The following is a 56515-nucleotide window of genomic DNA, read 5'->3' as shown; positions in this document are numbered from 1 at the left end:
AAGCTGGGGTCGGTGCCGATCATCCTGTCGGCCTCCGAGGAGCTCAAGCAGAAGGTGCTGCCGTCGATCGCGGCCGGCGACGCGATGATCAGCTACGGCCTCTCCGAGCGCGAGGCCGGTTCCGACGCCGCGGCCATGAAGACCCGCGCCCGCCTGGACGGCGACTCGTGGGTGCTCAACGGCACCAAGGCCTGGATCACGAACGCCGGCGTGAGCGAGTGGTACACGGTCATGGCCGTGACCGACCCCGAGAAGGGCGCCAACGGGATCTCCGCGTTCGTCGTGCACCGCGACGACCCGGGCTTCGAGGTCGGGGCCAAGGAACGCAAGATGGGCATCAAGGGCTCGCCGACCTGCGAGCTGCACTTCACCGACTGCACCATCCCGGCCGACCGGATCGTCGGCGCGCCCGGTACCGGGTTCAAGACGGCGCTGAAGACGCTGGACTTCACCCGGCCGACGATCGGTGCGCAGGCCGTGGGCGTGGCCCAGGGGGCGCTGGACGCCGCGATCGCGTACACCAAGGACCGTCGGCAGTTCCGCTCCGCGCTCTCGGACTTCCAGGGCGTGCAGTTCATGCTCGCCGACATGGCCATGAAGATCGAGGCAGCCCGGCACCTGGTCTACGTCGCCGCGGCACGCGGTGAGACCGGTGGCCCCGACCTCACCATGGTGTCGGCGTCGTCCAAGGCCTTCGCCTCCGACGTCGCCATGCAGGTGACCACCGACGCCGTCCAGCTGTTCGGCGGGGCCGGCTACACCCAGGACTTCCCGGTCGAGCGCATGATGCGCGACGCCAAGATCACCCAGATCTACGAGGGCACCAACCAGATCCAGCGGATGGTGATCGCACGGAACCTCCTGCGGTAGTCAGCGGTCCTACATTTTCCCAGGTCAGCACCACTGTAGGCGGCTCCGCAGACATCGGGCTCGGGTTTCCGCCTGGGCTCGTCGCCGGACCACCGTGGCACGCTGCGGAACCGGTCGGCAGGGCTTGTGTGACACGTACGTGACGCCCGAGCACCGGTGATCATGGTCGACGCGTCTTCCAGTTGCAGGCGCACACCGGTGCGGCTTTGCCGTCCGGCGCTGCACGCCTGGCCCCCGATCACGGCAGGCTGCGGATTCGGCGGCCACCGGCGGCTGCGGTCCGACTGTCAGGTCGTCGATGGGGCGGGGGAAGCCGGGCTGATCATCCGAACAGGGTGACGTCGGGACTGCCGCAGAGGTGGCCGACGCGCTCGGGGGGCTGGTGGCCGTGGCCGCCGCAGTCGGTTCGGCGGATGGTTGGCGTTGGCGTTGGCGTTGGCGTTGGCGTTGGCGTCGGCGTCGGCGTTGGCAGGCTGAGGGCGGTGGCGGCCACGGCGGTGACCAGGGCGCCGATGATCTGTCGACGACAGGGTGCGAGGGGACGGGCGACTCCAGGTTCGAACGTCTCGGGCCCGCCCGGAGCGCGCTGCGCGCACGCGGCAGGCATTGTGCGGTTGCCGCGGGGGCCCGCATCCGGGTCGTGAGGTGACTGCCCACCGCGGGGCTCCGGTGACGGTGACCGGACGTGACCGAGGACTGCGCCGCCCCCAGGTGGCGGTTGGCGCTGACGCGCGTGGTCACCGATGCCCCCACCGGCTGGGCGCTGGATGCCGGGAACCGGGCCGCCGGCCGGGCGGCAGTGGCCGAGCTGGTGGCCGCCGATGCCGCGTTCGCGGTGGTTCCGCGCCCGGACCTGCTGGTCCTCGACGTCGACCTGGCCGGGGTCAGCCCCACCGCCGCCGCGGCCCGCGGCCGGGCACTGGACGCCCTGCTGAGGGCCGCGGCCGGTGCCGGTGTGCCGCACGTCGTGGCCTCCTCGGGCCGGCCGGGGCACCGGCATGCCTTCTTCGTCATCAAGCCGGCCGGCGCCGACCGGACCGCACTGGAAGCGGCCTGTCGGGCGGCGGGGCTGGACGTGCGCGCGGCCGGGGTTCGCCCGCCGCTGGCGGCCCACCGGCTGGGCGGCCGCGGTCAGCTGCTGTTCCCACCGACCGCGGCCCGCCCGGTGCAGACGCTGCGCGCGGCACCGGTGACCGGCGGCGCGGCGGTGCTGGCTGCGGCGCTGGGTGGACGGCTGTCCCGCCGGGTGTCGGCGGCGCTGACCGGTGGCCACGCCGCCGGTGGGTACGCATCGGCGTCGGAGGCGCGCATGGCGGTCGCGGTGCAGTGCGCCGCCCGCGGCCTGGGGGCGGATGCCCTGGCCAGGCTGCTAGGCGACCCACGGTCTCCGCTGGGAGCGACGTTCCGGGCTCGGCCGGCGCGCTGGCGGGCCCAGGAGCTGGGCCGGCTGTGGACGAAGGCGCAGCGATGGGTACTCGCGCACCCGCAGACGCCAGTGGGGGACCGGTGGCCAGCGCAGCGGGTGGCCGCGGCAGCCAGGTCGTCGGCCTGGCCGGGGATGGCCGGAGCCTCGAACCTGGCTGTGCTCGAGGTGGTGCTGGACGTGGCGACCAGGTTGGGGCGTGATGTGGTGGCGGTTTCGCTGCCGGACCTGGCCGTGGAGGCCGGGGTGTCGACCGACACCGCCCGCGTGGCGGTGCGCCGGCTGGTCACGGCCGGCTGGCTGACGGTGGCAGCGGAGGCGACGGCGACGGCTGCGCGGGTGTACCGCGTCGGCATCCCGGCCGGGCACGAGCTTGAGCCCGAGGCTGAGCTGGAGTTGCCGCGCGGTGGTGCCGGGGGCCAGTGGGAGGACCTCGGCCTGGACGCCGGCAGGTGGGGCGCGCTGGGCAAGACGGCCGTGCGCGTGGCGCGGGAGCTGTCGACCGGCCCGCTGCCGGCGGTGCAGCTGGCTGCGGCGCTGCGGTGTTCGGTGAACTCGGTGCGCATCCAGCTGCGCAAGCTCGCCGCGGCCGGTGTGGCGTCCAACGCCGGGGCGCTGTGGCAGCTCACCGGCCTGGCGCCGGAGGTCGTCGCGCAGCGGCTGGGGGTCGCCGGCCGGCAGGCTGCTGCCCGGGCGGCGGTCGCTGCGGTCCGGGCTGCGCGGCGGGAGCTGCAGCATCGGTGGCGTCAGGCGGTGAGTGCCCTGGTGCGCGCGCACGCCGCCGGCGACCAGGTCGGCTGGGCGCGAGCAGCCGCTGGGCTGCCCGAGCGGGTCGTCGTCGCCCATCGTCGGAGGCTGGTCGCCGCTAGGACCAGGCGCGGGACAGGGGAGCCGGCTGCCGCCTGACGTCGCTGCCGCAGGCTGCGAGGCGGGGCGCATGGTGGCGCCGTTGTGTCGGTGCCCCTGGCTACGGTCGCGCCATCGCCGAGGTCGGGAGGCTCGATGGTGCGCCGAAGTCCCAGGACGCGGGAGCAGATGATGGCTGTGGTCGCCGCATGGGACCTCGAGCCCCTGGCTCCCTATCCCGGGCCGCACGCCCGGTGGCGCTGCCTGTGCAGACGCTGCGGGAACGTGGCGACCCCGACCTACGCGTCCATGATCACCCGGGGCAAGAAGAACGTCTGCCGGGAGTGCGACAGAGCCCACCGGCGGGCCACCTTCCTGGCCGACCACGACGAGATGGTCGAGGTCTTCCTGGCGCACGGGTTCGAGCCCATCGGCCCCTACCCCGGGAACGACGCGCCCTGGCCGTCGGTGCACCTGGCCTGCGGACGGCCGTGCGCGCCCTACCCCTCCAACGTGAAGTCCCGCGGCGGTGGATGTGAGTCCTGCGCCCGTGAGACCCGCGGCCGCAACCGCCAGGTCGACCCGAAGGTCGCGGCCGCGATCATGCGCGCGGGCAACCTCGAGCCACTGGTGCCCTACCCGACGTCGGGGAAGCCGTGGCTGTGCCACTGCCTGGTGTGCGGGGCGCACGTCCGCCCGACCTACGACAACATCAAAGCCGGGGTCGGTGGGTGCCGCCCGTGCGGCCGCTACGGCCTGGACTGGGACGGGCCCGCGATGGTGTACGTCCTGGTGCACCCCACCCACTGGCCCTGAAGGTCGGGGTGGCGAAGGCCCGCCCGTCGCCAGGGACCGCGTCGCGCGTGGACCTGCTGTGCAAGCGGTTCGGGTGGGTCCCCTACGCCCGGGTGCTCGTCCCCACCGGGCGGCTGGCCTACCGAATCGAACGGGCTGTGCTGCGTGGGTGGCGCCAGGAGCTGCACTTGCCCCCGTACCTGCGCCGGGAGGAGACCGAGGGGCACACCGAGACCGTCAGCCTGGATGCGGTGTCCGAGGAGCGCGCTCTGCGTCAGGTGCTCGCCGCCCGGGAGAGGCTGAGCGCACAGGCTGCACCGGTCTGACCCCGAATCGGCGTCTGGTTCCCACCCCTCCATCACGCCCCCAGGTGACAGGTAGGAGGGGTGGTAACCGGACACCCCTCCTGACTGGGGTTCTTCTGGCGGGCCGGTGGCACGGTTGTGCCGTTACGCGCCAGCGGCGACGGGACCCGTCGAGCGGGGCGACTGGACCGCCGCCCCGGACCTCCCGCGAACGGAACTGCGTCGGCGATCGCACCTTACAGATGATCTTGTCTGAGTTTCGGTGCATGGTGATCATGTGACCAACAGCAGCGCAGGTTCAGAGGAAGCACATGTCCGGACAATCTCATTCGGTGAGTGGCAGTTGATGTCGGGCATGTTGGAGGGTCTGGCCGCAGCGCGGGAGGTGCTTCGGGCGAAGTACGACATCGCACCGGTCGACCTGGAGAACCCGGTGCGGCGAGGCACGCTGTACGAGGCCATCCTGGAGCTCGATGGGATGCTCGAGGAGGGCGCCGACGAGCTCGACGGACGCGTACTGGAGCACCCGGACCTGCACGACCCGTTCCCCGTCTGTCGCCCGATGGAGCCCGACCTCTGATCGGGGTCACCTGCTTCCGGTCAGGACGTCGGCCCCGTAGCTCCAGCGGTCCCGTCCGGCCTGGCTTCCGCCCCCGACCGGGCCGGGACGGTCGAGGCCTGCACGGGTCGGCGTCGGCGGCTATGCGGTGGCGAACCGGCGCCGCAGTTCCGACCGCACAGTTCTCGTCGCGGTACGGGCCCCATCCGGCTACGACGGCGCGCGACGAGAACCCGTAAGCGCCAGGTGCATCCACCCGCCGTCCAACGAGGCCACTGTCGCCCACGACCAGGCGATTCGGGTGCCGACCAGGATGACCGCACCGGGCTGTGGCACCCCCTCGAGAGGCGCCTGGGCCAGCACGAGGTCGGCATCGTCGACGAAGTTGAGGTCGGCAGCGAACAAGCGGCCCAGAACCTCAACATGAACAACCTGGTCGTCCCCGACGACGTCGATGACTCGGCCGAGTACCGGCTCGTCCTCGTCCCCGGCCACGATCACAGCGCCGGGCACGATCAGCGATGGGTCGCGCGCTTCGTCGAGGAAGTTCCACGGCTGCCCGGTCTCATCCATGCTCTGGACGTCGAGAGGCAGATCGACCACCACCGGCCACCGGTGGGCGGACCCCACGGTGTCGCCGCCATCGACCACGGTCGCGTACTCGGTCCCATCCGAGGAAGCTGGCGTGCCCGGACAGCGAACCGTTGGTCCCGAAACGGGCTGACCGTGAGTACTGCGCGCGTCGGCGAGGACAGGGGGCGGGTCGGTGAACCGCAGGCGGAAGTGCCGCCCGTAGCGGCCAGGCGTGATGTCCTCGACTACGGCGCGGTGGGCGACGCCGCCCTCGTCGATGACCTCGAGCTGCTGGCCCACCGTCGGGGCCGCGTCGTCGAAGTCGACGTCACCGAGTTCCAGGACGCCCAGTTGACGCTCCAGCGGGCCCAACTCGGCGTGCACACTCACCACGGCGGCCCCCATGTGGGCCCGAGGGTCAGGCTGCGGTCGTCCGTCACACTGCCGACGGTAGGGCTCTCGGCCGCCAGCGGGCCAGCTCGCCGGCACAGGCGCAACGACGAGACCCCGGGCCGGCCGAAGCCGAACCCGGGGTCCCGGTGCACCCGGGGGTGCGACGCCCGAAGGCGCGGCGGCCGGCCCGAGGGCCCGCCGCGGTCCGTAGCCCGGCGCGGCGCCGGGCAGGCAGAACGGTAGCCCGACCGAACCGCCCTCGACCCCGACTGTGGGCGGTAGGTGACCTCTCGGAGTGAGCGGCATTCGCCGGTGAGCGCCCGCTGCACGAACGACCCAGTCCACCCAGACGTCCGCCGGCGACGTCGTCGACAGGCCGAGCACTTGGTCGCTTGCCGCCAGAGGGCTGCCCCTGCAAGATCGCCGTAAGACCACATCGAACATGCGTTCGCGTGAGGGGCTGGATGTGCGGAGCGACAAGCAGGCAGCCGGTGGCCCGGACGAGGACGACAGCGGGGGAGTGGTGCGCGTTGTCCAGCGCGTCGCGGTCCGCCGCTCAGCACCGCCAGGCGCCCGCCGGGTGCGGGTGTACACGCTCAGCGGCACCGTCTACGACCTGGACCCGGCCACGATGACCGCCACCCGCCACCGCCGCGGGGACGGGGTCACGCTCCGGCGCGACAGCGAACGGCTGGACCTGTGGACGTGGCCCACGATGACCGTCGGCCGGCCCCTGCAGCTGCTGTTGTCGGTCCGGGAGGACACCGGGGACCCCACCATCCGGCTCAGCACCCCGGTCACCGTCATCGAGGACCGATGACCGCACCCCACGACACACCCCACGGCGCACCGCTCGACGCGCCTGATGCGCCGTCGGAGGGCGCATCGGCCGGCACAGAGGAGTTCGTCGACGTCGTCACCGCGACCCCACTGGATGGCTACCGGGTGCGCCTGGGCTGGGCCGATGGGCTGGTCAGCACCGTGGACTGCGAGCCGTTCCTGCTCGGGGAAGTCGGTGAACCGGTGCGCGACCCGGCAGTGTTCGCCGCCGTGCAGGTCGACCCCGATGCCGGCACGCTGGTGTGGACCGCGACCGGCCTGGACATCTCCCCGGTCGCCCTGCGCCGGGCCGGCCACCTGCAGCCCGCTGGTCAGGACCCCACTGACCCCGACCCGCTGGCGGGGTCGGCCGGTTGACCGTGGCGCATCCGTACCGCCGTCGGTACGGATGCGACAGCGCGCTCGCGGCCCGCCGCGGCCCGTCGCGGGCTCGGGAGGTCGGGACGCTGACACCCCCGGCCTACATACTCTTATGGTGCTGGACTGGGCAGAGCTGGATCCCGCCAAGCTCGAGCGGGTCGTGAAGATGCTGGTCCGCGCCGCATGCGGGGCCACCGGCATCGACGGCTCGGGCGGGGACGGGTCCCAGGACCTGCGCCATGACGGCCCCGACGGGCTGACCATCTACGAGGTCAAGTCCTTCACCCGGCGCCTGACCACCAGTCAGCGGCGCCAAGTCGCCCGATCGCTGACCGGCGCCGTGGGCAAGCACGCACCGGCCCGCTGGGTGCTGGTCATCCCGCTGGACCCCACACCCGCCGAGCTCACCTGGTTCGACAAGCTGCGCGTCCAGCACCCACAGGTCGTCTTGGAGTGGTTCGGCCGGGACTGGCTGGACGGGCAGATCGCCGGCCGGGAGGACCTGATCAGCTACGTGGAGGGCGCGCAGTACAAGGTGCTGCGCCGCGCCGCCCAGCACGCCCAGGAACGCGCCGCGCTGGCCACCGGCGAGGACTACCTGCAGCGGGTCCAGGAGCTGCACGCCCTGGGCGGCACCATCAGCCCGTTCTGGCGCTGGGACGTCCAGGACAGCCCGATCGGCCCGGCCAATGTGCTCACCGCCCAGACTCCCGACGCGGCCACCGCCGACCCGGTGTCGATCAACACCCAGTTCACCTTCCCGGCCGGGGACCCCGACGCCGACGCGGCCCGCGCCGTGCTGCAGCGGTGGCTGCGCTCCGGCGGGGACGTGGAGATCGACGGCCGGTTCATCGACGACGTGCAGGTGCTCGCCTCCTCCGAGGCCACCCAGCGCCTCATCGGGGACCCCTCCCGGCCGGTCAGCTCGGTGCGGCTGATCACCGTCCCGGACACCACCGACTTGCCGCTGCACTGCACCCTGGCCCTGGAGGATGCGGCCCCACCGTCAGCGGGGGAGGGGGTGGTCGTCCTCGCGGCCGACGGCCTGGATGAGCCCGAGCGCGGGCTGCCGTCGGTGCCCTTCGCCTTCACCAAGCGCATCGTCGCCCCGCACGGTGTTGCGATGACCGGCGCGGACCCCAGCGGCCTGCTGCTGGGCCGGGTGCAGGCCGGCGCGGATGAGTCCGAGGGCACCGAGCTCAACCTGAGCCTGGCCCCGCTGGCCGGGCGGTACCCGCACGACGCGCTGCCGGCCATCGCGTTCCTCGCGGCCTGCCGGCCCGGGACCCGGCTGGTGTTCAAGCAGGGCCCGGTGGTCCTGACGTCCTACGACGCCGGCGGCGAGGCCTCGGCCAACGTGGACTACCTGCACAACCTCATCGCCGCCCTGGAGCTGCTGCAGAACCACCTCGGCCAGCTGGTGCCCATCCCCACCGACCCACCGGCCGGCCGGGAGGCCGGCGAGCTGATGGCCGTGGCCTCGGCGCTGACCGGCACCCCGGGCCTGCTGCCCTACGACGGGCTGAGCGCCCCCATCGTCGCTGGCCAGATCGGGCAGCTGTTGGACTCGGTGCCGACCGCGCCCGGCGCGCTGTACGGCGCCCCCGACGCCTTCCCCCTCACCCTGGACGGCACCACGTACAAGGTGCCCGGGTTGGCGATGTGGTCGCCCGGGATGCAGCTGACCAACCGCGAGCAGCTGCATGCCCTCGCCGCCGACGAGCGGGCAGGTCGCCCGGTCGCACCGGCGGCCGCCCAGTTCACCTGCGTCGGCGAGCACAAGGCCTACCTGATCCGCGCAGTCGATGACCTGGGCGAGCCCTACCTACCGGTCCCCGGCCTGCCCGGCCGCCGCTGAGGCCCAGCTCCGTCGGAGCGATGAACGACCGCCGGGCGCGAGGTTGCGCAACAGGCTGTGGCGCAGTTCCCCCACAGCCTGTGGGGGGGGTGTCGGGCTCGACGCCTCGAGCCGGTTACCCCGCCGATCGGGCCCATGCCTGAGCCTGCCCGGACCTGCAGCGCCGGGTGCAGCAGTACCGAGCTCGACTGAGGCCGGAGAGGTGACAGCGCAACCGGTGCGGCCATCAACGACGAGACCCCGGGTTGGCGTGAGCCGACCCGGGGTCCCGGTGCACCCGGAGGTGCGACGCCCGAAGGCGCGGCGGCCGACCCGAAGGCCCGCCGCAGTCTGGCGGTCAGACGCGCTGGCGTCCGACATGGCAACCGTAGCGTCACGATTTCAGCCTGGTCCACAGGCTCCGCCCACGCTCACCCTGGCGGGTGAGGCGCCCACCCGCCCACCCTGCACGGGCCGGCCGCAGTTGACCTCCAGGCATGTTGAGCAGTAGCGGTCCGCTCGATGCGATCACCGACAAGCGCGGCTCGCTGCACCACCTCGAACCGCGCCGCCGCTGACCAGAACTTCCCCACAGGCTGCGGGGAAATCGGGTGATAACCCGTTGCGCGAATGGCGCGTCGACGTGCTCGCGGAGCACGGGGCAAGGGCCATCGCCTCCACGATGCTCGCGTGCCAGCTGCACCGCCGGGGCGTGCAGGCCGCCAGCCTCGGCAGGGGGTGCCCCTGGTCGCCTTCCCGACGCCTGCACAGAGCACACCGGGAGGCGTCGACGCTCCCGCGCCACAGGAGGAACTGCCACGCGGACCCCACGCGTTTCGAACACGTGTGCGAACGTGATCGGGTGGGGACCAACCGGCGCTACCCCGACACCGGCGAGCAGCGGGCGCAGCAGCGACGGCTGCTCGCCGCGCGCAACCGCGGGGCTCTGCAGACCCTGTCCGACGAGCAGCTCCAGCTTGCTACTCGGGTGGTGTCCCTCGCCCCGGACAGGGGCCCGATGTGGGCACTGGCCTGGGTGCGGTTCGGGGATGTTGACGTGCGCTGCACGGTCAAGGTGAACCGGTGGACCGACGAGGCGGTGGGCGTCGAGCTGGAGGTCGGGGAGGAGAAGCTCCGGTGCTGGGTGTGGCAGGGCGCTGTGCAGCGCACCGAGGGCCGCAGGTTCGAGCCATGACCAGTTCGGCGCCCCGCCGGGCTACAGGACGATGTCGGCGTAGCTGCGCAAGGGGCGCTACGGCGCGGATGCGGCCTGCGAGCTCATCCCGGCCGGGAGCAGTCGGTCCAGGGGCGCGATGGCCGACCAGTCCAGGCCGGTCAGCGCGGCGATGTCGGCGATCGGCACCTGGGAAGTGCGGAAGGGCCCCAGCGGCGGAGGTGCGCCGACCTCATGTGCACGGGCAAGGATGTCGGGCAGGTCGGCGACCTGCGGGGTCTGGTCCAGCACGTAGCCGGTCGCCCCGAGCACCGGCGCCCCCGACGGCGTGCCGTTGTGGGCAAGGACGAAGACCGCAACCTTGTAGAACCGCAGCGGTATCTGCACCCTGTGCAACGCGCGAGGTGGTCCGAGCGTGGGAGGCTCCCCCAGGACGAGGGGCCCGCCGCCCAGCTCCGCTAGCAGCCTGGCTACGCGGGCAGCCACCCTCGACAGCCGCCGCGCACCGGCGCGCTCGTCACCACGCCCTCTTCTCGATCCCACCCCTTCGGGAGAGGGTCACCGATGCGCGTTGAGGAGGTCTCGGGCAGGTGAGGGTGGACACCCTTCGGATGGGACCTCGACGCTCTGGGTCGAGGGTGGGAGGCCAGGGTGGGGTGTCGGTCAGTTGGTGGGGGTCGCTGGGACCCCGTCGGCGCCGGGCATGAGGAAGGCGGCGTCGCTGCAAAGCAACCACTGGGCGTCGAAGCGCTGCGCGTAGGCCTCCCCGGTGCGGGTGCCCAGGTTGGTGGAGTTGGTGATCGCGGCGTAGGGCTCCACGATGCGGATGGCGGTGACTTCGACGTCGACCTGCACAGGGGGGTCGGCCGGGGTGGCGTCGGGGTCGGCGACCTCGAGGGCGTCGGCGCGGTCGTCCTCGCACAGCAGCGGGGTCAAGGCATCGATGTCGTTGTTGGCCATCGCTGTCCAGTAGTCGGTTACCAGGGCGGTGAGGGCAGCTTCATCAGGGGTCATGGCGGGCGTGGGCTCCCCGGGGACGGTGGTGTTGGCGACGGCGTTCATGGTGAGCCCCAGAGCCAGGGCCAGGACGAGCACGGCGGCTGCGGCGGCGGCCAGCCGGCCGCGAGGGCCGGCGGGGATGCGGGCCATCACCCACCGGCCGCCTGCTGCTGCTGCAGCATCAGGTCGATGGCCTGTCGCAGGCGGGTGAGGACCTGCTCGCGCAGAGCCAGCTGGTCTTGGACCCAGGCGGGGTCGGCTTGGCTCATGGTGGTGACGGGCCGGTTCTGCTTGGACTGGTTGGCCAGCCAGCTCAGCCACTGGTAGTTCACCGGGGCGTTGATGATCAGCAGCATGTTGCGTGGGTTCAGTTGCCAGAACCCCGGCATGGTTGCTGCAATCTCCGACAGCGGGACGATGTGGTCCGGTGAGACGTTCGGTTTGCCGTTCCGGCCCTGGATGACCAGGCCGGGGAATGCTGGGTCGGGGTCTCCGACCGCCGGCCGGGGCTGGCCGTTGAGGGGCTCGTCACCGATGAGGGCGGCCACGTCGCGCGGTGGGGCTGCGTTCCGGACCGGGTCGTAGTAGGGCGCCATCGGACCGTTCACCGACCAGGCACCGTTCGGCTTCGGTGCGGTGGGCAGGGGTACTGCAGCGCGGTTCAGCGGGGCCAGCCGTCCGGCGAAGGCGTTGATGACCTCCGGCGATGGTTCGTAGGACCAGTCGCCGGGCTGACCGGCGATGGTGTCCTGGATCTGGGTGTCCAGGCTGATGCACTGCGCGACCTGGATGTCGAGGGCGTTGGCCTGGGCGATGAGGCCGTCGCGCTGGGCGTTGAGCTCATCGGCGCGGGCGTTGTAAGCCGCGACGGCGGCGGCGTTGGTGGTGTCGACCGGTTGGGCGTTATGCGCGGCGATCTGCGCGTCCAGCGCCGAGGCCTGCGCGAGCAGGTCGTCGGCCTGGGCGTTGACGTTGACGCACGCCGGGGCCGAGGTGCCACCGACCGGGGCGGCCTGGGCTGGGGCCGGTGAGCTCAGCGCGACCAGGACGGAGGTCAGCAGCGCAGCCAGGCCCGCGGCAGCTGCGCGACGGCGAGTGGTCATGACACGCCCTCGGTCGGGCCGCCCAGCACCGCTGAGGGGCGTCGGTCCCCCCGCGGCTGCGACGGGCCCCGAGTGTCTCGTAAGGGGGTCCGGGAGGCACCTGGGGCCAGCGACGTCACCTGAACGGGTAACCGGGCCTGCCGGCCCTGCGCGGCCGCCAGGAGGTGAGCGCGGATGCGCGGGCCCCGCCGGTCCAGCCGCGGCCTTGTCGAGGATTGAGACAGGTACCTCACGATCACGGTCTGCACGTGCGCCTGCTGGTCGGCTGGCAGGCGCCGCGACGCGGTCTGCAGCAGCGGTGAGACACCGTCGGGGACCGACCGCACAGCCTCCGCCGTCGGTGCCCATCTCACACCCCGGCTCGATGCGAGCGAGGACCTCGTCCATCAGCCGCCGGTAGTTGCTGCGGGCCGGCTCGACGGTGAAGGAGGGCTGAACCCCGCGACCCTGACGGTCGTGGTGTCGGCGGCCGGGCCGCCCGCAAGGATGACCTTGCAGAGCTCCTCCCAGCTCATCGCACGCCAGTGAGCGATGCGGGCCGCAACCGTCGCCCCCTTTGCCGGCTTGTACCGGTTCTGCTGGTCGGTGTTGGCGTCCATCGCCCTGCCCTTCTGCCGAACGGGTGTCGTGAGGACATCCGTCCGGCGCGCAAGGGCACCGCGCAATCAGGTCAGGCCAGGTGGGGCACCGAGGCACTGGAAGCGGGCTTCCAGGCGGCGAACTCGGTGACCGTGAGCACCGGGAGGCCGAGCGCCGCGGCGCGGACCGCTCGCGGCGTGGCCGTCGCCCGCCGCGAGCCGACCACGACCGCGGCCAGTGACGCGGTGACGCGCTCCCCCTGGGTGCCACCGAGCTCGGCGAGCCGCTGGTTGAAGCCAGCCTGCTGACCCTCGGCCAGCGCGACCGCCAGCACCCGCCGACCACCCAGTGCCGTCGCGCGCAGAGATGCGGTCGGCCTGCACCGCGCGACCGCTGCGTCGGAAGGCCGTGGGGTCTGCGGCAGCGCGCCGGTGTCCGGCAGTGGTGCGTCGGGGCCGGGGTCGGGGAAAGCCTTGTCTACGAAGGTCCACGCCTCCTGGTGCCGGGCGCCGGACTTGGTGCTGCGGGCCCCGAAGTGCCCAGACCACGGGCGGGCGTAGTCGGCGGGGAACCGGACATCCCGCTTGTCCTTCACGGGCAGGCGCATGCACGACGGGCACAGCACGCCGTGCCACTGCTCGGTCTCGGGCACGTTGAGCACCAGCGAGGCGTAGCCTCGCCCGCCGGCCACCCGGGCCGGGCAGTCGTCGTGCGGGCAGGGCCGCAGGAGCAGCTGCTGCTTGTCCGGGTGAACGGTCGGTGCGCCACGGCGGCAGCTCTTGTCGAAGTAGCCGACGGCCCGCGGCGGTGTGCGGCGCCCCACCTCACCCGTGGTGGTCGTGCCGTTCTCGCGGGCGGTGGCCATCAGCGCCTGGCGGCTGAGCTTCGCCTCGCCGAGGAGCATGTGCACCGGCAGGTGAGCACCGTCGGCGGCGAGCAGCGCGGCCGCGACGCGGCGACCGTCAGTGTGGGTATCGCGGCACCACGACCACTTCGGCAGCCACGCCACGCTGCCGTAAAGCGTTTCGATGTGGCCGATGAAGGCGGTGTCGATGCCGGCCAGCGCGGCGATGTCGCCGGTCACCATCATCCAGAGGATGCGGCGGACGGCCGGGATGGGGCAGTGCATGGCGGCCGTGCGCATGGCCCTGTCGGGGACCGCAGGGGTCAACCACTCGGACAGCGACTTGTACAGCCACGTGTTCTTCTGGCCACTGCCATCGATTCCCGCGGCCGAACCGACCTCGGCGAACGACTGCCCGCGGTAGAAGAACCGCCACGCCCAGTCCTCCACCGTGGTCGCCGCCGCGGAGCCGCTGAGGTTCGAGCTGCTGTCGACCTCGCCGGACAGCGGCAGCAGCACCGTGTCGTCGCTGCCCTCGACTTCCAGCACCAGCACGCACGCCCAGGCGACCCGGTCTCGGGCACCGGTGCGGCGGACGAGCCGGCACCGCCAGTCGGTGAACATGGTGCTGCAGGTGGTGTGCAGCCACAGCGGGCCGACCCCGGGGCTCTTCTCCAACGCGGCGACAATGAACTCCGGCGTCGCGGTCAGCACGTCGACCAGCTGCTCGGCCGGGAGCGCGGGCGTTGCCGGCGGGTTGGTGTCGTAGTCGTCCAGCTCCTGCTTGGCTCTCCGACGCGTCTCCCGCGCCCGGGACAGTGCCTTGTTGGCGATGTCGAGCTGTCGGCTCGCCTCGGTTATGGCCGCGGCGTCACCGGTTCGTTCGACCTTCTTCAGCGCCACCCGGGCGCCTTGCTGGTCGGAGAGGGCCACCTCCTCGAGGTCCTCGGCGTCCTGCAGGGCTTCGACCAGGCTCTCGCGCGTGGCGACATCGAACGTCGCCTGCTCTGCCGGCCGGATGGTGGCCGCGTGCCGCAGGACCACGGGGGCCAGCGGCGCGTCCAGGCCGATCAGCGCCTCACGGGCGGAAGCGGCGACGCTGGCGTGCAGCACGGTTGAGGTGATCGTCGCCTCGTGCCGTACGGCCGGGCCGTCCTGCCAGCCGATGCGGTCGCCGTGCTCGGTCGCGGTCGCCGACAGCTGTCGGCTCTCCACCACGTAGCGGTTGCGAGTGGCCAGCCGGTACTCCCGGTCCCGCTCGTGGTCGTCCCAGCCGATTCCGGCCAGGGGGTGGCAGTCGGTCGTGGGCGTCCGCTTCTTGTCCGGGTACCGGCGGCGGAGGAGCTCGTTCCACTCGTCGTCGGAGATGCCCCAGCCGCCCTCCGGGACCGGCATGGCCACCTTGCACCGGTAGTACTTCTTGTCGCCCTTCGCGACGATCTCGACCTCGTCGCCGAGGTCCAGCTTCAGGTCCGTCTTGATCGGCACGTCGACGGTCAGCCAGCCGGTGCGCCAGGCCTCGATCCACCGGTCTGTGATCAGCGACTTCAGCGACTTCACTCGGGAGGTGAGCGACTTCTGCCCGAGGGTGATGCCCCGCATGAGGTCGTAGGGCTGCCGCGAGGGCAGCGCCAGCACCTCGGGGAGGTCGGCCGTCTTCGCCCAGTCCGGCAGCGGCTTCTGGACGCCCCGGTGATCGACCCGGTCCTTGAGCAGCGCGTCGGCCAGGGTCCGCAGCAGGGCACGGGCGCCGTCGACCTCTGCGGTGACGGCGAGCCGGTGCTTGTTCGTGCTGGCGAACGTCACCCCGGTCCGAGGGTCGACCTCCGTCGTGCGCGTCGGCTCGTGGGTGAACGGCACCTGTGCGGCCCAGGCGTAGTACCCGCCGTTGGCCTGCATGACGACCTCGGCGCGGTTCATGCCGAGGACGAGGCCCTCCACGGCCACGGCCGACATGAGGGTGCCGAAGCTGAAGGTGTTGGCCTCGCCGCGCTCCCGCATGTCGATCCGGTGCGGGATGAACGCGATGACGTGGCAGGCGATGAACGTCTCCTTTAGCGCCGTGCCGTGCCGCTCGTCGCGGACGATCCTCTCGTGCTCGCGGGCGTGCACCCGCGGCCGGTACGTGGGGTCGTGTGCGCGTCCCACTTCGAAGGTCCGGCGCACCACCTCTGAGAGGAGCTCGGTGGCCGCGTTGCCACGCCGGTCCTCGTTTTCGGCCTCGAGGTTGTCCGCGCGTGCTGAGGTCAGGAGGTACACGAACAGGGTCCGGCCGACGTGCAGCAGGAGTCCGATGTTGCTGGAGCCCACTCCACCGGGGGCGTGGCACATCATCAGCGGGAACACCGCGTCTCCGAGTTCGGCGCGCTTGGCCTTGCCAGCTGCGTCGCGCCGGACCAGGTCCATCCCGTAGGACTGGGCGAGGATGACGTCCGGGTCCTGCAGCAGCTCTAGCGCGGCGAACGACGTCCTTGCGCTCGCCTCCCACTGCGTGACGTTCGAGCTCGACGTCCGGATGCACCGGATGTCCTCGATCGGACGACCGCTGGCGGCAGCGAGCTCGGCCCGTCCGCGTAGCCAGCGCTTCAGCTCGCGCACGCCGGCGCCGGGGGTCTTGTTCTTCTTGTTGCTGCGGGCCATCGGGGCGCCTCCAGTCGGGTCGGATGACCCGCACCGTGACGGCGCGCGACTTGAGCGCAATCAGCTGCGACAACTTGAACAGGACTGGTCCGGATGACGCTGCTGGCTCTCGCAAGTCAGACAATGTGCTGGTCAGGGGGTGAGCACCACGCCGACGATGCCGCCGACGGCCGGCCCAGGCGTCCCGGGGTGGGCTCCTGGATCCGGCGAGCTGCCCGGCAGCGTCCGCGCGGCTACCGCCCAACCACGCCGCGGCCCGCCCGCGCGCTGTGGGCCGGGCACGACTCCATGAGCTGCGTGGCTGCGGTGCACAGCGGGTAGATGCACCTAGCGCTCATGATCTCTCGCCGCGCGCCGTCGTGACCGGGGGCCCGTACCGCGGCGAGAACTGTGAGATCGGACCCCCGGCGCCAGTTCGCCACCGACCCCTGACCCGTGCGGCCGGCCACCGTCCCGCCACAGTCGAGGCGGGCATCGAGCTCATCGAAACCCACGTTCTGCAGATCCAGTTGAGCAGGTACCAAGCGCGCCCCGATCGTTGTCGGGACCAGTCGAACGGGCGCCGGCGGACGCGCCGAGGACAACCCGGAGGGCGGGCTAGTGTGCGACAGGTGACTGCCATGCTCGGCCTGGCCGCCCCGCACCTGGACGAGGTGGGCGCCACACCCGAACGGCCGCAGGCCTTCCGGTGGGAGCAGGACATGATCGCGCCCCTGGTGGGTTCGATCGCGCAGCTCGGTTCGCCAGATGTGACCGGTGCACGACATGTGCTGACCGAGGTGCCCACCGTCTCCGGGGTCCCGGACATCGTGATGGCGGAGCTGAACGAGACGGCCGTGGCGGCCCGACGGTCAGCTGGCCTGCGTCCCGTCGTCGACTACAGCCAGGTGCGCACGCTGCTAGTCGTCGCTGACGGCTTTCGCACGGTGACCGCAATGTCCGGCGCCACCGGTCTGAGCGTGGGCCACCTGCGCGGCAACGTCTTGCCCGCGCTGGCGACCCTGGGCTGGGTCACCCCCGTCCGGGGGCGTGGTGCGGCCGCCCAGGTCGACGCCGTGCACGTCCTGCAGCCCCTGGGTGATGAGCTGGTCACCGTGGAGGCCAAGAAGTCTGCCTGGCAGCGCGCCGTCCATCAGGCGATGCGTCATACCGGAAGCGCGGACAGCAGCTACATCGCCCTGGACGCAGCTCGCGCTGACGTTGCGGTCGAGCAGCGGGCGGCCATCGCGGGGCTGGGTGTGGGCGTGTTGCTGGTGGACAGCCCGACCGGTCAGGTCCAGGTGGCAGCCCGCCCACGGGCGCACGTCCCCGACCGGGCCGCGCATGCGGTGCTGGCCGAACGCGTCTGGCAGCTAGTCCTCAACGGGCAGACCGCTGGGCCGTCCTACCCCGTGTTCGGGCGGACCCTGCACGCCGTCTGACTCGGAGGCCTACAGCAGCAGCCGGTACCACTCGGACAGGTGCGCCGGCGCGTTGTTCCCGGTCGGTGCCGCCGCGGTGGTGGCGGTGGCCTTCAGGAACTGCTGTGCCCGAAGGACCTCCCGCGTTGCCTCGGTTCGACGGGCCGGCCCGTTGAGCATTGCGGTGAGGCGAGCGACCCGGAGCAGGTAGTGCAGGCCGGCTGTCTCCCGGTCCCACCTGGCCGGACTCTGCGTGTGGGCACCGAGGGCCTGGCAGTACCGGCACCGGCAGAGCAGGTAGTCCTGCTGCGCCATCAGCGCCACGTGCGAGGCGTGGTCGACGGTGTGCAGCAGCGACCGCTCGAACAGCCGCAGGGTGGGCGGGGGTGGCGGCTCGCCCTTGCGGGCGCTGACGATCCGCGGGTCGGCGTAGGCCTGCTCGCCCCAGCTCATCCCGGTGGAGAACCCGGTCGCCCCCAGCGCGGTTGCCACCCAGCCGGTCAGCCCGCTGTTCGGCAACACCAGCACCTTGCCCTCCAGCGCCGCCGTGACCGCCAACAGCTTGTAGCCGTCCAGCACGGCAGCGTCGCGCAGCTGCCCGTACCGGGGGTTGGTCACCGGCCACCGGAACCGGAGGTACCACAGGCGCTCGTTGGACTCGACGAGCTCCTGCAGCAGCAGGCTGCGCAGGTTCGAGTCGGTCAGCCAGGCCCGGTCCATCGTCAAGTTGACGAACATCGGCGTCGATGGGCGGGCGGCAGCGCGGCTGGCCGCGACCCACCGACGAGCGTGACCCAGCTCGATCGCACCGTTGGTCGCCCCGACCCAGCCGGTTGCCGACAGCATCACCGTGGCGCCGGCGTCGATCTGCTTCTGCAGCACGGTGCCGACCCACGCGGTGTCGGTGCTGCTCGAGGGGGCAGGTGCGTTGGCCAGCCAGGGGTGCCACTTGACGGTGCGCACCCCGATCGCCTTGTCCGGGCTCCCGTGCGAAGGCGCCCGGTAGAGGTCTGGGTCGGCCAGCCGGACGGGGGAGCTGCCGAACCGGGCCAGGAACGCTGCCGCCGCAGCAGCCGTGTGGGAGGGCAGCCGGAGGACCACCCCGACGCCGACCGCGCCTCCCGTCACCCGGGTCGCCACCTGAGCCACCTCGGGGAGATGACCGGCCTTCTGGGCGCTCTTTGCGAGCAGCAGCAGGGGCATGGACCCGGACAACTGCGCAGCCAGGTCGGCTTGCACCGGGGTGGCGACGGCGGGCACATCGGTGACCTCGCCGGTCGAGATGTCCACCGTGTACGCAGACAGGTCCGGCGCCATCGAGCTGGGCGCGATGTCCTCGGCGCCATCGCCGGCAACGCTGATCCCGCCGGCCGCCTCCGCCGCGTCCAGTTCGGCGGTGTCGACCTCGCGTTCGTCGTCTTCGTCTGCGGGGTCGTCCTCGTCGCCGTAGCCGTCATAGTCGGCGTAGGGGTCGTCGTCGAGGAGGTCGTACTCGTCCCCGTCCTCGTCGTCGAGCTCGACGACGTCGTCCCGGTCGCCGTCGTCATCGTCGTCGTCCGGGCCGATCACGTCGTCGACGTCATGAGGCTCGGTCACGTCACGTTCCCCCCAGGTCGCGGTAGGCGCGGCCAGCCGACCCGCGCTCGAATGCGTCGAACGACAGCAGCCGGTGCACCACCGCCGCGGCGTCGCCCGGCACCCCGGCAGGCAGCGGCGGGGCGCCGGCCCGCATCCGGTCCAGGAGCTCCTCGCCCAGCACCGCGGTCGACCGCCCGCCCAGGAAGGGGTGCCGACCCGATAGCAGGATGTAGCTCACCACGCCGACGGCCCAGACGTCGGCCGCCTTCCGTCCGCTCTCCTGCTGGACCTGCTCTGGGGCCATGTAGGGCAACGTCCCCATGAGGGCCGGGTACTGGGTCATGGACTCGACGTTCAGGAGCTTGGCCAGCCCCAGGTCCAGCAGGACCGGGGCCGACCACGATGAGCCCCGCAACGCCACGTTCTCGGGCTTGATGTCTCGGTGCACGGTGTCAACTGCGTGCAGGGCGTTCACTGCGCCCAGGAGCTCGCGGAGGAACTGGGCGGCCTCGTCCCACGAGGGCCCGGCTCCGGCAGCGAGCCGACCTGCGACATCACCACCAGCGACGAACTCGAACACCAGGGCCTGACGGGCTCCGATGGCCAGCTCGACTTCCCGCACGTCCAACAGCGCGACCACCCTGGGGTCCTGCGCACGCTGCAGACCGCCCACCTCGCGGGTGAGCAGGGCCTGCGGGTACCCCTCGTCCAGGATGATCTTCACCGCCGTCGAGGTGCCGGCGGAGTCGACGACCCGCCAGGTCTCGCCGAACGCACCTCGGCCGAGGAAGGAAGCAGCTTCCGCGTGGAACACGGCTTGCACGTCAGCCTCCTGCAGGAGGGGACCCGGGCCACTCCCCGCGGGCGCAGCTTCCCACCAGAAGAGCGCGTCCACTCGTCCCCCTCGTGCGCATGCCCCCACTCGCCCCCGTGCTCCGCGTGCAGATCGCCGCAGTGCGCCAAGACCGAGATGTGAGGACATCAGACTGACGGAGGCGGAACCACTTGGTCCGCCTGTGAGCGGACTGTAGCCGCAGATGGGGGAAGCCGACTCAGCCGCGTTCTGGACGCACAGTGACAAGTGTCTGCTCGCAGGCCATAGGGCCGGGCGCGCCACGGAACGTGTCTCCTAGCTGGTGCGGAGGATGCGCGTCACCCGCGGCAGATGTTCGACGAGGTGGGCAAGCACCTCCTCCTCGGCAGCGGTCAACACGACGATTGCGGCGTCGACGTAGTACCGGTGCGCACACGCGGTTGCGTTCGCCCCTGCAACGGCAGCAGCGCTGCGACCGTCGTCGTCGGCGGTGGGGTGCCGTTGTAGCCGATCTGCAGCACAGAGCTGTGGCCGAACGAGACCGCGGACAGGGCTTCAGCTGACGACACCCAAGCCCATGAGGAAGGTCAGTCGGATTGCGGAGTGGGCGCACGGCCAACCAACCCACGGGTGACCTGCTCGGTGACCACCCAGACGGCGATCACCTCGGCGGCCAGCAGCCCGACGAGGACGAGGAGCTGTGCGGCGCCGGCCTGCAGGGCGCTGCCGCCGCCGAGGAGGACGCCGACGTAGGCGCCGGGCAGGGTAACCAGGCCGACCGTGCGGGTCTGGTCGAGCGCGGGGACCAGGGCGGTGGCGGCGACCGGCTGGGCGACGAGCATGGCCGCGTCGCGGGGGATCAGGCCGAGGGCGAGTGCGGCCTCGACCTCCCCGTGGCGCTGTTCCAGTTCGTCGAGCATCCGGCGGCCGGCCAGCGAGGTGGCGGTCATGGCGCCGCCGATGACGATGCCGGCGATCGGGACGACTGCCTCACCGCGCAGGGGGACTGAGCCGCTGGCCAGCACCAGGGCGAGCACCGGGAGCACGCCGGCGGCGATGGGTGCCGCTAGTAGCAGGGCTTGGCGGGGAGCCCGACGTCCCCAGGTCGGGCCGCCGGTGACCCGGCCGGCCGAGGTGACCGCGGCCACCGTCAGCATCAGGACGGCGAAGGCCGCCGAGGCCCACAGCGACCTGACGACCAGGACGATCACCGAGGACACCGCGGCCAGCTGCAGGGCAGCGCGCAGGCACGCCCACAGCACCGGTCGCTGTTGCCCCAGCCCGGACACCCGGCCCACCAGCACACCGAGGGCCAGCAGCGTGGCGAGGGCGATGAGCAGGCCGGGGCCGAGCTGGACGACGGAGGACCCCATGCCGGTCATCCTCGCCCGCGCCCTCAGACGGCCGCCGCGAGCACCCCACCGCCGACCAGGCCCAGCACCAGCACCCCCAGCACGACGCGGTAGACGACGAAGGGCACGAAGCTCCCCCGCTGCAGGTACCGGAGCAGCCAGGCGATGACGGCCAGCCCGACGCCGAAGGACACGACGGTGGCCAGCGCGGTCGGGCCCCAGGCCACCGGGGCGCCCGCGGTGTCGCCGTGCAGCGCGTCGTAGGCCTGGTAGGCGCCCGACCCGAGCACCGCCGGGACGGCGAGCAGGAAGGAGTAGCGCGCCGCCGCCTCCCGCGTGTAGCCCAGCAGGAGGCCGGCGGTGATGGTGCCGCCGGACCGCGAGACGCCGGGGACCAGCGCGAGGGCCTGGGCCAGGCCGAAGGCGACGCCGTGCCCGACGGTGAGCTCCTCCAGCGTGCGCTGCTTGCGGCCGACCCGGTCGGCCACCAGCAGGACCACGGAGAACACGATCAGCGCGGTGGCGACGATGCGCAGGTCGCGGAAGGTGGTCTCGATCGTGCTCTGCAGCAGCAGGCCCAGCACCACGATCGGGACGCTGCCGACGATGATCAGCCAGCCCATCCGGGCGTCGGGGTCGCCGCGGCGGTCCCGCTGCACGAGGGAGGCCACCCACGCGGTGACGATCCGGGCGATGTCGCGGGCGAAGTACACGAGCACGGCGAGCTCGGTGCCGATCTGGATGATCGCGGTGAACGCCGCACCCGGGTCGGACCAGCCGGCGAGGGCGCCGACGATGCGCAGGTGCGCACTGGAGGACACCGGGAGGAACTCCGTCAGCCCCTGCACGATCCCGAGGACGAGGGCCTCGAACCAGCTCACCGGGTCGCCCGGCGGGCCGTCGTCGCCACCAGAACGGCGATGAGCACCAGACCGGTCACCGCGACCGGGCCGTCACCGAGGCCGAGGCCGCCAGCCAGGTGGGCGGGCTTGCCCAGCCAGTCGGCGACCGAGGCGCCCAGCGGGCGGGTCAGGACGTAGGCGGCCCAGAACGCGACCACCGGCGACAGCCTGAACCGGGCCCAGCCGACCCAGGGCAGGACGATGGCCAGCGCGAACAGCACGATGGAGCCGGCGAAGCCCAGGTGCCACACCACGGCGGCCAGGTCACCGAGGGCGGTGCCCAGGGCGAAGGTGGTCAGCACCGCGGCCCAGTAGAGGAGCTCGCGGCGGCGGGTGGTGATGCTGTGCACGTCGAGGGTGCCCTCGAGCCGGTGCCACACCGCGAACACCACCGCCAGTCCCAGGGCGGCGAGCCCGGCGGTGACCGGGTAGGGCAGGCCGAGCACGACGTGCGGGCCGTCGGCGACCATCGTGCCGAACACCGCGACCATCGTGACCGCCGTCCAGTAGCGGCCCGGGTGGTAGGCGTCGGCGCACAGCTGCCACCACAGCGCGGCGACCAGACCGACCCCGGACACCGCGACCGCGACGGGCAGATTCCAGGCTGCGGCTCCGTCGGCGGCGGCCTCGCCCGTGCCGGTGGTGAGCACCTTGATCAGCCAGAAGACCGCGGTGACGGCGGGGACCTTGACGGCGGTGACCGGCACCCGCGGGCGGGTGGACGGGGCGTGCTGCGGCACGGGCTGCTCCAGAAGGGGACGACGAGGCGGGGAGCTCGGCGTTGAGCCCGTGGGGTGGTGCCTGGGGCCGGGAGGGCCGCGGTGATGGTGGAGGGGGAATCCTGACGAGGACCTGAACGCCTCATCAGTACGAGGCGAGCACCGGCACGCGGTCCTCGTCCTCGGCCGGGTCGCTACTGCCCGGGCGGGCTTCGCGGGCGGTGGCGCACCGTCCCACCCCGATGACCCCGGCGACGAGCAGCACCAGGCCGGCCAGCTGTGCCAGGTGCGCGACCGGCCCACCGGCGAGGCCTTCGGCGAACACCGGTCCGGCCAGGGCGACCGCGACCACCGGCTCAAGCGCTGAGGCCACCGGCTGCGACTGCACCAGTGGGCCGGTGGCGTAGGACCACTGCGCGAGCGCCGTACCGGCCAACCCGACCCCGATCAGGGCGTAGACCGGCCAGGCAAGCGGCCACGCGGTCACCGGCAGCGCCAGCACGGCCTTGAGCAGCACCCCGGTCAGCCCGAATGCCAGCCCGGAGCAGGCTGCCAGCGCTGCCGCGGGGCGACGCAGACGGCCGCGGTGCACAGCGATGCCGACGGCGGCCGATGCGGCAGCGAGAGCCCCGACGGCGGCGGGCAACGCCCAGCCGACGGCGGACCCGCTGCCGGCCGTGGGGGCTGCACTGGTCAAGAAGACGACCAGACCGGCGACGACCATCCCTGCGGACCACCACTGCCCGCGTCCCGGCAGCGGGCGATCAGGGTGGCGACGGTCGACGACCGCGCCGAGCACCAGGGCGAGCACGAGCCCGACGCACAGGATCGGCTGCACCACCACGACCAGACCCGCTGCCAGGGCAGCGGCGTGCAGGACGAGCCCGAGAAGACCCGCGGCCTGGCCCAGCAGGAACCCGGGGCGTCGCAGCAGCCGACCCGCTCGGGCCCACCCCGAGCCGACGCCGGACAGGGCGGACGTGGCGGCCCGGTGGCCGATGACCGTGGACATCGCGTACGCCAGAGCGGACGCGAGCGCCAGCAGGGCCGCGATCATGCCGCGGTCAGGTGGTCGCGCAAGGGCCGGACGTGCAGTCCCATCTCGTCGAGCCGCTCGGCCAGCAGCGGCAGGGTGCGGGCGGTCGTGCGCCAGGAGCGCGGGGTGCTGGTGCAGTCGGAGTCGTGCAGCAGCAGGGTGCCGCCGTCGGCCAGGCCGGACATGACGTTGTCGAGCACCCATGCGGGGTTGGCCTTCTGCCAGTCCCGGCCCCAGGCTGTCCACAGCACGGGGGTGAGCCCGAGGCTGCGGGCCGCGATGAGCGACCCGGCGGTGAGCACGCCGTAGGGCGGGCGGAACCAGCGCGGGTCGGTGCCGGTGACCGCGCGGATGTCACCCAGGGCCCGGGTCAGGTCGGAGCGGACCTGGGCTGCGGTGCGGACCAGATGCACTCGGTGCAGGTCTCCGTGCACGGCGATCTCGTGGCCGGCGGCGACGACCGAGCGAGCGACGTCGGGGTGGGCGCGGACCTGGCTGCCCAGCATGAAGAACGTCGCCGTCCACCCCAGGCGGTCGAGCTCGGCGAGCACGGCCGGTGTCCCCAGCGGGTCGGGGCCGTCGTCGAAGGTCAGCCCGATGCCACCGGGCCTCCCCTGCCCGGACAACCGGGGGAGCGGGCGGCGCAGCGGACCGATGGAGGTCAGCGCCGGCGCGGCGTGCCACAACCCGGCGGCGGCCCCGGCCACTGCGGTGGTCATGGTGGGGGCGCTCACGCCGCCACCGCCAGTGCGGCAGCCAGGACAGCAGGACGAGCCGGGCGGCGGGCAGCGGGCACCCAGGACAGCACGGTGTCGGTGGGGTCCGGCATCGCCGGTGGGGTCCGGTCTCGCCCCAGCTGTGCCAGCAGGGCGGCGCGCAGGTCGACCGGGTCGGTGGCCCACGGGCCCATCCCGGACTCGTGCAGCACGGTGGCGTTGGCGCGACCGTGCCCGGGGATGGGCTTGTAGGTCACGGTGGGCAGCCCGGCAACCAGGGCCTCGGTGCAGGTCAGGCCACCGGCGTTGTGCACCAGGACGTCGACGAGCTGCATCAGCCGGTGCATGTCGGTGCGCCAGCCCAGCGCCAGGACGTCGGGCAGCCGGTCCAGCCGGTCCCGCAATGCCGCGTTGCGTCCGCACAGCACGACCGGGGAGAACCCGGCGGCGGCCACGTCGACTGCGGCACCGGCGACATCGCCCAGGCCGAGGGATCCGGCGACCAGAAGGGCGACGGGCCGGTCGGTGCGCACGCCGACCTCCCCGCGCAGGGCCACCAGTTCGGCGAGGTCCATCGTCTGCCCGAAGCGAGCGGGCACCAGCGGTCCGGCGACGGTGAAGGGCAGGCCGTAGTCGCGACGCCCCTGCGCGGCGGTGGCCGCGGTGACGGTGAGGTGGGCGTCGACGGCCGGGTGCAGCCAGCTGACGTGCACGGCCGGGTCGGTCAGGTAGGTCAGCACCGGGACCCTGATGTCGCCGGCGGCGCGCAGGTCACCGAGGGTCTGGGCGGCCAGTGGGTAGGTGGTGACCACGACGTCGGGATCGATCGCGTCCACCCAGCCCCGCATGGCAGTCTCGGCGGAACGGCAGATGCGGCGCTCGATGGCCCACAGCAGACCGCGGTGCTCCAGCCGCCGGTACAGCAGCTCGACCAGCACCGGTGCCCGCCCGACCCCGCCGGTGTACCCGCTGCGCAGCGAGCAGGCCAGTCGGGGCCGTAGCGCGTCGAGGAAGTCCCGGACCTCGACCCGCGCGCCGGCCGCGGTCAGCCGGGCGGCCAGTTCGTGGGCGGCGCCGTCGTGCCCGGCCCCCACGCTCCCGGTCACCACGAGCACCCGGGTGCCCGGGCCGGCGACAGCATCACCGGACGGGGTCGCGGGACGGTCCAGGACGGTGTGGGTTGCTGCGGTGGCCACAGGGCTCTCCTCCATCGGTCGGGAACACCGCCGATGCTGCTGAGGGCCAGGTCAGCGTTCGGTGGGTAGAAGGTGAGCGCCAGGCAAACCCCTGTCCCGGCGCCACCGGGAGCCCCGTCCGACCCGTGGGTGGGCCCTACCGTCAGCGGTATGGCGGATCTGCTGGTTGTGGAGGACGACGAGACCATCGGGGGCGCCCTCGGATCGGGGCTGCGGGCGCACGGGCACTCGGTGTCCTGGCAGCGCACCGCCCGCAGCGCCCTGGACGCCGTCGCCGGCCGGTCTTTCGACCTGGTGCTGCTGGACCTCGGCCTGCCCGACCTGGACGGCATCGAGGTGTGCCGCCGCATCCGGGCAGCCCAGCCGGGGTGCGTGATCGTGGTGCTGACCGCCCGCGCCGAGGAGATGGACGTCGTCGTCGGTCTGGAAGCCGGGGCCGATGACTACCTGACCAAACCCTTCCGGTTCGGTGAGCTCCTGGCCCGGGTGCGGGCACACCTGCGGCGCAGCTCGGTCATCCCGGCCGTGCAGGCCACGGTCGTCGTCGGTGAGCTGACCGTCGACCTCGCTGCCCGCCGCGTCGCGGTCGGGGGAGCCGAGGTGGTGCTCCGGACGAAGGAGTTCGACCTGCTCGCGCGGCTGGCAGCGCAACCGGGTGCGGCGGTGAGCCGCGAGACCCTGATGGAGGACGTCTGGGACGCGCACTGGTTCGGGTCCACCAAGACCCTGGACGTGCACGTGGCCGCGCTCCGGCGCAAGCTCGCGGTCGTCGCCGATGGACTCGGGGTGCCCCAGCCGCAGATCAGCACCCTGCGCGGTCACGGCTACCGGCTGGACCTGCCGTGACCGATCCGCGACCGGTCCGGGGTCGCCGCTGGGCCAGCATGCGCGGCCGCATCGTCGCCCAGGCCGTGCTGGCCGCTGTCGTGGCCACCACCCTGTTCGGGCTCCCACTGGCATACGGAGTCGCCCAGTCCTACCTCGGCGACGAGCAGAGTGAACTGGAGCGCATCGCCGACGTCGACGCCGTCTCGGTCGCCTTCGACGTCGCCGCCGGCCGCACGCCCACCGGCCTGGGCGGTGGGCAGGGTCGCGACGGTGACGTCGCCGTCGCGTTCTACAGCACTGATGGGGAACTCGTCGCCGGTGATGGACCACAGGAACTCGACCCCGCCTCGGCTGACGCGCTGGGCGACGGCCGGGTGTCCACCGCCAACGACATCGACGGCCAACTCGTCGTCGCCGTCCCGGTCGTCGACGGGGACAGCACCCGCGGTGTCGTGCGCGCAGCCACCGACTACAGCGCCGTGCGATGGCGCATCGTGGGCACCTGGGCCGGCATGCTGGCCCTCGCTGCGGCAGCGGTCGGCGTCACCTGGCTGCTGGCCCGCCGACAGGCAGCCCGCCTGGCCCAACCGCTGGAGTCCCTGGCGGTGGCGGCACAGCAGTTGGGCGAGGGTGACTTCGGCACCCGGACCGCCCGTTCGGGCATCGCCGAGCTCGACGCTGCGGGGTCGGCCCTGGACACGACCGCTGGACGACTGGGTGCCCTGCTGGCGCGGGAGCGGGCGTTCTCCGCCGATGCCTCCCATCAGCTGCGCACCCCGCTGACCGGCCTGCGGCTGTCGCTGGAGACCGCGCTGGAGCTGCCCGCTGAGGCCCATCGGGCAGCCATCGAGAACGCCCTGACCTCCACCGACCGGCTGGAGAACACCATCACCGACCTGCTCGCGTTGGCCCGGGACACCGGGGCGCACGGCACACCACTGGACCCGGCACAGTTGCTCGCCGAGGTGCAGGCGACCTGGGGTCCGTTGCTCGACCGCCAGGACCGCGTCCTGCAGTTGCACCTGGAAGGTGACCTGCCCGGCACGGCGGTGTCCGCTGCGGCGGTCCGCCAGGTCGTCGGGGTGCTGGTCGACAACGCCACCGTGCACGGCGCCGGTGCCGTGACCGTCTCCGTCCGCGACGCCGGCGGCGCGCTGGCCGTCGATGTCGCCGACGAGGGGACGACGCCGTTGGAGGTCGACCGGTTGTTCGTGCGCGGCAGCCACCGCGACGACGGCCACGGCATCGGCCTCGCCCTGGCCCGCACCCTGGCCGAGGCCGAGGGGGGCCGGCTGCGGGTGGCCAGCCCGAGCCCGCCGGTCTTCAGCCTGCTGCTGCCGGCGTCTGCGGACAGCTGATCGTCGTCCGGGGTCACCGGTGCGGGGGCCGATGGCGGGCAGCCGGACTCTGCTCAGAAGGGTCGGACTGCTGCGCCCCGGGAGGCGGGTCGACGGCGTCCTTCTGGTCCCGCCAGGACCGACCCCATCGCAGCGCCAGCCCGATGACCGCGGCTACTGAGGTCAGGAACGCGAGCAGTGTCATCGACAGGTCCGACAGCAGTTGTTCGACGTGGCCGCTCACCGGCAGTCGGATTCCCCGACGGGGTCGAGCGGGGCGGAGGCGGGAGCGTCGGCCACGGAAGTCCTCCAGGTGAGTCGGCGAAGGCACGGCGACGGTAGGGAGGCGCTCCTGACGACCACCTGAACGCCTGACCACCTGACCGCCCGCCGGCGGCTGGCGAGGCCGCGGCAGCTCAGCTGACAGAAGCGAGGGTTCGGTGGGACCGGGAGAGCAGGTGCCCACCCGTCGTCTCCCACGCCGACTGCAAGCAGTCCCCCAGGTCGTGGCGTGCGCGCCACCCCAGGTCCCGGGCGATGGCCGACACGTCGGCGACGGCGTGCGACGGATCGCCCGGACGGCGTCCGTGGATCTTGTGGGGTACCGGGCCGCCGGTGATCTCGGCGGTCACCCGTAGTACGTCCAGGACCGAGGAGCCCACCCCCGTGCCCACGTTGTAGACCGAGGCACCCAGCGCGGCATCCATCAGGCGGGCGACCGCGGCCACGTGGGCCGAGGCGACGTCGACGGCGTGCACGTAGTCCCGCACCGCCGTGCCGTCGGGTGTGGGGTGGTCCAGACCGTGGACCGGTAGCGGCCGGCCGGTCCGGCGGGCCTGCAGGACCGCTGATGGCAGCCCACCTACTTTTCGGTCGGCGAGCACCTCGGTCGCCGCACCCGCCACGTTGAAGTAGCGCAACGCGATCGAGGACAGTCCGCTGGCCACGGCGTCGGCGAGGACCATCTCACCGATCATTTTCGTCTTGCCGTAGGGACTCTGCGGGTGCAACACGTCGGTCTCGGTGTGGCGGGACAGCTGTGCCGACCCCGACGTTGCGCCGTAGACGGCGGCAGAGGAACTGGCCACCAGCTTGTCCACGCCGTGATCCAGAATGGCCGAGGTGAGCGTGACGACGTCGGCCACGTTCGCCCGGTAGTGCGCGAGCGGGTCACGAACCGATCCGGGTGCGGAGGTCTGCGCCGCCAGATGCACGACGCCGGCCGCGCCGGGGAGGCAGGCATCCAGCACGTCGCGGTCCCCGACCTGCCCTCGCACCAGCGGCACCCCGCGGGGCAGGCGCGCGGCCACCCCGGTGGACAGGTCGTCGATGACCACCTGATCCAGGCCTGCCCGGTGCAGGGCGCGCACGACGTGCCCGCCGACGTACCCGGCGCCGCCGGTGACGACCCAGTGCCCCCGCGTGCCCATGACTGCTCCGATCGTCGTCCCCCGAGCGACCCGGTCGGCTCGCCAGCGTCCAGGCTGGGGCCGGGTCGGACAGCGGGCGGTCAGCCGATGGTGAGCGGACGGCCAACTCCGCATCGTCAGTAGACCCCGGGGTAGATCGGCCGGTCGAGCGATCAGCTGCGGACCCGGCGATCGGATCGGGCACGGAGGAACTCGACGGCCACGGGAACCAGGGACAGGGCGACGATGCCGAGGATGAACAGCTCGACGTGGTCGCGCACCAGCGCGACCTGGCCGAGCCAGAAGCCCAGCAGGGTGACACCCGCGGCCCAGGCGATGCCGCCGATGACGGAGTAGACGGCGTAGCGGCGCAGGTCCATCCGGGAGGCGCCGGCCATGACGGTGGCGAAGGTGCGGACAACGGGCACGAAGCGGGCCAGCACGATGGTGCGGGCGCCGTTGCGGTCGAAGAACGCCTGGGACCGTTCGACGTACTCGGCCTTGAACAGGCGGCTGTCGGGACGGTTGAAGACGGCGGGACCGGCCTTGCGGCCGATCCAGTAGCCGACCAGGTTCCCGGCGATCGCCGCCACCGGCAGCAGGAGCAGCAGCACCCACAACGGGGCGATCAGCCCGCCGGCTGCGAGCAGTCCGGCGGTGAACAGCAGGGAGTCACCCGGCAGGAAGAAGCCGACCAGGAGGCCAGTCTCGGCGAACAGGATCGCCATGATGCCGATCAAGCCGAAGGTGTTGATGAGGTTCGTCGGGTCCAGGAAGCCGCTCATGCCCACCACCGTCGCTCACGGAGTCTGTACGCCGCCTGAACGTGGCCGGTGCTCCCGGTCTCACCCGCGCGGGAGGGCGATCTCGACGCGGCCGCGGTCGCCGGCCACCGCTGTCACCGATCCACCGGCGGCCAGCACGAGCCGCCGGGTCAGGGCCAGGCCCAGGCCGGCGCCGGCGTGGCCGTCGTCCGGGTCGCCCCGGTACCCGGGGTCGAAGGCCCGGTCGGCAGCCTGCTCGGTCATGCCTGGGCCGTCGTCGAGCACCGTGACGACCAGCTGCCCCGCGCGGGCCTCGGCCTGGATGCGTACCTGGCCGGCGGCGAAGCGGACGGCGTTGTCGACCACGGGGGACAGGGCCCGGACGACGACGTCGGCGTCTACCCCGACGACGAGGTCGGGATCTCCGGTCAGGTGGACGGGTACGCGGACGTCCTGGGCGTCGGGGTCGGCCAGGACGGCCAGCGCGTCGAGCAGCCGGGTCCGGCCCGGGGTGACCGCGTCGGCGCTGCGGGCCGCGGTGAGCATCGTCTCGAGGATGGATGCCATCGCGCGGGTGGACCGGTCGATGGCTGCGTGGGCGTCGGCGAGTTCGCGGGCGTCCCGCGGCTGGGCGCGCAGCAGGTCGATCTCGGCCTGGGCGCGGGCCAGCGGGGTACGCAGCTCGTGGGACAGCTCCTCGGTGAAGCGCTGTTCGTGGCGCAGGACGGCAGCTTGCCGGTCCAGCAGCTGGTCCAGAGTGCCGGCCAGCTCGGCGAGCTCGGCCGGGCGCGGGTCGTCGCCGAACCGCAGATCGGTGTCGTCAGCGCTCCACCGGCCGGCCTGGGTGCTCATGTCCTGGACCGGGCGGAGGGCGCGGGTGACGTTGGCGCGCAGCACGAGATGGACGACGACGACCAGCAGCAGGGCCACCCCGATGCTGCCCAGCAGGGCGGTCCGCTCGACCTGCTGGTAGGGCGACAGTGAGGTGCTGGTCACCACGGCGGCGACCTGCTGGCCGCCGTCGGTGAGCGGGAGCGATCGCAGCCGGACGGGCCCGCTGGCGTCGACGTCGACGGTGCTGGCGCCCTGCGCGGCGAGGTCGGCGGCCCGACGGTCCAGCGCATCAGTGCTGCCCGGCGGCCTCTCGACGATCCCGCCGGCGCCGTCGAAGATCCAGGTGCCGACGTCCAGCGCCTGGTCGTCCCGGCCGTCGAGCACCGTCACCGTGCCGTCGGGGGCCACGTCGACGGTCTGCGCGACCGCCTCGGCCCGGGCCTGCAGGACGTCGTCGGCCTGCCCCGCGAGGACCCGGGCGAGCAGCTCGTTGGCGCCGACCGCCAGCAGCAGCACCCACAGCGCGACGACCACCGTCGCCGACCAGGACAGCCGGCTGCGCAGGCTCCGGCGCGCGCCCCGGTCGCTCACGTGAAGGTGTAGCCCACGCCGTGCGCGGTCCCGATCGACCGGCCCGGGTCGCCGGCGGCGTCGACCTTGCGGCGCAGCCGTGCCACGTACTGGTCCAGGGTGTTGTCCGCGACCTGGGCGCCGTCGGGCCAGCCGGCGGCCAGCAGGTCCCGGCGGCGGACGACCTCACCGGGGCGGGCCATCAGTGCGGCGAGGACGCGGAACTCCGTGGGGCTGAGCCGCTGGGCCCCGGCCGGGCCGGCCAGGGCGTGGGTGGTGGGGTCCAGAGTCAGGCCCGCCGTTGCCGGGCGTGCGGCTGCGGAGCGCCGCAGGGCCACGCGCAGGCGTGCCAGCAGCTCGCTGAGGTGGAACGGCTTGGCCAGGTAGTCGTCGGCGCCGGCCGCGAACCCGGACAGCACGTCGTGCAGTTGGTCCCGGGCGGTCAGGAACAGCACCGGTGCGGTGAGCCCCTGCGCGCGCAGCGCCTGGCACACGTCCCGGCCGTCGGAGTCGGGCAGACCGATGTCCAGCACGACGGCGTCGAAGCCTTCCCCGTCATCCCCGCCTGCGCCGCGGACCGCACCCAGCGCGCCCGCGCCGTCCCGGGCGGTGACGACGGTGAAGTCGTGCTCGCGCAGCCCACGGGCCAGCACGTCACGTAGGCCGTGGTCGTCCTCGACGACCAGGACCCGGGGCTGCAGTTGGCTCACCACCCCATCATGGGTGACCCGGCCGCCATCCCCCCGAGGTCGGGGCGATGCGTTCAGGTCGTGTGCAGATGCTGGGCCCGACTCTGCCGCCATGACCACACCCCAGGCCCCCTCGACGGGGCGCACGCTGCTCAACAAGGTCCCCGAGGTCACCATCTGGTTCTGGGTCATCAAGATCTTGGCCACCACAGTCGGGGAGACCGCCGCGGACTACCTCAACGGCACTCTCGGCTTCGGCCTCACCGGCACCACCGTGGTGGTCGGCGCGATTTTCCTCGTCGTGCTCGGCTTCCAGTTCAAGGCCCGGCGGTACATCCCGCCGCTCTACTGGGCCACCGTCGTGCTGATCAGCGTCGTCGGCACCCTCATCACCGACAACCTGACCGACAACCTCGGCGTCCCGCTGGAGCTCACCACCGCACTGTTCACCGTCGCGCTGGCCCTGACCTTCGCCGGCTGGTACGCCACGGAGCGGACGCTGTCGATCCACTCCATCGTCACCCGCCGCCGCGAGGCCTTCTACTGGCTGGCCATCCTGTTCACCTTCGCCCTGGGCACCGCCGCCGGTGACCTGATCGCGGAGAAGCTCGGTGCGGGGTACTGGTTGTCGGCTCTGCTGTTCGCCGCGCTCATCGGCGCGGTCGCCGCCAGCCACCTGGTGCTCGGGGCCAACGCGGTGCTGACCTTCTGGATCGCCTACGTCCTCACCCGCCCGCTGGGTGCCTCCCTGGGCGACGGGTTCTCCCAGGACAAGGTCGACGGCGGCCTCGGGCTAGGCACCACGCTGACCAGCGTGATCTTCCTGGTGACGATCCTGGCCGTCGTGTCCTACCTGGCGGTCAGCAAGCGCGACCAGCTGCCCCCAGTCGAGGCCGGCGCGCTGCGTTGACCCGTCCGGAACCGGGCCCCTGGGCGATGTCGTGAAGGTGCTGCTGGTCGACGACGAGGTCGGCCTTGCCCACGCCATCGCCCGGGGGCTGCGCGCCGAGGGCCACGCCGTGGATCTCGCACACGACGGCATCAGCGGTCGCGACGCCGCCCAGCAGGGCGGCTACGACGTGGTGGTCCTGGACATCATGCTGCCGGGGCTGCACGGCTACCGGGTGCTGGAGGAGCTGCGCGGCTCCGGGGTCACCACACCGGTGATGATGCTCAGCGCGAAGGACGGCGAGTACGACCAGGCCGACGCCTTCGACCTGGGTGCCGATGACTACCTCACTAAGCCCTTCTCCTTCGTCCTGCTCACCGCCCGCCTGCGGGCACTGGCCCGGCGCGCGCGCACCGGCCCATCTCCGGTCCTGCGGGCCGGGGACCTCGTCCTGGACCCCGCCCGGCACCGGGTGAGCCGCGGTACCACCGACATCGCGCTCACCCCCCGCGAGTTCGCGCTGCTGGCCTACCTCATGGAGCGGCCGGACACGGTGCTGAGCAAGTTGACGATCCTTCAGGAGGTCTGGGACGACGCCTTCGACGGGGACGTCAACAACGTCGAGATCTACGTGGGCTACCTGCGCCGCAAGATCGACGTGCCCTTCGGTCGCGCCAGCATCCGCACCGTCCGCGGCCTGGGCTACCTTTTCGAGCCCGACGGCGGTTGAGCCGGGAAACGGATGAGCAGCCGGGCGCCGGGCAAGGTGACCGGGTCGGTGAACTTCACATGCCCTCCGTGGGCCAACACGATCTCCCGGACGATGGCCAGCCCGAGCCCAGAACCGCCGTCGCCGCGGGCCCGGGCCTCATCCAGCCGGACGAACCTGCCGAACACCCGTTCCCGGTCCGGGACGGCCACCCCGGGTCCGTCGTCCTCCACAGCTAGCCACGCACCGCCGTCCGGCCCACCCGTAGGTCCGCTGGTCAGGTGTAGGCGACCGCGGCTGTGCCGAACGGCGTTGTCGACGGCATTGCGTACGACCTGGGCCAGCGCTGCTGGGTCACCCCACGCGCGAGCAGCTGCCAGGTCGCCGGTCACGACGAGGTCCGCCCGCGCCCGCAGCCGGGAACGCTCGGCGGCCAGCAGGTCGTCGAGGTCGACGTCCTGCCGACGGCCCACTCGGCCCTGCCCCTCGTCGGCGCTGGCCAGGGTCAGCATGTCGGTCACCAGACGCTCCAGCCGCGCGACCTCGCCCAGCACGACGTCATGGGCCGGATCAGGAGGGCCGACTCGGCGGGCGACCTCGGTCTGGGTGCGGATGGTCGCGATCGGGCTGCGCAGTTCGTGGCCGGCGTCGGAGACGAAGGCGCGCTGCTGGGCCACGGATGTCTGCAAGCGGGCCAGCATCGCGTTCATCGTCGACGCCAGAGCGGCGATCTCATCCCGCGTCTGCGGCTGGGGCACACGGGCCGACAGGTCTTCAGCCCCGATGCGGGCGGTCCGCGCCCGGATGGCCTCCACCGGCCGCAGCGCCCGACCCACCGACCACCAGGTGGCCAACGCGACGACGACCAGCAGCACCGGCACCCCGACCGCGGCCAGCCGGGTCACCAGCGCCTGCGCATTCTCCGCGACGGCCAGGGACTGAACGGCCACCACCCGGTCGGCGCCGGTGGTGCCGGGCACCCCGAGCACGACGAGGCGGAAGGTGTCCCCGGGTTCGCTGACCGCGGCGCCGTCCACCTGCCCGGTGTCCTCCTGCCCGGGGCCGGGGGTCAACCCGGTCAGGGCCGGCGCCCCGGCCAGGTCGGCGCTGGCGGCCAGCACCGTGTCCCCCCGCAACACCTGCACCAGCGCACCGTCCTCAGAACCGCCGATCTGCAGGCCGCCCACACCGTTCACCCGGAGGTCGGCGGCCACCTCCTGCACTCGCGTACTCGCCGACGTCGTCACCGTGTCCTGCACGGTGCGCCCCACCAGGCCGACGAGCACCGTCGCCGCCAACGCCAGCGCGACGGCCACCACGGCAACGGCAGCGGCCGTCGCCCGGGCACGCATGCCCACCCGGCCCGACGGCAGCCCCTTCTCCGTCCTGGGGTCAGCAGCGGTATCCACGACGGCAGGCTAGGTGCCACCCAAGACGTCCTGCGGTGGGGAGCTGAGGAGATCCACAGCGACCACAGCAAGGTCTCAGCGCCCCCGGCGCACGGTGGTGGCACAGGGCGGGACCCGCTCTGCCACACCGAGGAGGAACCGTGAAGCTCCGTCTGAGCAAGGGCCAGCTCGCCGCGGCCGGCATCGCCACCGCACTCGTCGTCGGCGGCGGTGCCTCCATCGCCGCCGCCAGCGGCCCGGACACCGCCAGCGCCCCGATCACCGCCAGCGCGGCCCAGGTCGGCACCGACCAGACCGACAGCGCCCAGTCCGACGGTGAGACCGCCGACGGCGCCGACGGCGGCCCCGGCAGCGAGCAGGACGCCGCGGACCCGACCTTCACCGGCACCGTGCCGGCCCCGGCCGCCACCGAGGTGCCCGACGGGCAGGAGTCCGCAGGCAGCGACAGCGCCGAGCAGGCCGCGCTGCAGGCCCTGGCTACGGTCACCCAGTCCCAGGCCGAGCAGGCCGCGCTCGCCGCGGTCCCCGGGTCGGTGACCGAGACCGACCTGGACGCCGAGGGCGGCTACGTCGTCTACAGCGTCGAGATCACCGGTGCCGACGGCACCGTCACCGAGGTCGCCGTCGACGCCGGCGACGGCAGCGTCCTGGCCCAGCAGGCCGGCGAGGCGAACGACCCGGCCGACACCGCCGACCAGCCCGAGGGCGCCAACGACCCGCAGGACTGACCAGCGCATCAGGACGGGCCCCGGAGCGATGCTCCGGGGCCCGTCCTCGTTCCTGCTCGTGTCAGCTGCCTGCGACCGCCAGGGACGCAGCGGTCAGGTCGACGACCAGCCATCCCTGGTACTGCCGCTGGGGGAACCCGCGTACCGCCCATGCCGTGATCTGCCCGGCCGTGGTGTCCGGCCGGGACCGCAGCGAGCTGGCCTCCACGAGCAGGTAGTGCACCCGTCCGGCGGCGACGAGGTCTTGGAAGGCGGCCAGCGACGGGTCGGGGTCGGTACCGGTGAAGCCCCCGAGCATCCGGACCGGGGCCCCGGATGCCAGCTGCACCTGCGCTGCGTACCGGCCAGTCATCACCGCCGCCCACTCATGGCCAGCCGCGCCCGCCGCGACCAGGTCGGCAACGGCCACCGGGACCCGGGTGCCCGGCACAATCCCAGCCTCCGTGCCCAACTCGGTCACCCCCGGTCCGGCCTGCACGTTGGCCCCCTGGTGCACCGACGCTGCGGTGGCCACCGACCACGTCGCCGGCGCGGCCAGTGCGGCGACCAACCCCGCGGTCGCAGCCAACCGGCGTGTTGCCGTGCCGAACCCACCCCGACCATCCAGGGCGAGGGCGACGACACCGACCACCGAGGCGCAGGCGACGACCGGCACCGCGAGGACCGTCCACGCCGGCTGCACGAACAGCAGCGCGCACGCCCACACCCCCGTCCCGGCGACCACGGCCATCAGCACTCCGTTCGCCCACCGGACCTGTCCGCGGGCCGCCCACACCGCCGAACCGCCGATGGCGACCACCGCAGCTACGGCTGGAGCCAGCTCGACGGTGTAATAGCTGTGGTAGATCCCCCGCAGGCTGCTGAGCACGACCCCCACCACGAGCAACCAGCCACCCCACAGCAGCAAACCGGCTCGGCGGGGATCCCGGCGCGGGTCGTGCCGGGTCACCACAGCTGCCGCCACGAGCAGAAGGAGGGCGGCGGGCAGCAGCCAACCTGCCTCGTCCGCGCTGCCCCCGAACAACCGGCCGTAGCTGGCCGCATGCGTCCCGTTCGCCCCCGACCCGTTCAGCCGACCCAGCCCGTTGTAGCCGACGGTCAGCTCCCAGATGCTGCTGGTCGACGTGCCGCCGATGAACGGCCGCTGCGAGACCGGCGTCGACAGCACGAGCAGCACCCACCAACCCGCCGCCACCACAACCGCGGCACCTCCGGCGACCGCACGACCCAACCGTCTCACCACAGAGCCTGGGCCGGCCCACATCAGGACCGCGACGAGCGCAGGGAGCACCAGGAGCGCCTGAATTTGCTTGGTGAGGAATGCCGTCCCCACCAGACCGCCGGCCACCACGACCCAGGCAAGGCCACCGCGATCCCGGTCCACGGCCCGAGTTGTTGCATAGGCCGCCCCGACCAACAGCAGCGTCATCAACGCATCGGGGTTGTCGTAGCGGGCCATCAGCGTCACCACCGGGGTGAGCGCCAGAATGCCCGAGGCCAGCAAGCCGGCGGCTGCGCCGGCGTGCCGGCGCACCGTCAGGTACAGCACCCACACCGCCCCAACCCCACAGACCGCCTGCGGCCAGAGCACGGCCTGCGGCGACAGCCCGAACAGCCGCACAGAGGCCCCCATCAGCCACAACGAGGCCGGTGGCTTGTCCACCGTGATCCCCCCGGCGGGGTCCAGCGCACCGAACCAGAACGCGTGCCAGCTCACCGATCCCGCCTGCGCGGCGGCGGCGTAGTACGCGTTGCCCCACCCCGACCGCGCCGCACCCACGGTGTAGAGCGCTGCGGCGAGGAGCAGCTGAGCGGTGAGGGCGAGCCGGACCCGGGCTGAGGACATGCCGGCCATCCCGCCCGGCCTCGCTGAGCGTCGCCCGACCGGCCCCTGAGTGCCAGCTGGGTGCTCCTCAGCGCCTTCTCAGGTCGAGGCGGGTCTGAGAGAACACTGAGATTCCTGTGCAGACGACCCTTGCGCCCCGTCTAAGGTCAGGCTTGCCTTGCCCAACCATCGGGCGGTGGTCGATGAGCGAAGGGGTCACGTCGTGGGACAGGTCTTCCTCCCCAGCTATCTGATCGGGCTCCGCGAGGGGCTGGAGATGGTGCTCGTCGTCTCCGTCCTCGTCGCCTACCTGGTCAAGACCGGCCGCCGGGCGCACCTCGTGCCGGTCTGGGCAGGTGTGGCCGGCGCCGTGGTCCTCTCGGTGGGCTTCGGTGCGGTGCTGTCCTACGTGTCCTCCACTGTGCTGGGTGGACCGGGACAGGAGCTGTTCGACGCCATCACCTCAGTCATCGCCGTCGCGCTGGTGACCTGGATGGTCTTCTGGATGCGCCGCACCGCCCGACGGCTGTCCGGTGAGCTCCGCGGCCGCCTCGACGACGCGGTCGGCCTGGGGGTGGGTGCCGTGGTCGGCATCGCGTTCGCCTCAGTCATCCGCGAGGGGTTGGAGACGACCTTGCTGTTCTTCGCCTCGGCGCAAGGAGCCGTCAGCGCCACCCCCGTGCTGGGCCTCACCGCCGGCCTGGCCACGTCGGTCGCCGCCGGTGCTGCGCTGTACGCCGGCGCGCTCCGGATCAACCTCACCCGCTTCTTCACCATCAGCGGGGTCCTGCTCATCTTCATCGCCGCCGGCATCTTCAAGTACGGCGTACACGACTTCCAGGAAGCCGGTGTCCTTCCGGGGCTGACCACCTACGCCTACGACGCATCAGGCTGGCTGGTCCCCGGCAGCTGGTACGGCGTGGTCCTCGACGGCGTCTTCCACATCTCCGCCCGCCCGACCGTCCTGGAGACCGCCGCCTACCTGGCCTACCTCGTGCCGGTCCTCGCCCTGTTCCTGCTGCCCGGACTTCGCGCCCGCCGCGCCGCCGCGACCACCCCCGCCCCCACCCCGACGGATAACCCCACCCATGTCGACGCGCGCCCGTAGCGCCACCCGGCTGGCCAGCGCCGTGCCGGCCCTGCTGCTGCTCGCCGCCTGCGGCGGCATGGACCCCGCCACGGCCACCAGCTCCACCGATCCCACCGCCGTCGCGGTGTCAGCCACGGACAGCACCTGCGAGCTGGACGCCACGGAGCTCGCGGCCGGGACCCACGAGTTCACCGTGACCAACGCGGGCTCCTCGGTGACCGAGTTCTACGTCTACGCCCAGGGCGATCGGATCATGGGCGAGGTCGAGAACATCGCCCCGGGGGTCGCCCGCACCCTGCTCGTCGAGCTGCCGGCCGGGGACTACCAGACCGCCTGCAAGCCCGGCATGGTCGGCGACGGCATCCGCACCGCCCTGACCGTCACCGGCGATGCCGTCCAGCTATCCGACGACGAGGCCCTGGCTACCGCCGTCACCGACTACACCCGCTACGTCAACAGCCAGGCCGTCGCGCTGCAGGAGCAGACCCAAGCCTTCGTCGACGCGGTCAACGCCGGCGACGTCGCCGCCGCCCAGGCGCTGTACCCGGTCGCCCGCACCTACTTCGAACGCATCGAACCGGTCGCCTCCAGCTTCGGAGACCTCGACCCGCGCATCGACGCGCGGGAGAACGACGTCGCCGAGGGCGAGACCTGGACCGGCTTCCACGTCCTCGAGCGGGACCTGTGGGCCACCGGCGACATCTCGGCCTCGGGCTCGGTGGCACACCAGCTCACGACCGACATCGCCGACCTGGTCGCCCGCGTGCAGACCATCCAGCTGCAGCCGCTGGACCTGGCCAACGGAGCGCTGGGACTCCTCGACGAGATCGCCAGCGGCAAGATCACCGGCGAGGAAGACCGCTACTCCCACACCGACCTGTGGGACTTCCGCGCCAACCTCGACGGTTCCCAAGCCGCCGTGCAGTCACTGCGCCCAGTCATCGCCGCAGCCGCCCCCGACCTCGCCGCAGCACTGGACGCCGCCTTCACGTCCACCCAAGCCGAGCTGGCCCAGTACGCCAGCGGAGACGGGTTCGTGCCCTACACCGACCTGACCCCGCAGCAGGTGCAGGGCTTGTCGGACTCCCTGAACGCACTGGCCGCGCTGGTCAGTCAGGTCCCTGCCCTCGTCGCTGGCTGATCGAGACTCGGTTCGCGACCACGGCCCCCGCTATGGGTCAGCCCGTGTCGGTGTCGGTGTCGCCCGCGCGGACCAGACCGCTCTGGTAGGCCAGCACGACCAGCTGGGCGCGGTCGCGGACGTCGAGCTTGCTCATCGCCCGATTCAGGTGGGTCTTGACCGTCAGCGGGGACAGGAACTGCCGAACGGCGATGTCGTCGTTGCTCAGTCCGAGGGCGGCCTGGGCGACCATCTCCCGTTCCCGGTCGGTCAGCACGGCCAGGGCCGCCGGCGCGGTGCCCGACCGGGGTGCGTCAGGGACCTCGGGTGCGGCCAGGAAGCGGGCGATGAGGCTGCGGGTGGCCCGCGGGGACAGCAGGGCATCGCCGCGGGCGACCACCCGCACCGCCTCGAGCAGCTCGTCGGGTTCCACGCTCTTGCCCAGGAACCCGCTGGCGCCGGCGCGCAGGGCGTCGAGCACGATCTCGTCGGCCTCGAAGGTGGTCAGCACGACGACGTGCACCCCGGCGAGGTCGGGGTCACCGGTGATCTGCCGGGTCGCCGACAGCCCGTCGGTGCCGGGCATACGCACGTCCATGAGGACGACGTCCGGGCGCAGCTTCCGGGCCAGGTCGACCGCGGAGGCGCCGTCGCCTGCTTCCCCGACCACCTCTAGGTCCTCGGCGCTGCCGATCAGGGCGGCGAAGCCGGACCGGATGAGCACCTGGTCATCGGCCAGCAGCACGCGGACGCTCACGCGATGCCTCGCGGGACGACTGCCCGGACCCGCCAGTGGCCGGCGCCGTCGGGTCCGGCGTCCAGCTGGCCGTGCGCAGCGTCGATGCGCTCCCGCATCCCGATCAGCCCGTGCCCGCCGGTGCCGGACGGTGGGCGGGGGGAGAAGCCGTTCACGACGTCGATGGTGACTTCCCCGGCGCCGTGGTCGACGAGCAGGGTGGCCTGGCCGTCGCCGTACTTGACCGCGTTGGTCAGCGCCTCCTGGACGACGCGGTAGGCGGTCAGGTCAGCCACAGCGGGCAGGTCGGCGGGTTGACCGGTGACCTGCCATTCAAGGGCGAGCCCGGCCGAGCGGACATCGTCGACCAGGGCGGACAGCCGCGAGAGCCCAGGTGCCGGGGCGGCCGGCCCGTCGCCGCCGTCGGTGCGCAACAGCCCGACGACCGCGGTCAGTTCGGTGAGGACGCTCTTGCTGGCCTCCCGCACCAGCGTCAAGGCGTGCTCGGCCTTGTCCGGGTCGCGGTGCAGCAGATGGCGGGCGACACCGGCCTGGACGTTGACCACGGCGATGTGGTGGGCGACGACGTCGTGCAGTTCGCGGGCGATCCGCAACCGCTCGTCGGTGACCCGCCGCTGCGCCTCCTCCTCCCGCGTGCTCTCAGCCTGCGCCGCCCGGGCGCGGGCGGCGACCAACGCCGACCGCTGACCCCGGAGGGCGACCCCGGCCGCGGCTGCCGCGCCACCGAGAGCCAGCACCGTCAGGGCGGGGGAGTCCCCGCGCTCGTCCAGGAAGACACCTTGCGCGGCGGCCAGGGCCAGCACGTAGCCGACACCGGCAATCACGACGGTCAGCACGGTGGTGCGCAGGGACGCCAACCAACCCAGGGTGAACAGCGCCAGCAGCAGCGGCGCGGACACCAGCGGGTCAGCCCCGCCCATCAGCACCGCCCCCACCACCGCCCCGGCGGACACGACAGCCACCGGTACCGGGTGGCTGCGGCGGGCCAGCAAGACGGCAGCGGCCAGCACGAGCAGCACGACCGCACCAGCGGAGAAGGTGCCTGCCCCGCCGGTGCCGAACCCGCCACCTGCACCGCCGCCCCGGCCGCGGCCGCCGCCGTCGACGAGCCCGCCCAGGGCCGCTCCGAGCGCGGCGAGGGCGAGCAGGACGTCAACGACGCGGGGATGCGCGCCGGCCCACCGGTTCACCCGGGTCAGCAGGGGCCACATGGTGGACCGTTGTACCGCAGCGGGGGCGCTCACCCGAGCACCGCGCGGACCCGGGTTTGGCGGGCCAGGACGACGAACAGGCCGACCGCTGCGGCCAGCAGGACAGCCGGACGGGCCTGCACGAGGGCAGCCAGCAGGGTCTCCCAGTGCGCGCCCAGGGTGGACCCGGCGCCGATCCACGCCGCGTTCCACACCGCCGAGCCAGCGGCGGTCAGCGCCAGGAACTTGGCGGTGGGCATGCCCAGCGACCCGACGGGCAGGTTGATCAGCACCCGCACGCCGGGGACCAGCCGGCCCAGCAGCACCACCCAGGAGCCGCGGCGGTCGAACCAGGACTCCATCCGGTCCCAGCGACCGGCGTCCAGGCCGATGATGCGGGCCAGCTTCTGCACCCGGGCGCGCCCGCCGGCGCGGCCGGCGGCGAACACCGCCCACGCGCCGAGCGTGGAGCCCAGCGTCGCGGCGAGCACCGCGGCGACGTACGACATCTGCCCGGCGGCGACCTGGCTACCGACCAGCGGCAGCACCACCTCCGAGGGCACCGGCAGGACGGCCTCGACAGCCATGACCGCGGCCAGACCGGCGTTGCCCGCAGCGTTGACGAGGCCGGTGGCCGCGTCGGCGACGGTGCTTGCAACGCTCATCGGGGGTTTCCTGCCGGGCCGCTGGTCATGCCGTTGAGCCTGCTCGGGCCGGCCGCTGCTGTCGTCGTCCCGGCGCAGGCACCGGGCCTACCGCGACGGGAGTACTCCGCCGCCTGCCAACGCCGTCTACTTCGGCGGCAGTAGGCGCAGGAGCCTGCCGCTGGACGACGCGCAGCACCCCCTGAGCCCGGCACCGTCATCGGCATGAACCCGACCGCCGGCCGAGGAACCCTCCCGGCCCCCGCGCTGCCGACGTCGTCGGCCTGGTTGGTGTCGCTGGCTGGCCACCTCGTGGTCCAGCTGCGCCGCCCCCGGGCGGCCTCGTCGCAGCCGACGGTCGTGGCACCACCCCGCGCGCAGCTCCTGCTCGCGGCCACTGAAGGAGAGTCATGACCAGCAACGACGACCGCACCGGTTCCACCCCCGGCCAGGAGCCCGTGGACCCGGCGCGCCCCGGGGTGCCGGTCGACCAGCAGCCCACCACCGAGCTCCCCGACGCCGCCGGACAGCAGGGTGTGCGCGCCGAGGGTCTGTCCGACGACGGCGCGGCCGAGCACGCCTCGGTCGGCAGCACCCCGAAGCGCAGCCGCTGGGCCCGGGCCCGCGGCGCGGTCCGCACGCCCCGCACCCACCGCGGCCGCGTCGTGCTCGCCGCCGTCGCCGCCGTCGCGCTGTTGCTGATCGGCGGCGGGGCGGGCGCGGCCATCGGCGCCGAGGCCGGCCACGGCGGCGGCGACCGCGGCGGTCACTCCCAGGACGCCGACGGTGGCCGCGGTGGCGACCGGGGAGACGGTCAGGGCGGTGGCCGGGGTGACCGCGGCAACGACGCCGACGACAACGAGAACACCGACGGCCAGAACGCCGACGACGAGAACACCGACGACCAGACCGACGAGACCACCCAGGACAGCGACACCACCGAGGAGTCCACCAGCCCGTCGAGCAGCAGCGCAGGCACGACCTCGGACAGCACCACCTCCGGCGCGACCACCCCCAGCTCCACCACCAGCGCGCCGACCACTAGCAACTGACCCACCCGACCAGCAGGAACGAGGACGACATGACTGCCCGGCACGCGGTGGCCCGCCCCCTCTCGTGGGCCACCGCGGCGCTGCTGTCCCTGGCCACAGCCCTCGGCCTGTGGTTCGGCGTCAGCGCGCCCAACGTCTCCCCAGTCGCCGACCCCACCGCCGTCGTGCAGGTCGCCCCGGGCTCCACCACCACGACTGACCAGCCCACCAACGACGGAGGCCAGCAAGACGGCCCCGGCGGCGCAGGTCAGCAAGACGGCCCCCGCGGCGGCGACGCCGGCGGCCGGGGCGGCGGAGGCGGTGGCGGCCGATGACCGCCGGCCTGGCACCTGAACCCGGCACGGCCCGCCGACCGTCGCCGGTCACGGCCACCCGCCGTCGCACGGTCATCGACCGCGCCACCGCACTCACCGTCGCCGCCATCGGCGCGCTCACCGTGGCCACCTGGCCCATCGCCCTGGCCACCCTGGGCCCGGCAGTGTCCCTGCTGGGCATCATCGCCCACGTCAGCGGCATGCTCGCCGGCTTCGGCGTCCTGGTCCTGCTGCTGCTCATGGCCCGCACCCCCGCCCTCGAGCTCGGCGTCGGCGCCGACGTCCTGGCCCGCTGGCACGCCTTCCTGGGCCGCAACGTCATCGCCCTGGTCGGCGTGCACGGCATCGCCGCCACCGCCGCGTGGGCACAAGCCACCGGCACCGGACCGCTCACCGCCATCGCCACCGTCATGGCCATGCCCTGGCTACCGGCGGCAACAGTGGGCACCGTCCTGATGGTCGTGGCCGGCATCGCCTCGGCCCGAGCGGCCCGCCGCCGCATCCGCCACGAGACCTGGCACGCCCTGCACCTGCTGATGTACCTGGCCGTCGCACTGTCCTTCGGCCACATGCTCGCCGGCCCCGACCTCGCCGGCTTCCCCGTCCTGCAGATCGGCTGGGCGCTGGCCTACATGCACGTGTTCGCCCTCGTGCTCCGCTACCGGGTCATCGCACCCATCCAGCAGGCCACCCGCCATCGCCTGCGGGTGGCCGAGATCCGGCCCGAGGGGCCCGGCGTGGTCAGCATCCACGTCACCGGCCGGCACCTGCACGAGCTCGACGCCGAGTCCGGGCAGTTCTTCCGCTGGCGGTTCCTCACCCGCCACCACTGGCGCAACGCCCACCCCTTCTCGCTGTCCGCACCACCCACGTCGACCTCCATGCGGCTCACCGTCAAGGCTCTGGGCGACGGCACCCAGCAGCTGCAGCGGCTGCCCGTCGGCACCCGCATCGCCGCCGAGGGCCCCTACGGCGCGGTCACCGCCGCCCGGCGCACCCACCGCAACGTGCTGCTGATCGCCGGCGGCGTGGGGATCACCCCGATGCGGGCACTGTTCGAATCCCTGCCCGTGGCACCGGGAGAGGACCTGCTGCTGCTCTACCGGGCCCGCAACCGCGCCGACGTCCTGTTCGCCGACGAGCTCGAGGACATCGCGGCCCGCCGCGGCATCCGGCTCAGCTACGTGCTCACCGGCGACCCCCGGCTGTCCGACCCCCACGCCCTCCTGCACGCCGTCCCCGACCTCGCCGACCGCGACGTCTACATGTGCGGCTCACCAGGTTTCACCGCCGCCGTGCGCACCTGCCTGCGCGAGGGTGGACTACCGGCGGGACAACTTCATGAAGAACGGTTCGCCTGATGGCCGACAGGGCGCCGGCACCCGACGCCGGGCCGGTTGCACCACAGGTTTGCCGTCCGCAGACATTGCGATGGGACCCCGCTGACCCGCCCGAACAGATGCTCGGGACATGACCGCCATGCTCGCCTTCGCCGCGCCGACCGCACCGGCCCAGCCCGTCGTCGAGGCGCGAATCGACGTCGTTCCGTCGGCGCCGGTACGCCTGGTCGACCGACCGCCGGTGGGGGACTGGGGGTGGCGACTGATGACCGTCGTTCTCGGACCGGTCGCTGACCGCAACCCCGACGTCGCGCTCACCATCCTGCGCACCGCCGACGAGCTGGCGGACACCGGGCACGCCTGGGTGCAGCGCCTGACCAGGCGACCCGTCCTCGGCTGAACCGGCCGACAACTGCCGCGCCCGCTCGGTGAAGGAGGAACTTGTGACCGCCGACCACGGCCGCCATCGCCATCGGTCCGATGTGGCGGGCCACGCCCAGGCCACACCGGACCACGGACCGTCGTCCCACCCCGTACCCACGGGGGTGCCACGTGCGGTGGTCGGCCTGCAGATGGAGGACCGGCACGGCGCCCGGTCGGTCCTGAGCTGGGCGATCACCTGGGCCCTCAAGCGCGGAGCCCGGCTCGATGTCCTCACCAGCAGACCCGAAGGCGCAGCCACCCGGGAGCGCACCGCCGCTGTCCGCACCCTGATCGGCACCTGCCTCGACGAGCACGGTGGGGCCCGGATCCCGGTCTCCCTCTACGGGACCACTGAGCCCGCCGGTCCGGCCCTGGTGCGCTCGGCCCACGGCGCCGACCTGCTCGTGGTCGGCGTAGGGGAGCGGGCGCGATCGGGGAGACGTCGTCCGGGACCGGTGCTGGCGCACTGCCTGACCCGCGCCGAGTGCCCCGTTCTCGTCGCACCGTCCACCGGGGAAGCAGGGACCATCAGATGGTCGATCGCGGTCGGGGTAGACGGGTCCGCCCGGTCCCGAACAGCCCTGCGCCGAGCACGATGGGAGGCAGCCACCCCAGGGGACCTGACCGTGGTCACCGTCGTCGACGACAAGCACGGCTGGCCCAGGGACCAGAGCTGGACCCGCCCAATCGCCCGGGTGCGCCGCGACCGCGAGGACCTGCAGGACATGAACACCGACACCGGAACGCTGACCATCACCCCCCGCCCGCGGCACGACATCCTGCCGGGCAGACCTGTCGGCGTCCTGACCACCCAGTTGGCCGACCTGCTCGTGGTCGGCGCTCCGGCGCGACGGTCCGAGTGGGGCTGGCTGCCCACCTCCACCGTCCGCCGATGCCTGGCCCACCGAGACGGCGCGGTCATGATGGTGCCGTTCGCGGAACGCGCCAGCCGTTGACCGAGCGCCCGAAGGGCCGGGGGTCCGTACTCCTCGCCTGCCTGGCCGCCATCGCGCTGATCACATTGTTGCCGCGCGGGACGGGCTGGGCATGGGCGGACCCGGCATCAGAGATCGCGTGGTACCTGCATAACCCGTGGGGACCCACCGCTTTCACCCAGTGGTTCGGCAACCTGGTGCTGCTCACAGTGCCCGCCGCCCTGGCCACGGTCTGGTGGCCGGGGCGAGTACGCCTGGTGGTAGGCGTGGCGGCGTTGACAGCGGTCGCCATCGAGACCCTGCAGAGACTGCTTCCCCTGGGGCGGGTGGTCTCGGTCGTCGATGTCGGCCTCAACGTGGTCGGCGCTGTCCTGGTCGTCATCGGAGTCCTCGCGATCCGCGCGCTACGCCGTGGCGGCTGGGGACGCCTCACCGTCTGAGGACCGGGCACGCCGGGTGTCCGGTAGAGGCAGGCGGAGGGGCCGGCTGCAGCTGCAGTCGGCCCCTCCGCGGGTGGTCGTCTACCTCCCGGTCGGGGTGCCGGGGAGGTGGCGGGTGGCTTCGCGGATGTGTGCGTCGTTGCTACGCGGCGTGTGGACGTAGAAGTCGGTGGTGGTGCTGAGCTTCTTGTGCCCTAGCCACTTCTGCACACGGGTGGGGTTCATCCCGAACCCGCCGTCCGACGCCGGCGCGAGCGACCACGACGCGAACCCATGCCGAAGCCAGTGGAAACCGGACCATTGCCATTCGCAGCGCCTGATGGCGGCCCCGGAGAGCTTGCCGGCCTGCTCTGCCCACTTCGTCTCCGACCTGTGCCTCGGGAAGAGCCAGCCGTACTCGATGCCCTCTCGCGAGCGGGCGTCCTCGATCAGGCTGACCGCCACGTCGCGGTAGCACGTCCAGAGCTGCGTGGTGCGGGCGTCCTTGCCCTTCGGCTTCACCAGTGCCGGCCAGTTGCCGTACCGGTCGAGTTGCCAGTCCACCGCCACGACGAGGGTGTCGAGGTCGATGGAGTCCACCCGGAGGGCCAGCACCTCGTTGATGCGCAGACCGGTCCCGAACGCCAGCCAGACCAGCCGCGCGCCGTAGCCGGGGTACTCCTCTTCGAAGGCTGCGGCGAACTTGTCGATGTCGGCCGGGGTGGGGCAGTCGAGTAGGTGCACAACCGGCTTGGGTCGCGCCTTGCTCTGATGGGCGGCGGTCTCCTTCGCGCCGCTCACCACCGCCTTGCGCGGGTCCAGGCCGCCGAACGGCTGACCGTCCGGGAAGTAGCCGCGGCTCGACCCGTACTGGATCAGTGCGCCCATTGTGCGGGCGACGGAGCGGACGACCTGCTCGGAGGCTCGTGCCCGGTTCAGGTTGTCGAAGATGGCCGTCCAGGTGCTGATGTCGGCGTCATGGCACAGCTTCGCACCGACAGACTCGGGGATGTGGGTGTTGTAGTTGGACCGGTACTGCCGGATCGTCCCGGGTGGGCGCCCGACTGCCTCCCAGTGGTCTCTGGCAGCTCTCATGAGGTCGTCGATGGTCTGGTCCAGCTTGGAGTGAGCACCAGACGGAAGCAGTCGGAGGTGGTCCCGGAGCTCGGTGGCTTCCAGTTCGGCTGCCTCCCGGTTGCCGCAGCGCTTGATCTTGCGCTTGCCGACGCCGGGTGCGCCGCCGGTGTACCAGGCGATGCGGCCGTCCGCGTAGACCCGTACCGGGTCGTTGTCGCGGCGCCGGGTGCTCGTGCGTCCCTCAGACACGGGCCGACCCCTTCCGCTTCGGGGCGGCCACGGCCTTCGCGGCAGGTTCAGCGGACCCGCCCTCGGCGACCCACCGGCGGATCACGTCGGGGTCCCAGCGGGGCTGGCGGCCGAGCATTCGCGGCCGGGGGAAGGTGTTGTCCGCGTTCCGGACGTTTCGGAGGTGGCGCTCGCAGACGTCGAGGTAGAGGGCGATGTCGTCGGGTCCCCAGGCCTTGTCGGCGGGGGGCCTCATGGTGTCGTTGGCCATGATGGGACCCGTCCGATGGCCCCACTGGTTGCGCAGTCGCCCGGCATCCGAGGGCACTGCGGGGCATCTACCGGCACCCCCGTTGTGACGGGTATGTGACAGCCCCGTACGAACCCGCTGGTCAACGCGGGGGAGTGTGCGTGAGGTCCAAGACCACCCAGATCTACGAGGGCACGAACCAGATCCAGCGCATGGTCATCGCCCGCAACCTGCTCCGGTAGACCGGGGTGCACGACGCTCCGTGCACCGTCGATCACCCGTAGTCTGCGTCGGTGACCAACCGGGCGGACGGGGCGGGACGATGAGGCGGCGGGTCCGGGAGGTGCTCCGGCGCAAGCTCGGGGCCGCCATGCAGGAGTACGTGACCGACCCGCTGCTGGCCCGCATGACCGCCGACCTCGAGGCCACCCGAAGAGCCCTCCACGAGCAACGCCGCGCGGTGGAGGAGGCCAAGGACGAGCTGGCCCGCGCGATGCACGCGTGGGAGCGGCGACAACGACGGGACCTGCTGACCGTCGGCGACGTCGAGGCAGCGCGGTCCTCGGCGGCGTTCTGCCGCGCCCGGTTGGACCGGGCCACCGCCTACTTCGCCAAGCACGACCTGCTGGCCGCCGCGCTGGACGCCGCGACGATCGACGGGGTGTTCCTGGAGTTCGGCGTCGCGACGGGTGGCACCCTCCGGCAGATCACCGCCCACGCCCCGGAGGCCAGCTGCTACGGCTTCGACAGCTTCGACGGTCTCCCCGAGCACTGGCGGATGGGTTTCGGGGCCGGGGCGTTCGCGACCGAGGGGCTGCCGGACGTGCCGGGTGCCGAGTTCGTGGTCGGGTGGTTCGACCAGACGCTGCCCGGGTTCCTCGACCGGGAGCCCCGGGACGTGGCGTTCCTGCACCTGGACGCCGACCTGTACTCCTCGACCGTCACCGTCCTGGCCGCGCTGGTCGGCCGGCTCCGACCCGGCACCGTCGTGGTGTTCGACGAGTACTTCAACTACCCGGGCTGGGAGGACCACGAGCACAAGGCCTGGGAGGAGTTCGTCGCCCGCCACGACGTCGAGTTCGAGTACCTCGGGTTCACCGCGGACGACGAGCAGGTCAGCGTCCGGATCCTGTCCGTCGGCACACCGGTCGGCCCGGCCTGAGGTCCGGGCCGCCGGGCGGCCCGGACCCGTGGTCAGGAGGGAACGGGCAGTGCCATCTCCTGGACGTCGTCGGCGACGGCCAGCGGCGCACCCGTCGCTGCGACCACCTCGTCGGCGGTGACGCCGGGGGCGGTCTCGCGGAGCACGAAGCCGGTGCCGGGGACGACGTCGACGACGGCCAGGTCGGTGATGATGCGGTCGACGCAGCCCTTGCCGGTCAGCGGCAGGGTGCACTCGGTGACCAGCTTGGCGGAGCCGTCGCGGGCGACGTGCTCCATCATGAGGATGACCTGGCGGGCGCCGTGGACGAGGTCCATGGCCCCGCCCATGCCGTTGACCATCTTGCCGGGGATGAGCCAGTTCGCGAGGTCGCCGCGGGGGTTGACCTGCATGGCGCCGAGGACGGCGACGTCGATGTGGTGGCCGCGGATCATGCCGAAGGACATCGCGGAGTCGAAGAAGCTGGCGCCGGGCTGGAGGGTGACGGTCTCCTTGCCGGCGTTGATCAGGTCGGCCTCCTCCTCGCCCTCGAAGGGGTAGGGGCCGACGCCGAGGATGCCGTTCTCGGACTGCAGGACGACGTGGACGCCGTCGGGGATGAAGTTGGGCACCAGGGTGGGCATGCCGATGCCCAGGTTGACGTAGGAGCCGTCGGCCAGGTCCAGCGCGACGCGGGCGGCGAGCTGGTCACGGGTGAGCGCCACGGTCAGTTCTCCTGCTCGGTCGAGGCGGGGCGGGGGCGGGTGGTGCGCTTCTCGATGTCCTTGCCCTCGGGGCCGACCTCGACCACCCGCTGGACGAACACCCCGGGCAGGTGCACCTGCTCGGGCGGGATGTCCCCGGGTTCGACCAGTCGTTCGACCTCGGCGATCGTCACCTTCCCGGCCATGCCGGCCAGGGCGTTGAAGTTGCCGGCGGAGGCGTGGAAGACCAGGTTGCCGTGCCGGTCGCCGACCGCGGCGCGCACGAGGCCGAAGTCGGCGGTCAGCGCGGTCTCCATTACGTACTGGCGGCCGTCGAACTCGCGGATCTCCTTGGGCCGGGAGGTCTCCACGACCGTGCCCTCGGCGTCGTAGCGCACGGGGATGCCGCCGTCGGCGACCATCGTGCCGACGCCGGTGGGGGTGTAGAAGGCCGGGATGCCCGCCCCGCCGGCGCGCAGCCGCTCGGCCAGGGTGCCCTGCGGGGTGAGCTCGACGTCCAGCTGCCCGGACAGGTACAGCCGGGCCAGTTCCTTGTTGCCGCCGACGAAGGAGGAGATGGTGCGGGTGATCCGGCCGGCGTAGAGCAGTACGCCGAGGGCGGCGTCGTCGACGCCGCAGTTGTTGCTGATCGTGGTCAACCGGTCCGCGCCCTGCGCCAGGAGGGCGTCGATCAGCTTGATCGGCACCCCGCAGAGCCCGAACCCGCCCACGGCCAACGACGAGCCGGAGCCGATGTCGGCCACCGCCTCGGCAGCACTGGCGACGACCTTGTCCATGCAGCGACCACCGTCCATCGAGTGGCTGGGCGATCAGCTCGCGGCGGGGCGGCCCAGCTCGCGGATCCCGTCGAGCCCGAGGCCGAGGGTAGCGGTGACCCCCTCCGTCTCCGCCCGACGCTGCAACTGGGCGGAAGCGGGGTTGCGGCAGAGCACGATCGATGCCCCGGCCGCGAGCGGGGCCAGCAGCCAGGCGGCCGGACCGGCCTCGGCAGCCGCCCGCTCGTCGACCATCACCCGGTCGCCGGTGACCACGCCCAACCGGTCGGCCAGCGTCCGGGCCGCGTCCACGAGGCCGCCCAGGGTCAGCTCGAGCCCGGCCAGCAGCAACCCCGGGGCGGCCGGGTCGGGCTGCTGGTAGGGCTGGAAGTGGTCGCCGTGCGCCCGGACCTCCAGGGCGAAGTCGCGGGCATCCCCCGTGTACCCGGTCATGCCCAGACCGAGCGGGTGCAGCGACAGGCCCAGGAGTTCCTCGACCCCCTGCTCCTCGATCGCGGCCAACCGGCCCTGCTCGGCGAGCACCAGGTCGACGTCGGCGAGGTGCCCGTCGTCCTCGGCGGCCGTGTCGACCACCGCGGCACCGCAGGACCAGACCGCCAGCAGGACGGCGGCGGTCTGCCAGTGCACGGGCAACGCCAGCGCAACGCGGCCACCGGGTCCGACGTCGAACTCGTCCTGCAGCAGGTTCGCGGTCTTGGCCACCCAGTTCGCCGTGGTGGCCCCGGACAGCTCGACCCGCTCACCGGTCGCGTCGTCGTAGTGGGTGAGCAGGGGTGCGGCGCCGTCGCGACGGACGACGGCGGCCAGCAGGTCGGCGGGGACCGTCATCAGTTGATGCAGCTGGTGTCGGCGGCGGTGCGGGCGTCCTCGCCGGCTGCTGCGGCGGCGGTGGTCGAGGCGGGTGCCTCGACGGCCTGGCCCACGCCGGTGAAGTCCGACCCCAGCACCAGCTGGACCGTCCCGGACGTCGCGTCGTCGCTCTGCGCCGTGCTCGCCCCCGGGATGGCGGCCGCGAGGGTGTTCGCCAGGGCCGCGTCGCCCTCGGCGTACCGGATCTCGGTCAACGTGTAGGCGTTGCTGTCGGCGTTGCCCGTGCTGCCGACCGCGAAGCCGGCGGCGGTGAGCTGGTCCGCGGTGCTCGCGGCCAGCCCGGCGGTGCCCGATCCGTTGAACACGTCGACGGTGACGTCCGCGGGGGCTGCCGTCTCCGGCGCCTGCGAGGACTCGGCCGGGACCGGCTCGGGGTCGTCGGACAGCTGGGCGAAGAAGGTGTGCAGCGTGTCCTCGTCCTGCAGCTGGAGGATGTACCGGCCCTGGTCGTCCTCGCTGTCGCCGACGTAGGGGATGGTCTGGAAGTCGATGCTGCCGGCGGTGATGGACTGCATCTGGGCCGCGAGGTCGAACAGGTTCAACCCCTGGTCCACGGTCAGCGCGTCACCGGCGGCGTCGGCGAGCTCGCGCTGCTTGCCGAGGTCCAGGAGCACGTTCTCGCTGAGGATGTTGCGCAGCACCCCGGCGATGTAGACCTGCTGGCGGATGATCCGGTCGAAGTCGCCGCGCGGCAGGCCGTGGCGCTGGCGGACGAACTTGAGGGCATCGGCGCCGCTGATGGTCTGCACCCCCGCCGGGAAGACCGCGCCGGAGTAGTACGAGTCGTCGACGGCCTGGCAGAGGTTGACCTCCACCCCACCCACGATGGTGCTGAGCTGGAAGAACCCGAGCAGGTCGACCTCGGCGTAGTGGTCGATCCGCAGCCCGCTGAGCTGGCTGATCGTCTGCACCAGCAACTGGGCCCCGGCGCTCTGCCGCTCGGCGTCGGTCGCGTCCGCGGGTGCGTCCTGCAGGCCGTAGGCGTAGGCGGCGTTCAGCTTGTCCTGGCCGTGCCCGGGGATGGACACGTAGCTGTCCCGCGGGAAGCTGACGAACGAGGCCTTGGATCCGTCGGCGGGCAGGTGGACCAGGATCATTGTGTCGGTGTTGACGCCGGAGTCCTCGCCGGCGTTGAGATCGGTCAACTGCTGGTCGGTGAGGTTGACCCTGCTGTCGTTGCCCACCAGCAGGAGGTTCATGGCCGCACCCGCACCCGCGGTGTCCTCGTTGCCGTCGGTGGGGATGGCGTCGGTGCGGTTGACCGCGGCTTCGGCGACCCGGCCCAGGTACCAGCCCCAGCCGCTCCCGGCGACGAGGACCACCGAGAGGACGCCGGCGACCACCCGGGCCAGGACGACCGCCCGCCCGGGACGGGGACCCGACGACGACCTGCCCGCAGCCGGGCGCCGGGCCCCGCCGTCGCCGGAGGAGCCGGGAGCGCGGGAGCGGCCCGCCCGCGGGTCCAGCCGTGGGGGAAGCGGTCGTGCAGCGGGTTCCTGGTCGTCGTCCCGGGTCATGGTGGGGTCCTCGCCTCGAGGTCACAGGTCTGCCCGGAGCACCCGTGCGGTCGGGCTCCGATGGGGCGGACACCGATCCTACGGCGCCCACCCGGCGGAGGTCGGTCGCGACGTCCTGCCCACGGCAGCGGTGCAGGAGTGTCGGGCGGGACGGACACGACCAGCTCCGGGTCCGCCCGCAGGTAGCGTGCTGCCCATGACGCAGAGCGCGGTGACCGCCAGTCGGGACTGGCAGCGGACGACCGCCGACCTGCGGAACGGGTGGCAGCAGCGGCAGCTGTGGGGTCACCTGGGCTGGCAGGACATCAAGCAGCGGTACCGCAGGTCGGTGCTGGGGCCCATCTGGATCTCCATCACGATGGCCGTGACGGCGATCGCCCTCGGGATCCTCTACGCCGGGTTGTTCGGCAACGAGCTGGGTGTCCAGCTGCCCTACATCCTGGTCGGGTTCATCATCTGGAACTTCATCAGCGGCTGCCTCGCCGAGGGGTCCGAGGTGTTCACCTCGAACGTCGGGCTGATCACGCACCTGCCCGCGCCGCTGAGCGTGCACGTCTACCGGCTGGTGTGGCGCCAGACGCTGTTCTTCCTGCACAACCTCGTGGTCTACGTCGTCATGCTCGTCATCTTCCCGCAGCCGCTGGGCTGGGGGTCGCTGCTGGCCTTCCCCGCGTTCGGCCTGCTCGTGGTGAACGGGACCTGGGTGGCGCTGCTGCTGGGCATCGTGACCACCCGCTTCCGCGACCTGCTGCCGATCACGCAGTCGATCGTGCAGCTCGCGTTCTTCCTGACCCCCATCGTGTGGATCTACGAGGACCTGCAGAACAGCGCCAACCCGGCCATCGCCGAGCGGGCGCGGATCGCCGAGCTCAACCCGTTCCTGCACTTCGTCGAGATCCTGCGGCGCCCGATGCTCGGCCAGTCCTTCGAGCTGCGCAACTGGGTCGTCGTCCTCGCCATCACGGTCGTCGGATGGACGGTCACCCTGATCGCCGTCCGCCGCTACCGTGCCCGAATCGCTTACTGGGTGTGACAGTGACCGGAATGACCACCGCCGTCGGCATCGAGACGCAGGACGCCTGCGTCGACTTCCCGATCTTCGACGCCAAGAGCCGGTCGCTGAAGAAGACCGTGATGGGGATGGTCGGCGGCACCATCGAGAGCGGCAGCCGGGTGCCCATCATCGAGGCGCTGCGGGACATCAACCTGACCCTCCAGCACGGTGCCCGGGTGGGCCTGGTCGGCCACAACGGCGCGGGCAAGTCCACGCTCCTGCGGCTGCTGTCGGGGATCTACGAGCCGACCCGCGGGACCGCCACCATCCGCGGGCGGGTGGCGCCCATCTTCGACCTCGGCGTGGGCATGGACCCCGAGATCTCCGGTCTCGAGAACATCGTCGTGCGCGGGTTGTTCCTGGGCATGACCCGCAAGCAGATGGAGTCCCGCGTCGACGACATCGCCGAGTTCACCGAGCTCGGTGACTTCCTGCGGATGCCGCTGCGCACCTACTCCACCGGCATGCGCGTCCGGCTGGCGCTGGGGGTCGTGACGAGCATCGACCCCGAGATCCTGCTGCTCGACGAGGGCATCGGAGCCGTGGACGCCGCGTTCCTGGAGAAGTCCAAGCGCCGCCTGTCGGCCCTGGTGGACCGGGCCGGCCTGCTGGTGTTCGCCTCGCACTCCGACGAGTTCCTCCGCGAGCTCTGCGACACCGCGATCTGGATGGAGCACGGGACGATCCGCGAGCACGGCCCGCTCGAGGACGTCCTGGCGTCCTACCGGGACGCGCGCCGGTGATCGCAGCCGGCGAGCTCGTCGTCGTGGTGGTGGTCACCCGGCACCGTCGCGAGCTGCTCGCCGAGAGCCTGCGCGTCATCGCGACGCAGAGCCGCCCGGTCGACCACGTCGTGGTCGTGGACAACGGGCCCGACGAGGACGCCGAGGCCGTGGTCCGGGCGTGCGGGCTGCCGGTGACCTACCTGCTCAGCCGACGCAACCTCGGTGGTGCCGGGGGCTTCGCGCTGGGCATGCTGACCGCGCTGAGCCTCGGTGCGGACTGGGTGTGGTGCGCCGACGACGACGGGCGTCCGGCCGACGACACCGTGCTGGCCACCCTGCTGGGGGCGGCGGAGCGGTACGGGCTGGCGGAGGTCAGCCCGTTGGTCGCCGACGCCGCCGACCCGGCCCGCCTGGCCTTCCCGCTGCGGAGAGGCCTGCGCTGGCGTCGGTCGCGCAGCGACTTCGCGGACGTGCCGCTGCTGCGGGGGTACGCGTCCCTGTTCAACGGGGCGCTGTTCCGCGCCGCGGCCATCGAGGCGATCGGCGTCCCCGACCTGCGGTTCTTCTTCCGGGGTGACGAGACCGAGGTGCACCGGCGGTTGGTCCGCTCCGGTCTGGCCTTCGGGACGGCGACCGACGCGGTGTACCTGCACCCCGAGGGCACCACGGAGTTCCAGCCGATCCTGGCGGGCCGGCTGTCGGCCCAGCACCCGGCCGACGACACCAAGCGGTTCTTCACCTACCGCAACCGGGGCTACCTGATGGCCCAACCCGGCATGCGGTGGCTCCTGCCCCTGGAGTTCGTGCGGTTCAGCTGGCTCTTCCTGGTGACCCGTCGTGACGTCGACGGCTGGCGTGCCTGGCTCCGGCTCACCAGGGCCGGCCGACGGGAACGCTTCACCCGACCGACCTGACCCACCGGCCCGGTCTCAGCTGCGCCGCACCGCACCCGTGGTGGAGTCCCAGGTGAGGGTGCCGCCCTGGAAGTCCTGGGCGGTGCCGCCGGCCACGGTGCGGGCGTCGC

General features: G+C 72.6%; 58 protein-coding genes (1 of these 58 cut by a window edge). 28 read left to right on the top strand and 30 right to left on the bottom strand.

Features of this window, described 5'->3' with window-relative positions; translation table 11 throughout:
* The 5 genes from BLS67_RS08870 to BLS67_RS08850 all read left to right on the top strand — a co-directional run.
* Positions 1–870, top strand: the 3' portion of a protein-coding gene (locus BLS67_RS08870) for an acyl-CoA dehydrogenase family protein (protein WP_091243401.1). It extends 288 nt beyond the left edge of the window; the window shows 870 of its 1158 coding nt (coding positions 289–1158); its start codon lies off the left edge, out of view; it ends in the stop codon at positions 868–870.
* Between the two features lie 685 nt (positions 871–1555).
* Positions 1556–3199 carry a hypothetical protein gene (locus tag BLS67_RS08865; protein ID WP_091243398.1) on the top strand — a complete coding sequence of 548 codons (1644 nt, stop codon included), beginning with the start codon at positions 1556–1558 and terminating at the stop codon, positions 3197–3199.
* A 225-nt stretch (positions 3200–3424) separates the two neighbouring features.
* Complete coding sequence (locus BLS67_RS08860; RefSeq protein WP_091243394.1) at positions 3425–3955, top strand: hypothetical protein; 531 nt, start codon at positions 3425–3427, stop codon at positions 3953–3955.
* Between the two features lie 8 nt (positions 3956–3963).
* A complete protein-coding gene (locus BLS67_RS08855; RefSeq protein WP_091243391.1) occupies positions 3964–4260 on the top strand; it encodes a hypothetical protein in 297 nt (98 codons plus the stop codon).
* A 256-nt stretch (positions 4261–4516) separates the two neighbouring features.
* Positions 4517–4819, top strand: a complete 303-nt coding sequence (locus BLS67_RS08850; RefSeq protein WP_131801707.1) for a hypothetical protein — start codon at positions 4517–4519, stop codon at positions 4817–4819.
* A gap of 189 nt (positions 4820–5008) precedes the next feature.
* Here BLS67_RS08850 and BLS67_RS08845 read toward each other — a convergent pair whose 3' ends face one another.
* A complete protein-coding gene (locus BLS67_RS08845) occupies positions 5009–5776 on the bottom strand; it encodes a hypothetical protein (RefSeq protein ID WP_091243385.1) in 768 nt (255 codons plus the stop codon).
* 574 nt (positions 5777–6350) lie between these two features.
* Here BLS67_RS08845 and BLS67_RS08840 point away from each other — a divergent pair.
* The 4 genes from BLS67_RS08840 to BLS67_RS23435 all read left to right on the top strand — a co-directional run bounded on the left by BLS67_RS08840 (position 6351) and on the right by BLS67_RS23435 (position 9996).
* Entirely contained in the window at positions 6351–6584 is a 234-nt protein-coding gene (locus BLS67_RS08840; RefSeq protein WP_131801706.1) for a hypothetical protein, read from the top strand.
* Entirely contained in the window at positions 6581–6961 is a 381-nt protein-coding gene (locus tag BLS67_RS08835) for a DUF2442 domain-containing protein (protein ID WP_091243379.1), read from the top strand. Before BLS67_RS08840 ends, BLS67_RS08835 begins: the two co-directional genes overlap by 4 nt.
* A 118-nt stretch (positions 6962–7079) precedes the next feature.
* Positions 7080–8822 carry a hypothetical protein gene (locus BLS67_RS08830; protein WP_131801705.1) on the top strand — a complete coding sequence of 581 codons (1743 nt, stop codon included), beginning with the start codon at positions 7080–7082 and terminating at the stop codon, positions 8820–8822.
* Between the two features lie 841 nt (positions 8823–9663).
* Positions 9664–9996, top strand: coding sequence for a hypothetical protein (locus BLS67_RS23435; RefSeq protein ID WP_131801704.1), 333 nt, complete (start codon positions 9664–9666; stop codon positions 9994–9996).
* Between the two features lie 57 nt (positions 9997–10053).
* Here the strand turns inward: BLS67_RS23435 and BLS67_RS08820 are convergent, their stop codons facing one another.
* From BLS67_RS08820 to BLS67_RS08800, 5 genes are all read right to left on the bottom strand, one after another.
* Positions 10054–10362, bottom strand: coding sequence for a DNA/RNA non-specific endonuclease (locus BLS67_RS08820; RefSeq protein WP_131801703.1), 309 nt, complete (start codon positions 10360–10362; stop codon positions 10054–10056).
* Between the two features lie 276 nt (positions 10363–10638).
* Positions 10639–11124, bottom strand: a complete 486-nt coding sequence (locus BLS67_RS23430; RefSeq protein ID WP_131801702.1) for a hypothetical protein — start codon at positions 11122–11124, stop codon at positions 10639–10641.
* On the bottom strand, positions 11124–12077 hold the full coding sequence (locus tag BLS67_RS23425) for a hypothetical protein (RefSeq protein WP_091243358.1): 954 nt from the start codon (positions 12075–12077) through the stop codon (positions 11124–11126). Before BLS67_RS23425 ends, BLS67_RS23430 begins: the two co-directional genes overlap by 1 nt.
* A 386-nt stretch (positions 12078–12463) precedes the next feature.
* Entirely contained in the window at positions 12464–12676 is a 213-nt protein-coding gene (locus BLS67_RS08805; protein WP_091243355.1) for a hypothetical protein, read from the bottom strand.
* Between the two features lie 71 nt (positions 12677–12747).
* Positions 12748–16140, bottom strand: a complete 3393-nt coding sequence (locus tag BLS67_RS08800; protein WP_091243351.1) for a hypothetical protein — start codon at positions 16138–16140, stop codon at positions 12748–12750.
* 611 nt (positions 16141–16751) lie between these two features.
* On the opposite strand from BLS67_RS08800, the gene BLS67_RS08790 reads away from it, so the two are divergent.
* Positions 16752–17561 carry a hypothetical protein gene (locus BLS67_RS08790; protein WP_091243344.1) on the top strand — a complete coding sequence of 270 codons (810 nt, stop codon included), beginning with the start codon at positions 16752–16754 and terminating at the stop codon, positions 17559–17561.
* Positions 17562–17570: 9 nt separating this feature from the next.
* Here the strand turns inward: BLS67_RS08790 and BLS67_RS08785 are convergent, their stop codons facing one another.
* From BLS67_RS08785 to BLS67_RS08750, 8 genes are all read right to left on the bottom strand, one after another.
* On the bottom strand, positions 17571–19136 hold the full coding sequence (locus tag BLS67_RS08785; protein WP_091243341.1) for a hypothetical protein: 1566 nt from the start codon (positions 19134–19136) through the stop codon (positions 17571–17573).
* A gap of 1 nt (position 19137) precedes the next feature.
* Positions 19138–19941: a serine/threonine-protein kinase gene (locus BLS67_RS08780; RefSeq protein ID WP_165617528.1), complete on the bottom strand. Its 804-nt coding sequence runs from the start codon at positions 19939–19941 to the stop codon at positions 19138–19140.
* A 578-nt stretch (positions 19942–20519) separates the two neighbouring features.
* Complete coding sequence (locus BLS67_RS08775; protein ID WP_091243335.1) at positions 20520–21305, bottom strand: ABC transporter permease; 786 nt, start codon at positions 21303–21305, stop codon at positions 20520–20522.
* Between the two features lie 23 nt (positions 21306–21328).
* Positions 21329–22165: an undecaprenyl-diphosphate phosphatase gene (locus BLS67_RS08770; protein ID WP_091243333.1), complete on the bottom strand. Its 837-nt coding sequence runs from the start codon at positions 22163–22165 to the stop codon at positions 21329–21331.
* Positions 22162–22926 carry a COG4705 family protein gene (locus BLS67_RS08765; RefSeq protein ID WP_091243330.1) on the bottom strand — a complete coding sequence of 255 codons (765 nt, stop codon included), beginning with the start codon at positions 22924–22926 and terminating at the stop codon, positions 22162–22164. Before BLS67_RS08765 ends, BLS67_RS08770 begins: the two co-directional genes overlap by 4 nt.
* A 124-nt stretch (positions 22927–23050) precedes the next feature.
* On the bottom strand, positions 23051–23962 hold the full coding sequence (locus tag BLS67_RS08760; RefSeq protein ID WP_091243326.1) for a DMT family transporter: 912 nt from the start codon (positions 23960–23962) through the stop codon (positions 23051–23053).
* Entirely contained in the window at positions 23959–24675 is a 717-nt protein-coding gene (locus tag BLS67_RS08755) for a polysaccharide deacetylase family protein (RefSeq protein ID WP_207500431.1), read from the bottom strand. Before BLS67_RS08755 ends, BLS67_RS08760 begins: the two co-directional genes overlap by 4 nt.
* Positions 24672–25853: an MGDG synthase family glycosyltransferase gene (locus tag BLS67_RS08750; RefSeq protein WP_165617527.1), complete on the bottom strand. Its 1182-nt coding sequence runs from the start codon at positions 25851–25853 to the stop codon at positions 24672–24674. The genes BLS67_RS08755 and BLS67_RS08750 overlap by 4 nt, the downstream gene beginning before the upstream one ends.
* Positions 25854–26003: 150 nt before the next feature.
* Between BLS67_RS08750 and BLS67_RS08745 the strand changes: the two genes are divergently transcribed.
* Positions 26004–26699 (top strand): response regulator transcription factor, encoded by a 696-nt coding sequence (locus BLS67_RS08745; protein ID WP_091243320.1) that lies wholly within the window; start codon positions 26004–26006, stop codon positions 26697–26699.
* Positions 26696–28039, top strand: coding sequence for a sensor histidine kinase (locus BLS67_RS08740; protein WP_207500430.1), 1344 nt, complete (start codon positions 26696–26698; stop codon positions 28037–28039). Before BLS67_RS08745 ends, BLS67_RS08740 begins: the two co-directional genes overlap by 4 nt.
* Positions 28040–28434: 395 nt before the next feature.
* Here the strand turns inward: BLS67_RS08740 and galE are convergent, their stop codons facing one another.
* The 4 genes from galE to BLS67_RS08715 form a co-directional block, all read right to left on the bottom strand.
* Positions 28435–29448, bottom strand: a complete 1014-nt coding sequence (galE, locus tag BLS67_RS08730) for a UDP-glucose 4-epimerase GalE (protein WP_091243313.1) — start codon at positions 29446–29448, stop codon at positions 28435–28437.
* A 152-nt stretch (positions 29449–29600) separates the two neighbouring features.
* Positions 29601–30212 (bottom strand): DedA family protein, encoded by a 612-nt coding sequence (locus tag BLS67_RS08725; RefSeq protein WP_091243310.1) that lies wholly within the window; start codon positions 30210–30212, stop codon positions 29601–29603.
* Between the two features lie 60 nt (positions 30213–30272).
* The gene (locus BLS67_RS08720; RefSeq protein ID WP_091243306.1) at positions 30273–31616 is read right to left on the bottom strand and encodes a sensor histidine kinase; all 1344 of its coding nucleotides are present in this window, start codon (positions 31614–31616) and stop codon (positions 30273–30275) included.
* On the bottom strand, positions 31613–32305 hold the full coding sequence (locus BLS67_RS08715) for a response regulator transcription factor (protein ID WP_207500429.1): 693 nt from the start codon (positions 32303–32305) through the stop codon (positions 31613–31615). The genes BLS67_RS08720 and BLS67_RS08715 overlap by 4 nt, the downstream gene beginning before the upstream one ends.
* A 91-nt stretch (positions 32306–32396) precedes the next feature.
* Here BLS67_RS08715 and BLS67_RS08710 point away from each other — a divergent pair, with 91 nt between their 5' ends.
* Complete coding sequence (locus tag BLS67_RS08710; protein ID WP_091243303.1) at positions 32397–33194, top strand: COG4705 family protein; 798 nt, start codon at positions 32397–32399, stop codon at positions 33192–33194.
* Between the two features lie 31 nt (positions 33195–33225).
* Positions 33226–33903 carry a response regulator gene (locus BLS67_RS08705; RefSeq protein ID WP_091243300.1) on the top strand — a complete coding sequence of 226 codons (678 nt, stop codon included), beginning with the start codon at positions 33226–33228 and terminating at the stop codon, positions 33901–33903.
* Here BLS67_RS08705 and BLS67_RS08700 read toward each other — a convergent pair.
* Complete coding sequence (locus BLS67_RS08700) at positions 33876–35234, bottom strand: sensor histidine kinase (protein WP_423221502.1); 1359 nt, start codon at positions 35232–35234, stop codon at positions 33876–33878. The two genes, BLS67_RS08705 and BLS67_RS08700, sit on opposite strands and share 28 nt — an antisense overlap.
* 197 nt (positions 35235–35431) lie before the next feature.
* Between BLS67_RS08700 and BLS67_RS08695 the strand changes: the two genes are divergently transcribed.
* Positions 35432–36019, top strand: coding sequence for a PepSY domain-containing protein (locus BLS67_RS08695; RefSeq protein WP_131801700.1), 588 nt, complete (start codon positions 35432–35434; stop codon positions 36017–36019).
* Positions 36020–36080: 61 nt separating this feature from the next.
* Here BLS67_RS08695 and BLS67_RS08690 read toward each other — a convergent pair whose 3' ends face one another.
* Positions 36081–37799: a glycosyltransferase family 39 protein gene (locus BLS67_RS08690; RefSeq protein WP_165617526.1), complete on the bottom strand. Its 1719-nt coding sequence runs from the start codon at positions 37797–37799 to the stop codon at positions 36081–36083.
* A gap of 268 nt (positions 37800–38067) precedes the next feature.
* Here BLS67_RS08690 and efeU point away from each other — a divergent pair, with 268 nt between their 5' ends.
* Both efeU and efeO read left to right on the top strand, forming a co-directional pair.
* A complete protein-coding gene (gene efeU / locus BLS67_RS08685) occupies positions 38068–38952 on the top strand; it encodes an iron uptake transporter permease EfeU (RefSeq protein WP_091243288.1) in 885 nt (294 codons plus the stop codon).
* Positions 38933–40075, top strand: coding sequence for an iron uptake system protein EfeO (gene efeO, locus BLS67_RS08680; protein ID WP_091243285.1), 1143 nt, complete (start codon positions 38933–38935; stop codon positions 40073–40075). The genes efeU and efeO overlap by 20 nt, the downstream gene beginning before the upstream one ends.
* A 37-nt stretch (positions 40076–40112) precedes the next feature.
* On the opposite strand, the gene BLS67_RS08675 is transcribed toward efeO, so the two are convergent.
* Genes BLS67_RS08675 through BLS67_RS08665 form a run of 3 tightly spaced genes read right to left on the bottom strand, consistent with a single transcriptional unit; the run spans position 40113 to position 42666 of the window.
* Positions 40113–40811, bottom strand: coding sequence for a response regulator transcription factor (locus BLS67_RS08675; RefSeq protein WP_091243281.1), 699 nt, complete (start codon positions 40809–40811; stop codon positions 40113–40115).
* Positions 40808–42022 carry a sensor histidine kinase gene (locus tag BLS67_RS08670; RefSeq protein WP_091243278.1) on the bottom strand — a complete coding sequence of 405 codons (1215 nt, stop codon included), beginning with the start codon at positions 42020–42022 and terminating at the stop codon, positions 40808–40810. Before BLS67_RS08670 ends, BLS67_RS08675 begins: the two co-directional genes overlap by 4 nt.
* Positions 42023–42051: 29 nt before the next feature.
* The gene (locus tag BLS67_RS08665) at positions 42052–42666 is read right to left on the bottom strand and encodes a DedA family protein (protein WP_091243275.1); all 615 of its coding nucleotides are present in this window, start codon (positions 42664–42666) and stop codon (positions 42052–42054) included.
* A 204-nt stretch (positions 42667–42870) separates the two neighbouring features.
* On the opposite strand from BLS67_RS08665, the gene BLS67_RS23420 reads away from it, so the two are divergent.
* The 7 genes from BLS67_RS23420 to BLS67_RS08635 all read left to right on the top strand — a co-directional run bounded on the left by BLS67_RS23420 (position 42871) and on the right by BLS67_RS08635 (position 47149).
* The gene (locus BLS67_RS23420) at positions 42871–43059 is read left to right on the top strand and encodes a hypothetical protein (RefSeq protein ID WP_131801699.1); all 189 of its coding nucleotides are present in this window, start codon (positions 42871–42873) and stop codon (positions 43057–43059) included.
* Entirely contained in the window at positions 43056–43697 is a 642-nt protein-coding gene (locus BLS67_RS08660; protein ID WP_091243273.1) for a hypothetical protein, read from the top strand. The genes BLS67_RS23420 and BLS67_RS08660 overlap by 4 nt, the downstream gene beginning before the upstream one ends.
* 29 nt (positions 43698–43726) lie before the next feature.
* Positions 43727–44011: a hypothetical protein gene (locus BLS67_RS08655; RefSeq protein WP_091243270.1), complete on the top strand. Its 285-nt coding sequence runs from the start codon at positions 43727–43729 to the stop codon at positions 44009–44011.
* Entirely contained in the window at positions 44008–45372 is a 1365-nt protein-coding gene (locus BLS67_RS08650) for a ferredoxin reductase family protein (RefSeq protein ID WP_091243267.1), read from the top strand. Before BLS67_RS08655 ends, BLS67_RS08650 begins: the two co-directional genes overlap by 4 nt.
* 109 nt (positions 45373–45481) lie before the next feature.
* Positions 45482–45751 (top strand): hypothetical protein, encoded by a 270-nt coding sequence (locus tag BLS67_RS08645; RefSeq protein ID WP_091243263.1) that lies wholly within the window; start codon positions 45482–45484, stop codon positions 45749–45751.
* Positions 45752–45923: 172 nt separating this feature from the next.
* Complete coding sequence (locus BLS67_RS08640; RefSeq protein WP_242653968.1) at positions 45924–46730, top strand: universal stress protein; 807 nt, start codon at positions 45924–45926, stop codon at positions 46728–46730.
* Entirely contained in the window at positions 46727–47149 is a 423-nt protein-coding gene (locus tag BLS67_RS08635; protein WP_165617525.1) for a VanZ family protein, read from the top strand. Before BLS67_RS08640 ends, BLS67_RS08635 begins: the two co-directional genes overlap by 4 nt.
* An 81-nt stretch (positions 47150–47230) precedes the next feature.
* On the opposite strand, the gene BLS67_RS08630 is transcribed toward BLS67_RS08635, so the two are convergent.
* Positions 47231–48454: a tyrosine-type recombinase/integrase gene (locus BLS67_RS08630; protein WP_091243253.1), complete on the bottom strand. Its 1224-nt coding sequence runs from the start codon at positions 48452–48454 to the stop codon at positions 47231–47233.
* A complete protein-coding gene (locus BLS67_RS08625; RefSeq protein ID WP_131801698.1) occupies positions 48447–48689 on the bottom strand; it encodes a helix-turn-helix transcriptional regulator in 243 nt (80 codons plus the stop codon). The genes BLS67_RS08630 and BLS67_RS08625 overlap by 8 nt, the downstream gene beginning before the upstream one ends.
* A 316-nt stretch (positions 48690–49005) precedes the next feature.
* On the opposite strand from BLS67_RS08625, the gene BLS67_RS08620 reads away from it, so the two are divergent.
* The gene (locus BLS67_RS08620) at positions 49006–49845 is read left to right on the top strand and encodes a class I SAM-dependent methyltransferase (protein ID WP_091243248.1); all 840 of its coding nucleotides are present in this window, start codon (positions 49006–49008) and stop codon (positions 49843–49845) included.
* 32 nt (positions 49846–49877) lie between these two features.
* Here the strand turns inward: BLS67_RS08620 and BLS67_RS08615 are convergent, their stop codons facing one another.
* The 4 genes from BLS67_RS08615 to BLS67_RS08600 are packed head-to-tail and all read right to left on the bottom strand — an operon-like array spanning position 49878 to position 53712.
* The gene (locus BLS67_RS08615; RefSeq protein ID WP_091243245.1) at positions 49878–50549 is read right to left on the bottom strand and encodes a 3-oxoacid CoA-transferase subunit B; all 672 of its coding nucleotides are present in this window, start codon (positions 50547–50549) and stop codon (positions 49878–49880) included.
* Between the two features lie 2 nt (positions 50550–50551).
* Entirely contained in the window at positions 50552–51325 is a 774-nt protein-coding gene (locus BLS67_RS08610) for a CoA transferase subunit A (protein ID WP_091243242.1), read from the bottom strand.
* Positions 51326–51358: 33 nt separating this feature from the next.
* A complete protein-coding gene (locus BLS67_RS08605) occupies positions 51359–52153 on the bottom strand; it encodes a TIGR03089 family protein (RefSeq protein WP_091243238.1) in 795 nt (264 codons plus the stop codon).
* Positions 52153–53712 carry an LCP family protein gene (locus BLS67_RS08600; RefSeq protein WP_091243232.1) on the bottom strand — a complete coding sequence of 520 codons (1560 nt, stop codon included), beginning with the start codon at positions 53710–53712 and terminating at the stop codon, positions 52153–52155. Before BLS67_RS08600 ends, BLS67_RS08605 begins: the two co-directional genes overlap by 1 nt.
* Before the next feature lie 196 nt (positions 53713–53908).
* On the opposite strand from BLS67_RS08600, the gene wzm reads away from it, so the two are divergent.
* From wzm to glfT1, 3 genes are read left to right on the top strand one after another with little or no spacing between them, the layout of a single operon-like run.
* Entirely contained in the window at positions 53909–54745 is an 837-nt protein-coding gene (gene wzm / locus BLS67_RS08595; RefSeq protein ID WP_091244167.1) for a galactan export ABC transporter permease subunit Wzm/RfbD, read from the top strand.
* An 11-nt stretch (positions 54746–54756) separates the two neighbouring features.
* A complete protein-coding gene (wzt, locus tag BLS67_RS08590; RefSeq protein WP_091243228.1) occupies positions 54757–55509 on the top strand; it encodes a galactan export ABC transporter ATP-binding subunit Wzt/RfbE in 753 nt (250 codons plus the stop codon).
* Positions 55506–56405: a galactofuranosyltransferase GlfT1 gene (gene glfT1, locus BLS67_RS08585; protein ID WP_091243220.1), complete on the top strand. Its 900-nt coding sequence runs from the start codon at positions 55506–55508 to the stop codon at positions 56403–56405. Before wzt ends, glfT1 begins: the two co-directional genes overlap by 4 nt.
* Positions 56406–56420: 15 nt before the next feature.
* On the opposite strand, the gene BLS67_RS24960 is transcribed toward glfT1, so the two are convergent.
* The gene (locus tag BLS67_RS24960) at positions 56421–56501 is read right to left on the bottom strand and encodes a hypothetical protein (protein WP_423221501.1); all 81 of its coding nucleotides are present in this window, start codon (positions 56499–56501) and stop codon (positions 56421–56423) included.
* Between the last annotated feature and the right edge of the window lie 14 nt (positions 56502–56515).

Origin of the sequence: Klenkia soli (genome assembly GCF_900103975.1) — a bacterium.
GTDB classification, from domain to species: domain Bacteria; phylum Actinomycetota; class Actinomycetes; order Mycobacteriales; family Geodermatophilaceae; genus Klenkia; species Klenkia soli.
Note: the sequence above shows the minus strand (reverse complement) of the source record. Positions and strands in the feature narration are given on the sequence as shown.

Coding starts and splice junctions, on each gene's coding strand:
- BLS67_RS08620 (WP_091243248.1), top strand. CDS start 49,006: ATGAGGCGGCGGGTCCGGGAGGTGCTCCGGCGCAAGCTCGGGGCCGCC.
- BLS67_RS08670 (WP_091243278.1), bottom strand. CDS start 42,022: ATGTGGCCCCTGCTGACCCGGGTGAACCGGTGGGCCGGCGCGCATCCC.
- BLS67_RS23425 (WP_091243358.1), bottom strand. CDS start 12,077: ATGACCACTCGCCGTCGCGCAGCTGCCGCGGGCCTGGCTGCGCTGCTG.
- BLS67_RS23420 (WP_131801699.1), top strand. CDS start 42,871: ATGAACCCGACCGCCGGCCGAGGAACCCTCCCGGCCCCCGCGCTGCCG.
- BLS67_RS08845 (WP_091243385.1), bottom strand. CDS start 5,776: ATGGGGGCCGCCGTGGTGAGTGTGCACGCCGAGTTGGGCCCGCTGGAG.
- BLS67_RS08660 (WP_091243273.1), top strand. CDS start 43,056: ATGACCAGCAACGACGACCGCACCGGTTCCACCCCCGGCCAGGAGCCC.
- BLS67_RS08775 (WP_091243335.1), bottom strand. CDS start 21,305: ATGGGGTCCTCCGTCGTCCAGCTCGGCCCCGGCCTGCTCATCGCCCTC.
- BLS67_RS08640 (WP_242653968.1), top strand. CDS start 45,924: ATGGAGGACCGGCACGGCGCCCGGTCGGTCCTGAGCTGGGCGATCACC.
- BLS67_RS08605 (WP_091243238.1), bottom strand. CDS start 52,153: ATGACGGTCCCCGCCGACCTGCTGGCCGCCGTCGTCCGTCGCGACGGC.
- BLS67_RS08805 (WP_091243355.1), bottom strand. CDS start 12,676: ATGGACGCCAACACCGACCAGCAGAACCGGTACAAGCCGGCAAAGGGG.
- BLS67_RS08760 (WP_091243326.1), bottom strand. CDS start 23,962: ATGATCGCGGCCCTGCTGGCGCTCGCGTCCGCTCTGGCGTACGCGATG.
- BLS67_RS08700 (WP_423221502.1), bottom strand. CDS start 35,234: ATGCGTGCCCGGGCGACGGCCGCTGCCGTTGCCGTGGTGGCCGTCGCG.
- BLS67_RS08800 (WP_091243351.1), bottom strand. CDS start 16,140: ATGGCCCGCAGCAACAAGAAGAACAAGACCCCCGGCGCCGGCGTGCGC.
- BLS67_RS08655 (WP_091243270.1), top strand. CDS start 43,727: ATGACTGCCCGGCACGCGGTGGCCCGCCCCCTCTCGTGGGCCACCGCG.
- wzm (WP_091244167.1), top strand. CDS start 53,909: ATGACGCAGAGCGCGGTGACCGCCAGTCGGGACTGGCAGCGGACGACC.
- BLS67_RS08745 (WP_091243320.1), top strand. CDS start 26,004: ATGGCGGATCTGCTGGTTGTGGAGGACGACGAGACCATCGGGGGCGCC.
- BLS67_RS08665 (WP_091243275.1), bottom strand. CDS start 42,666: ATGAGCGTTGCAAGCACCGTCGCCGACGCGGCCACCGGCCTCGTCAAC.
- BLS67_RS08835 (WP_091243379.1), top strand. CDS start 6,581: ATGACCGCACCCCACGACACACCCCACGGCGCACCGCTCGACGCGCCT.
- galE (WP_091243313.1), bottom strand. CDS start 29,448: ATGGGCACGCGGGGGCACTGGGTCGTCACCGGCGGCGCCGGGTACGTC.
- BLS67_RS08610 (WP_091243242.1), bottom strand. CDS start 51,325: ATGGACAAGGTCGTCGCCAGTGCTGCCGAGGCGGTGGCCGACATCGGC.
- wzt (WP_091243228.1), top strand. CDS start 54,757: ATGACCACCGCCGTCGGCATCGAGACGCAGGACGCCTGCGTCGACTTC.
- efeO (WP_091243285.1), top strand. CDS start 38,933: ATGTCGACGCGCGCCCGTAGCGCCACCCGGCTGGCCAGCGCCGTGCCG.
- BLS67_RS08625 (WP_131801698.1), bottom strand. CDS start 48,689: ATGAGGCCCCCCGCCGACAAGGCCTGGGGACCCGACGACATCGCCCTC.
- BLS67_RS08710 (WP_091243303.1), top strand. CDS start 32,397: ATGACCACACCCCAGGCCCCCTCGACGGGGCGCACGCTGCTCAACAAG.
- BLS67_RS08600 (WP_091243232.1), bottom strand. CDS start 53,712: ATGACCCGGGACGACGACCAGGAACCCGCTGCACGACCGCTTCCCCCA.
- BLS67_RS23430 (WP_131801702.1), bottom strand. CDS start 11,124: ATGGCCCGCATCCCCGCCGGCCCTCGCGGCCGGCTGGCCGCCGCCGCA.
- BLS67_RS08645 (WP_091243263.1), top strand. CDS start 45,482: ATGACCGCCATGCTCGCCTTCGCCGCGCCGACCGCACCGGCCCAGCCC.
- BLS67_RS08725 (WP_091243310.1), bottom strand. CDS start 30,212: ATGAGCGGCTTCCTGGACCCGACGAACCTCATCAACACCTTCGGCTTG.
- BLS67_RS08650 (WP_091243267.1), top strand. CDS start 44,008: ATGACCGCCGGCCTGGCACCTGAACCCGGCACGGCCCGCCGACCGTCG.